Origin of the sequence: Microbacterium sp. Root166, assembly GCF_001427145.1 — a bacterium.
Lineage (GTDB): Bacteria > Actinomycetota > Actinomycetes > Actinomycetales > Microbacteriaceae > Microbacterium.
Genome location: NZ_LMGL01000002.1, coordinates 458504 through 514002 on the forward strand (window position 1 = coordinate 458504; position 55499 = coordinate 514002).

The 55499-nt window shown below is 69.9% G+C and carries 59 protein-coding genes and 2 tRNA genes (2 of these 61 running past the window's edge); 27 read left to right on the plus strand and 34 right to left on the minus strand.

What is annotated here, in order from left to right; all coding sequences use genetic code 11:
- From gltB to ASD56_RS09925, 4 genes are all read left to right on the plus strand, one after another.
- On the plus strand, positions 1-1137 hold the end of the coding sequence (gltB, locus tag ASD56_RS09910) for a glutamate synthase large subunit (RefSeq protein WP_055965007.1). The gene continues 3471 nt to the left of window position 1, outside the view; the window shows 1137 of its 4608 coding nt (coding positions 3472-4608); its start codon lies beyond the left edge, outside the window; it ends in the stop codon at positions 1135-1137.
- Complete coding sequence (locus ASD56_RS09915; protein WP_055965010.1) at positions 1130-2596, plus strand: glutamate synthase subunit beta; 1467 nt, start codon at positions 1130-1132, stop codon at positions 2594-2596. The genes gltB and ASD56_RS09915 overlap by 8 nt, the downstream gene beginning before the upstream one ends.
- A 48-nt stretch (positions 2597-2644) precedes the next feature.
- Positions 2645-4093, plus strand: coding sequence for a pyruvate kinase (gene pyk, locus ASD56_RS09920; RefSeq protein WP_055965013.1), 1449 nt, complete (start codon positions 2645-2647; stop codon positions 4091-4093).
- 82 nt (positions 4094-4175) lie between these two features.
- Positions 4176-4556, plus strand: a complete 381-nt coding sequence (locus ASD56_RS09925; RefSeq protein WP_055965018.1) for a PLDc N-terminal domain-containing protein — start codon at positions 4176-4178, stop codon at positions 4554-4556.
- A gap of 94 nt (positions 4557-4650) precedes the next feature.
- On the opposite strand, the gene ASD56_RS09930 is transcribed toward ASD56_RS09925, so the two are convergent.
- Positions 4651-4733, minus strand: a tRNA-Leu gene (locus ASD56_RS09930).
- 45 nt (positions 4734-4778) lie between these two features.
- Between ASD56_RS09930 and ASD56_RS09935 the strand changes: the two genes are divergently transcribed.
- On the plus strand, positions 4779-5396 hold the full coding sequence (locus ASD56_RS09935; RefSeq protein WP_055965021.1) for an ANTAR domain-containing response regulator: 618 nt from the start codon (positions 4779-4781) through the stop codon (positions 5394-5396).
- Positions 5397-5449: 53 nt separating this feature from the next.
- On the opposite strand, the gene ASD56_RS09940 is transcribed toward ASD56_RS09935, so the two are convergent.
- Positions 5450-5881 (minus strand): hotdog fold thioesterase, encoded by a 432-nt coding sequence (locus ASD56_RS09940; protein ID WP_055965024.1) that lies wholly within the window; start codon positions 5879-5881, stop codon positions 5450-5452.
- 59 nt (positions 5882-5940) lie between these two features.
- Between ASD56_RS09940 and polA the strand changes: the two genes are divergently transcribed.
- Complete coding sequence (gene polA, locus ASD56_RS09945) at positions 5941-8580, plus strand: DNA polymerase I (protein ID WP_055965027.1); 2640 nt, start codon at positions 5941-5943, stop codon at positions 8578-8580.
- 46 nt (positions 8581-8626) lie between these two features.
- Entirely contained in the window at positions 8627-10300 is a 1674-nt protein-coding gene (locus tag ASD56_RS09950) for a DUF885 domain-containing protein (RefSeq protein WP_055965030.1), read from the plus strand.
- A 15-nt stretch (positions 10301-10315) separates the two neighbouring features.
- On the opposite strand, the gene ASD56_RS09955 is transcribed toward ASD56_RS09950, so the two are convergent.
- Positions 10316-10948, minus strand: a complete 633-nt coding sequence (locus tag ASD56_RS09955; protein ID WP_055965033.1) for a phosphoribosyltransferase — start codon at positions 10946-10948, stop codon at positions 10316-10318.
- Between the two features lie 109 nt (positions 10949-11057).
- Here ASD56_RS09955 and ASD56_RS09960 point away from each other — a divergent pair, with 109 nt between their 5' ends.
- From ASD56_RS09960 to ASD56_RS09970, 3 genes are read left to right on the plus strand one after another with little or no spacing between them, the layout of a single operon-like run.
- The gene (locus tag ASD56_RS09960) at positions 11058-12101 is read left to right on the plus strand and encodes an LLM class flavin-dependent oxidoreductase (RefSeq protein WP_055965035.1); all 1044 of its coding nucleotides are present in this window, start codon (positions 11058-11060) and stop codon (positions 12099-12101) included.
- Positions 12102-12134: 33 nt separating this feature from the next.
- Entirely contained in the window at positions 12135-13490 is a 1356-nt protein-coding gene (locus tag ASD56_RS09965; RefSeq protein WP_055965038.1) for an MFS transporter, read from the plus strand.
- Between the two features lie 46 nt (positions 13491-13536).
- Positions 13537-14298 (plus strand): SGNH/GDSL hydrolase family protein, encoded by a 762-nt coding sequence (locus ASD56_RS09970; protein WP_200947499.1) that lies wholly within the window; start codon positions 13537-13539, stop codon positions 14296-14298.
- Here ASD56_RS09970 and ASD56_RS09975 read toward each other — a convergent pair.
- Entirely contained in the window at positions 14287-14865 is a 579-nt protein-coding gene (locus ASD56_RS09975) for a dihydrofolate reductase family protein (protein WP_055965042.1), read from the minus strand. The genes ASD56_RS09970 and ASD56_RS09975 overlap by 12 nt on opposite strands.
- A 93-nt stretch (positions 14866-14958) precedes the next feature.
- Here ASD56_RS09975 and ASD56_RS09980 point away from each other — a divergent pair, with 93 nt between their 5' ends.
- The gene (locus ASD56_RS09980) at positions 14959-15330 is read left to right on the plus strand and encodes an ArsR/SmtB family transcription factor (protein WP_235565642.1); all 372 of its coding nucleotides are present in this window, start codon (positions 14959-14961) and stop codon (positions 15328-15330) included.
- Positions 15323-15769, plus strand: coding sequence for an SRPBCC family protein (locus tag ASD56_RS09985; RefSeq protein ID WP_055965045.1), 447 nt, complete (start codon positions 15323-15325; stop codon positions 15767-15769). Before ASD56_RS09980 ends, ASD56_RS09985 begins: the two co-directional genes overlap by 8 nt.
- A gap of 4 nt (positions 15770-15773) precedes the next feature.
- On the opposite strand, the gene ASD56_RS09990 is transcribed toward ASD56_RS09985, so the two are convergent.
- Both ASD56_RS09990 and ASD56_RS09995 read right to left on the minus strand, forming a co-directional pair.
- Positions 15774-16613, minus strand: a complete 840-nt coding sequence (locus ASD56_RS09990) for a carbohydrate kinase family protein (protein WP_055965048.1) — start codon at positions 16611-16613, stop codon at positions 15774-15776.
- Complete coding sequence (locus ASD56_RS09995; RefSeq protein ID WP_055965050.1) at positions 16613-17530, minus strand: pseudouridine-5'-phosphate glycosidase; 918 nt, start codon at positions 17528-17530, stop codon at positions 16613-16615. Before ASD56_RS09995 ends, ASD56_RS09990 begins: the two co-directional genes overlap by 1 nt.
- A gap of 192 nt (positions 17531-17722) precedes the next feature.
- On the opposite strand from ASD56_RS09995, the gene ASD56_RS10000 reads away from it, so the two are divergent.
- The 3 genes from ASD56_RS10000 to ASD56_RS10010 all read left to right on the plus strand — a co-directional run bounded on the left by ASD56_RS10000 (position 17723) and on the right by ASD56_RS10010 (position 19488).
- Positions 17723-17986 (plus strand): DUF6458 family protein, encoded by a 264-nt coding sequence (locus ASD56_RS10000; RefSeq protein WP_055965053.1) that lies wholly within the window; start codon positions 17723-17725, stop codon positions 17984-17986.
- Positions 17987-18075: 89 nt separating this feature from the next.
- A complete protein-coding gene (locus ASD56_RS10005; protein WP_055965056.1) occupies positions 18076-18435 on the plus strand; it encodes a DoxX family protein in 360 nt (119 codons plus the stop codon).
- A 132-nt stretch (positions 18436-18567) separates the two neighbouring features.
- Positions 18568-19488 carry an AEC family transporter gene (locus tag ASD56_RS10010; protein ID WP_055965059.1) on the plus strand — a complete coding sequence of 307 codons (921 nt, stop codon included), beginning with the start codon at positions 18568-18570 and terminating at the stop codon, positions 19486-19488.
- An 8-nt stretch (positions 19489-19496) separates the two neighbouring features.
- Here ASD56_RS10010 and ASD56_RS10015 read toward each other — a convergent pair whose 3' ends face one another.
- Genes ASD56_RS10015 through ASD56_RS10025 form a run of 3 tightly spaced genes read right to left on the minus strand, consistent with a single transcriptional unit; the run spans position 19497 to position 21081 of the window.
- Complete coding sequence (locus tag ASD56_RS10015) at positions 19497-19769, minus strand: DUF6510 family protein (protein ID WP_235565644.1); 273 nt, start codon at positions 19767-19769, stop codon at positions 19497-19499.
- Positions 19766-20491, minus strand: coding sequence for a ferredoxin reductase (locus ASD56_RS10020; protein WP_200947510.1), 726 nt, complete (start codon positions 20489-20491; stop codon positions 19766-19768). The genes ASD56_RS10015 and ASD56_RS10020 overlap by 4 nt, the downstream gene beginning before the upstream one ends.
- On the minus strand, positions 20488-21081 hold the full coding sequence (locus tag ASD56_RS10025; protein WP_055965065.1) for a sulfite oxidase-like oxidoreductase: 594 nt from the start codon (positions 21079-21081) through the stop codon (positions 20488-20490). Before ASD56_RS10025 ends, ASD56_RS10020 begins: the two co-directional genes overlap by 4 nt.
- A 189-nt stretch (positions 21082-21270) precedes the next feature.
- Between ASD56_RS10025 and ASD56_RS10030 the strand changes: the two genes are divergently transcribed.
- On the plus strand, positions 21271-21831 hold the full coding sequence (locus tag ASD56_RS10030; RefSeq protein ID WP_055965068.1) for a DUF308 domain-containing protein: 561 nt from the start codon (positions 21271-21273) through the stop codon (positions 21829-21831).
- A gap of 65 nt (positions 21832-21896) precedes the next feature.
- Here ASD56_RS10030 and ASD56_RS10035 read toward each other — a convergent pair whose 3' ends face one another.
- A complete protein-coding gene (locus tag ASD56_RS10035) occupies positions 21897-23885 on the minus strand; it encodes a S9 family peptidase (protein ID WP_055965071.1) in 1989 nt (662 codons plus the stop codon).
- Positions 23886-23887: 2 nt separating this feature from the next.
- The gene (locus ASD56_RS10040; protein ID WP_055965074.1) at positions 23888-24661 is read right to left on the minus strand and encodes an SDR family oxidoreductase; all 774 of its coding nucleotides are present in this window, start codon (positions 24659-24661) and stop codon (positions 23888-23890) included.
- Between the two features lie 45 nt (positions 24662-24706).
- On the opposite strand from ASD56_RS10040, the gene ASD56_RS10045 reads away from it, so the two are divergent.
- From ASD56_RS10045 to ASD56_RS10060, 4 genes are all read left to right on the plus strand, one after another.
- Positions 24707-25195 carry an NfeD family protein gene (locus ASD56_RS10045; RefSeq protein WP_055965077.1) on the plus strand — a complete coding sequence of 163 codons (489 nt, stop codon included), beginning with the start codon at positions 24707-24709 and terminating at the stop codon, positions 25193-25195.
- The gene (locus ASD56_RS10050; RefSeq protein WP_055965081.1) at positions 25192-26154 is read left to right on the plus strand and encodes an SPFH domain-containing protein; all 963 of its coding nucleotides are present in this window, start codon (positions 25192-25194) and stop codon (positions 26152-26154) included. Before ASD56_RS10045 ends, ASD56_RS10050 begins: the two co-directional genes overlap by 4 nt.
- Positions 26151-26927 carry a glycerophosphodiester phosphodiesterase family protein gene (locus ASD56_RS10055; protein ID WP_055965084.1) on the plus strand — a complete coding sequence of 259 codons (777 nt, stop codon included), beginning with the start codon at positions 26151-26153 and terminating at the stop codon, positions 26925-26927. Before ASD56_RS10050 ends, ASD56_RS10055 begins: the two co-directional genes overlap by 4 nt.
- A gap of 135 nt (positions 26928-27062) precedes the next feature.
- Positions 27063-27446 (plus strand): RNA polymerase-binding protein RbpA, encoded by a 384-nt coding sequence (locus ASD56_RS10060; RefSeq protein WP_055965087.1) that lies wholly within the window; start codon positions 27063-27065, stop codon positions 27444-27446.
- Between the two features lie 8 nt (positions 27447-27454).
- On the opposite strand, the gene lnt is transcribed toward ASD56_RS10060, so the two are convergent.
- The 9 genes from lnt to ASD56_RS10105 form a co-directional block, all read right to left on the minus strand.
- Positions 27455-29023 carry an apolipoprotein N-acyltransferase gene (gene lnt / locus ASD56_RS10065; RefSeq protein WP_055965090.1) on the minus strand — a complete coding sequence of 523 codons (1569 nt, stop codon included), beginning with the start codon at positions 29021-29023 and terminating at the stop codon, positions 27455-27457.
- Between the two features lie 37 nt (positions 29024-29060).
- Positions 29061-31547, minus strand: a complete 2487-nt coding sequence (locus tag ASD56_RS10070) for a DEAD/DEAH box helicase (protein WP_055965094.1) — start codon at positions 31545-31547, stop codon at positions 29061-29063.
- Positions 31544-32305, minus strand: coding sequence for a twin-arginine translocase subunit TatC (gene tatC, locus ASD56_RS10075; RefSeq protein WP_055965868.1), 762 nt, complete (start codon positions 32303-32305; stop codon positions 31544-31546). The genes ASD56_RS10070 and tatC overlap by 4 nt, the downstream gene beginning before the upstream one ends.
- Positions 32306-32367: 62 nt before the next feature.
- Positions 32368-32625 carry a Sec-independent protein translocase subunit TatA gene (gene tatA / locus ASD56_RS10080; protein WP_055965097.1) on the minus strand — a complete coding sequence of 86 codons (258 nt, stop codon included), beginning with the start codon at positions 32623-32625 and terminating at the stop codon, positions 32368-32370.
- A gap of 87 nt (positions 32626-32712) precedes the next feature.
- Positions 32713-33675 carry a helix-turn-helix transcriptional regulator gene (locus tag ASD56_RS10085; protein ID WP_055965100.1) on the minus strand — a complete coding sequence of 321 codons (963 nt, stop codon included), beginning with the start codon at positions 33673-33675 and terminating at the stop codon, positions 32713-32715.
- Positions 33672-34667 carry a helix-turn-helix transcriptional regulator gene (locus ASD56_RS10090; RefSeq protein ID WP_055965102.1) on the minus strand — a complete coding sequence of 332 codons (996 nt, stop codon included), beginning with the start codon at positions 34665-34667 and terminating at the stop codon, positions 33672-33674. Before ASD56_RS10090 ends, ASD56_RS10085 begins: the two co-directional genes overlap by 4 nt.
- Positions 34668-34753: 86 nt before the next feature.
- Positions 34754-35668, minus strand: a complete 915-nt coding sequence (locus ASD56_RS10095; protein ID WP_055965105.1) for an FKBP-type peptidyl-prolyl cis-trans isomerase — start codon at positions 35666-35668, stop codon at positions 34754-34756.
- Positions 35669-35677: 9 nt separating this feature from the next.
- Positions 35678-36682 (minus strand): tRNA (adenine-N1)-methyltransferase, encoded by a 1005-nt coding sequence (locus ASD56_RS10100; RefSeq protein ID WP_055965108.1) that lies wholly within the window; start codon positions 36680-36682, stop codon positions 35678-35680.
- Positions 36679-37362, minus strand: coding sequence for an HAD family hydrolase (locus ASD56_RS10105; RefSeq protein WP_200947500.1), 684 nt, complete (start codon positions 37360-37362; stop codon positions 36679-36681). The genes ASD56_RS10100 and ASD56_RS10105 overlap by 4 nt, the downstream gene beginning before the upstream one ends.
- 132 nt (positions 37363-37494) lie before the next feature.
- Between ASD56_RS10105 and ASD56_RS10110 the strand changes: the two genes are divergently transcribed.
- The gene (locus ASD56_RS10110) at positions 37495-38361 is read left to right on the plus strand and encodes a PAC2 family protein (RefSeq protein ID WP_055965111.1); all 867 of its coding nucleotides are present in this window, start codon (positions 37495-37497) and stop codon (positions 38359-38361) included.
- Between the two features lie 33 nt (positions 38362-38394).
- On the opposite strand, the gene ASD56_RS10115 is transcribed toward ASD56_RS10110, so the two are convergent.
- From ASD56_RS10115 to ASD56_RS10125, 3 genes are all read right to left on the minus strand, one after another.
- Positions 38395-39219, minus strand: coding sequence for an undecaprenyl-diphosphate phosphatase (locus ASD56_RS10115; protein ID WP_055965114.1), 825 nt, complete (start codon positions 39217-39219; stop codon positions 38395-38397).
- A 47-nt stretch (positions 39220-39266) separates the two neighbouring features.
- Entirely contained in the window at positions 39267-40562 is a 1296-nt protein-coding gene (locus ASD56_RS10120; protein WP_055965117.1) for a M20/M25/M40 family metallo-hydrolase, read from the minus strand.
- A gap of 67 nt (positions 40563-40629) precedes the next feature.
- On the minus strand, positions 40630-41187 hold the full coding sequence (locus ASD56_RS10125) for a hypothetical protein (RefSeq protein WP_055965873.1): 558 nt from the start codon (positions 41185-41187) through the stop codon (positions 40630-40632).
- Between the two features lie 162 nt (positions 41188-41349).
- On the opposite strand from ASD56_RS10125, the gene ASD56_RS10130 reads away from it, so the two are divergent.
- Both ASD56_RS10130 and ASD56_RS10135 read left to right on the plus strand, forming a co-directional pair.
- Positions 41350-42555 carry a sensor histidine kinase gene (locus ASD56_RS10130; RefSeq protein WP_055965119.1) on the plus strand — a complete coding sequence of 402 codons (1206 nt, stop codon included), beginning with the start codon at positions 41350-41352 and terminating at the stop codon, positions 42553-42555.
- Positions 42552-43154: a response regulator transcription factor gene (locus tag ASD56_RS10135; RefSeq protein WP_055965122.1), complete on the plus strand. Its 603-nt coding sequence runs from the start codon at positions 42552-42554 to the stop codon at positions 43152-43154. The genes ASD56_RS10130 and ASD56_RS10135 overlap by 4 nt, the downstream gene beginning before the upstream one ends.
- A 70-nt stretch (positions 43155-43224) precedes the next feature.
- On the opposite strand, the gene ASD56_RS10140 is transcribed toward ASD56_RS10135, so the two are convergent.
- The 4 genes from ASD56_RS10140 to ASD56_RS10155 all read right to left on the minus strand — a co-directional run bounded on the left by ASD56_RS10140 (position 43225) and on the right by ASD56_RS10155 (position 46992).
- Positions 43225-43310, minus strand: a tRNA-Leu gene (locus ASD56_RS10140).
- Positions 43311-43377: 67 nt separating this feature from the next.
- Positions 43378-44460 (minus strand): VIT1/CCC1 transporter family protein, encoded by a 1083-nt coding sequence (locus ASD56_RS10145; protein WP_055965125.1) that lies wholly within the window; start codon positions 44458-44460, stop codon positions 43378-43380.
- Positions 44461-44636: 176 nt separating this feature from the next.
- Positions 44637-45116, minus strand: coding sequence for a hypothetical protein (locus ASD56_RS10150; RefSeq protein WP_055965126.1), 480 nt, complete (start codon positions 45114-45116; stop codon positions 44637-44639).
- 25 nt (positions 45117-45141) lie between these two features.
- Positions 45142-46992, minus strand: a complete 1851-nt coding sequence (locus tag ASD56_RS10155; protein WP_055965129.1) for a DEAD/DEAH box helicase — start codon at positions 46990-46992, stop codon at positions 45142-45144.
- A 133-nt stretch (positions 46993-47125) separates the two neighbouring features.
- Here ASD56_RS10155 and ASD56_RS10160 point away from each other — a divergent pair, with 133 nt between their 5' ends.
- Positions 47126-47971 (plus strand): SGNH/GDSL hydrolase family protein, encoded by an 846-nt coding sequence (locus ASD56_RS10160; protein ID WP_055965131.1) that lies wholly within the window; start codon positions 47126-47128, stop codon positions 47969-47971.
- Positions 47972-47987: 16 nt separating this feature from the next.
- Here ASD56_RS10160 and ASD56_RS10165 read toward each other — a convergent pair whose 3' ends face one another.
- Positions 47988-48797, minus strand: coding sequence for a TrmH family RNA methyltransferase (locus ASD56_RS10165; protein ID WP_055965134.1), 810 nt, complete (start codon positions 48795-48797; stop codon positions 47988-47990).
- A gap of 80 nt (positions 48798-48877) precedes the next feature.
- Here ASD56_RS10165 and ASD56_RS10170 point away from each other — a divergent pair, with 80 nt between their 5' ends.
- The 3 genes from ASD56_RS10170 to ASD56_RS10180 are packed head-to-tail and all read left to right on the plus strand — an operon-like array spanning position 48878 to position 50746.
- Positions 48878-49729 carry a Sir2 family NAD-dependent protein deacetylase gene (locus ASD56_RS10170; RefSeq protein ID WP_055965137.1) on the plus strand — a complete coding sequence of 284 codons (852 nt, stop codon included), beginning with the start codon at positions 48878-48880 and terminating at the stop codon, positions 49727-49729.
- Between the two features lie 26 nt (positions 49730-49755).
- Complete coding sequence (locus tag ASD56_RS10175) at positions 49756-50361, plus strand: histidine phosphatase family protein (RefSeq protein ID WP_055965139.1); 606 nt, start codon at positions 49756-49758, stop codon at positions 50359-50361.
- Positions 50362-50371: 10 nt separating this feature from the next.
- Positions 50372-50746, plus strand: a complete 375-nt coding sequence (locus tag ASD56_RS10180) for an iron chaperone (protein ID WP_055965142.1) — start codon at positions 50372-50374, stop codon at positions 50744-50746.
- On the opposite strand, the gene ASD56_RS10185 is transcribed toward ASD56_RS10180, so the two are convergent.
- The 6 genes in view from ASD56_RS10185 to ASD56_RS16195 are tightly spaced (at most 18 nt apart) and all read right to left on the minus strand, a layout consistent with a single transcriptional unit that may run on beyond the window.
- A complete protein-coding gene (locus ASD56_RS10185; RefSeq protein ID WP_055965145.1) occupies positions 50722-50925 on the minus strand; it encodes a hypothetical protein in 204 nt (67 codons plus the stop codon). The two genes, ASD56_RS10180 and ASD56_RS10185, sit on opposite strands and share 25 nt — an antisense overlap.
- Positions 50922-51728, minus strand: coding sequence for an HpcH/HpaI aldolase/citrate lyase family protein (locus ASD56_RS10190; RefSeq protein ID WP_055965147.1), 807 nt, complete (start codon positions 51726-51728; stop codon positions 50922-50924). The genes ASD56_RS10185 and ASD56_RS10190 overlap by 4 nt, the downstream gene beginning before the upstream one ends.
- Entirely contained in the window at positions 51725-52225 is a 501-nt protein-coding gene (locus ASD56_RS10195; RefSeq protein ID WP_055965875.1) for a MaoC family dehydratase, read from the minus strand. Before ASD56_RS10195 ends, ASD56_RS10190 begins: the two co-directional genes overlap by 4 nt.
- A 5-nt stretch (positions 52226-52230) precedes the next feature.
- Entirely contained in the window at positions 52231-53382 is a 1152-nt protein-coding gene (locus tag ASD56_RS10200) for an acyl-CoA dehydrogenase family protein (protein ID WP_055965150.1), read from the minus strand.
- Between the two features lie 18 nt (positions 53383-53400).
- Positions 53401-55425 (minus strand): acetyl/propionyl/methylcrotonyl-CoA carboxylase subunit alpha, encoded by a 2025-nt coding sequence (locus tag ASD56_RS10205; protein ID WP_055965153.1) that lies wholly within the window; start codon positions 55423-55425, stop codon positions 53401-53403.
- A gap of 4 nt (positions 55426-55429) precedes the next feature.
- On the minus strand, positions 55430-55499 hold the 3' end of the coding sequence (locus tag ASD56_RS16195; RefSeq protein WP_055965156.1) for a carboxyl transferase domain-containing protein. The gene runs 1535 nt beyond the window's last position; only the last 70 of its 1605 coding nucleotides appear in the window; its start codon lies off the right edge, out of view — the gene reads right to left on this strand; it ends in the stop codon at positions 55430-55432.

The window sequence follows — 55499 nt, forward strand, 5'->3', positions numbered from 1 at the left end:
CAGAACCCGGTGCTGCGCGAGCGGTTCAACGGCAAGCCCGAGTTCGTCGTGAACTTCATGGAGTTCATCGCCGAGGAGGTGCGCGAGTACCTCGCCGAGCTCGGCTACCGCTCGCTCGACGAGATCATCGGCCACACCGAGCTGCTCGACATGAACGGCGCCGTGGAGCACTGGAAGGCCGGCGGACTGAACCTGGCTCCCGTGCTCGAGGGCCCGCAGTTCACCGAGGACGAGCCGCGTCGCAACATGACGCTGCAGAAGCACGACCTCGACGAGCACTTCGACGTGCCGCTCCTCGTGCGTGCGCAGGACGTCATCGCGAACGGCGGTCAGATCACCTTCGATCTGCCGATCCGCAACACCGAGCGTGCCGTGGGGACCCTGCTCGGGCACCACGTGACGCGTGCGCGCGGCGAGAACGGCCTTCCCTCGGGCAGCATCGTCGTGAACCTCACCGGCTCTGCCGGCCAGTCCTTCGGGGCGTTCATGCCCGCCGGCATCACCCTGCGCCTCGAGGGCGACTCCAACGACTACGTCGGCAAGGGTCTCTCGGGCGGCCAGATCGTCGTGCGCCCGCCGCGGGACGCGACCTTCGACGCCTCGCTCAACGTCATCGCCGGCAACGTCATCGGCTACGGAGCGACGCAGGGCACGCTGTTCCTGCGCGGGGTGGTGGGGGAGCGGTTCTTCGTGCGCAACTCCGGCGCGACCGCTGTGGTCGAAGGCGTCGGCGACCATGCACTCGAGTACATGACCGGCGGTCTCGCGGTCATCCTCGGAGCGACCGGTCGCAACCTGGGCGCCGGCATGTCCGGCGGCACGGCGTACGTGTACAAGCTCGACCGCAAGCTGGTCAACCGCGAGGCGCTGGCCACCGGCGAGCTGGAGCTCGGCGAGCTGGGCTCCGGCGACGCCGAGATCCTCCGCGATCTGCTCGAGCAGCACGTCGCCGAGACCGATTCGACTCTCGCCGCCGCGATGCTCGCCGACTTCGAGGCCGAGCTCGACAACTTCGTCCGGGTGCTGCCGCGTGATTACGCCGCCGTGCTCCGGACCCGTCAGAACGCCGTCGCCGAGGGTCTCGACCCCGATGGCGACGTCGTCTGGAACCGCATCCTGGAGGTGACGGGTGGCTGACCCCAAGGGCTTTCTCAAGGTCACCGATCGCGAGCTGCCGCCGAGGCGGCCCGTGCCGGTGCGCATCATGGACTGGAAAGAGGTCTATGAGCCGGGCGACTCGGCGGTGCTGCGCCGCCAGGCCGGTCGCTGCATGGACTGCGGCGTGCCGTTCTGCCACCAGGGCTGCCCGCTGGGCAACCTGATCCCGGAGTGGAACGACCTGACGTGGCGCGGTGAGGGTCGCTCGGCCATCGAGCGCCTGCACGCGACCAACAACTTCCCGGAGTTCACCGGGCGCCTGTGCCCCGCTCCGTGCGAGAGCTCGTGCGTGCTCGGCATCAACCAGCCCGCCGTGACGATCAAGCAGATCGAGGTCTCGATCATCGACGAGGCGTTCTCGAACGGCTGGGTCGAGGCGGAGCCTCCCGGGCGCCTGACGGGCAAGACCGTCGCCGTCGTCGGCTCGGGTCCCGCCGGTCTCGCGGCCGCGCAGCAGCTCACGCGCGCCGGCCACACCGTCGCCGTGTTCGAGCGGGATGACCGCATCGGCGGGCTTCTGCGCTACGGCATCCCGGACTTCAAGATGGAGAAGAAGCACCTCGAGTCGCGTCTGCGTCAGATGCGCGACGAGGGGACGCGGTTCCGCGCCGGCGTCGAGATCGGCAAGGACATCTCGTGGGGAGACCTGCGTGCGCGCTACGACGCGGTCGTGATCGCCACCGGAGCAACCCTCCCGCGCGAACTGGCGATCCCGGGTCGCGATCTCGCCGGTGTCCACTTCGCCATGGAGTACCTCGTCGAGTCGAACAAGGCGGTGGCGGGCGACGCCGTGCCCCACCAGATCTCGGCCGAGGGCAAGCACGTCATCGTCATCGGAGGCGGTGACACGGGCGCCGACTGCATCGGCACCGCGCACCGCCACGGTGCGCTGAGCGTGACCAACCTCGCCATCGGCAAGCAGCCTCCGGGGGAGCGGCCCGAGCACCAGCCGTGGCCGATGTCGCCGACCGTCTTCGAGGTCTCCTCGGCGCACGAGGAGGGCGGCGAGCGCGCGTTCCTCGCGTCGACCGTCGAGTTCCTCGGCAACGAGGCCGGCGAGGTCCGCGCCCTGCGGGTCGCCGAGACCGAGTTCGTCGACGGCCGTCGCGTTCCCAAGAGCGGCACCGAGCGCGAGATCCCCGCCGACCTCGTCCTCATCGCCATGGGCTTCACCGGCCCCGAGCGGTCGCAGCTCGAAGACCAGATCGGCGCGCAGTTCACCGACCGCGGCAACGTGCGCCGCGAAGAGGACTACCAGACAACCGCGCCCGGCGTCTTCGTCGCCGGCGACGCGGGTCGCGGCCAGTCGCTGATCGTCTGGGCGATCGCGGAGGGCCGCGCCGCAGCGGCGAGCGTGGACGCCTACCTGATGGGACAGACGCAGCTGCCGTCGCCCGTCCGGCCGACGGATATCGCCATCGGACTCCAGCCCGCGTAGGCTGACACCGGGCATTCGCCCATAAATAATCGGGGAGATCACACACGGATGAGACGCGCCAAAATCGTCGCAACACTGGGACCTGCTACTTCGACGTATGAGAGTGTTCGCGCTATCATCGACGCCGGCGTAGACGTCGCCCGCTTCAACCTGAGCCACGGCGACTACTCGGTCCACGACAGCAACTTCGCCAACGTGCGCAAGGCTGCGGACGACGCCGGTCGCCCGGTCGCCATCCTCGTCGACCTTCAGGGACCGAAGATCCGTCTGGGCAAGTTCGAGAACGGCCCGCACGACCTCGCCGCCGGCGACATCTTCAAGATCACGATCGACGACATCCTCGGGACGAAGGACATCGTCTCGACGACCTTCAAGGGGCTGCCGCAGGACGTCAACCCCGGCGACTTCCTCCTGATCGACGACGGCAAGGTCCGCGTCGAGGTCACCGAGAAGACCGAGACCGTCGTCACGACGAAGGTCATCGTCGGCGGCCCGGTGTCCAACAACAAGGGCATCAACCTGCCCGGCGTCGCGGTGAACGTCCCGGCACTGTCCGAGAAGGACGAGGCCGATCTCCGCTGGGGCCTGCGCGCCGGGGCCGACATCATCGCCCTGTCGTTCGTCCGCAACGCGAAGGACGTCCAGCGCGTCCACGTCATCATGGCCGAAGAAGGACGCCGCGTCCCCGTCATCGCCAAGATCGAGAAGCCGCAGGCCGTCGACAACCTCGAGGAGATCATCGACGCCTTCGACGGCATCATGGTCGCCCGTGGCGACCTGGGCGTCGAACTCCCGCTCGAGGCCGTGCCGATCGTGCAGAAGCGCGCGGTCGAGCTCTGCCGCCGCATGGCCAAGCCGGTCATCGTCGCCACGCAGATGCTCGAGTCCATGATCGAGAACCCCGTTCCCACGCGCGCCGAGACCAGCGACGTCGCCAACGCCGTCCTCGACGGCGCGGACGCGGTCATGCTCTCGGGCGAGACCAGTGTCGGCAAGTACCCGGTGGTCGTCGTCGAGACCATGGCCCGCATCATCGACTCGACCGAAGAGCACGGGCTCGAGCGCATCCAGCCGATGACGACGAAGCCGCGCACGCAGGGCGGCGCCATCACGCTCGCCGCGCTCGAGGTGGCGGAGTTCGTCGAGGCGAAGTTCCTCTGCATCTTCACGGAGTCGGGCGACACCGCCCGTCGCATGTCGCGACTGCGCCCGCGCATCCCCATGATCGGGTTCACCCCCGAGCCGGCGATCCGCCGCCGCATGGCGCTCACCTGGGGCGTCACGTCGACGCTCGTCGAGCACGTCGCGCACACCGACCGCATGTTCCTCCAGGTCGACGACTACATCCTCGCCAACGACCTCGCGAAGGTCGGCGACAAGGTGGTCGTGATCTCGGGTTCCCCTCCCGGGATCATCGGCTCGACCAACGACATCCGCATCCACAAGGTCGGCGACGCCGTCCACGGCAAGGCGCCGATCTACCAGTCCGGCGAATAGCGGCGGAATTCCGCCAGCCGAACGGTCGCGCTCACTATGCTGAGCGCGACCGTTCGTCTTTCTCCCGATTGGGGCACCTCGCATGGACTTCTTCTGGTGGCTGCTGTGGATCTTCTACTTCACGGCCTACATCTACGTGGTGATCCTGATCATCACCGACCTCTTCCGTGACGAGTCGGCGAACGGCTGGGTGAAGGCCGTCTGGCTCATCGCGCTGCTCTTCGTGCCCTTCCTCACCGCGCTGGTGTACGTGATCGCGCGGGGGAGCGGGATGGCAGAACGCTCGCGTGCCCGCTACGGCTACGGAGTCCCGGAGGCGGACGACTACCGTCCCGCCGCGTCGTCGAGCCCCGCGCAGGACATCGCGAGTGCCAAGGCGCTGCTCGACGCCGGCAGCATCTCGCAGGGCGAGTTCGACGCTCTCAAGAGCAAGGCCCTCGGAAACCAGTACTTCGGCGCCTGACGATCGACAGCCGTGAGCGGATGCCCCGGCACGGGCCATCCGCTCACCGCTTCGTCGTCCGCGGGCGGCCGCCTCGGGCAGACCTCGCATGATGTACCGGTGGTGGGAGTCGAACCCACACGCCCTTGCGGGCAACCGAGTTTGAGTCGGTCGCGTCTGCCATTCCGCCACACCGGCCCGCGCGGAGCGCGTCCGCGATTGACCATACCGTAGGATTCAGAGGTGACTGAGCAGGAGCTTCCCCCCGAACCGCAAGCCTCGACCCCCCGCCGTGTCGTGGTGGCGGAGGACGAGTCGCTGATCCGCCTCGACATCGTGGAGATCCTCCGCGACAACGGCTACGACGTCGTCGGAGAGGCCGGGGACGGCGAGACCGCGGTCCAGCTCGCGACCGACCTGCGTCCCGATCTGGTGATCATGGACGTGAAGATGCCGCTCCTGGACGGCATCTCGGCCGCCGAGAAGCTGAGCAAGAACCACATCGCCCCCGTGGTGCTCCTCACCGCCTTCAGCCAGAAGGAGCTCGTCGAGCGCGCGAGCGAGGCCGGCGCGCTGGCCTACGTCGTCAAGCCCTTCACGCCGAACGACCTTCTGCCGGCGATCGAGATCGCGCTGGCCCGCTACGAGCAGATCATCACGCTCGAGGCCGAAGTCGCCGACATGGTCGAGCGCTTCGAGACCCGCAAGCTGGTCGACCGGGCCAAGGGCCTCCTCAACGAGAAGATGGGTCTGTCCGAGCCCGAGGCTTTCCGCTGGATCCAGAAGGCATCGATGGACCGCCGTCTGACGATGCAGGACGTGGCAAAGGCCATCATCGAGCAGCTGGCGCCCAAGAAGTAGCGCCCCCGACACTGTGAATGAAGCGGATGCCCCGGGCCGGGGCATCCGCTTCGTCATTTCTGCGGCAGGTCCTTGATGTGGTTCGTGATGCGGATGGTCGAGCACCGGCGGCCCTGATCGTCGGTGACGACGATCTCGTGGACGGTGATCGTGCGTCCGAGATGCAGTGGCGTGCAGACGCCGGTGACCGTGCCAGACGTCGCCGAACGGGTGTGCGTCGCATTGATGTCGACGCCGACCGCGAGCCGTCCGGGCCCGGCGTGGAGGTTCGCGGCCATCGAGCCGAGCGACTCTCCGAGCACCACGTAGGCCCCGCCGTGGAGCAGCCCGACGGGCTGGGTGTTCCCCTCGACCGGCATCGTCGCGACGCAGCGCTGCACCGAGAACTCGGTGAACTGCATGCCCATCTTCTCGGCGAGAGCGCCCATCCCGCGGGTGGCGGCCCACTCGAGTCCGTTCACGTCTGCGGGGGACAGGTCGGTCATCGATCGCCTTCGGATTTGCTGTGCGGGGGAGTGTCCCGCCCCGCGTCTAGGCTTGCAGGGTGACGGACTCCGCAAAGCCTACCCTTCTCGTCGTGGACGGCCATTCGCTGGCATACCGGGCGTTCTACGCCCTTCCCGTCGACAACTTCTCGACCAAGGACGGGCAGTACACGAACGGGATCTACGGCTTCCTTGCGATGCTGATCAACCTGATCAAGGCGGAGAAGCCCACCCATATGGCGGTCGCCTTCGACACGTCGCGACAGTCCTTCCGCACCCGTGAGTACACGGAGTACAAGGCGAACCGCTCCGAGACTCCCTCCGAGTTCAAGGGCCAGATCCCGATCCTCCAGGACTGCCTGGCGGCGATGAGCATCACGGTCCTGCAGAAGGAGGACTTCGAGGCCGACGACATCCTCGCCACGCTCGCCACCCAGGGTGCCGAGCAGGGCTACGACGTCCTGGTGTGCTCGGGCGATCGCGACACCATCCAGCTCGTCACCGAAGACATCACGCTTCTCTACCCGAACGTGCAGGGCGTGTCCCAGCTCAAGCGCTACGACCGCCAGGCGGTCATCGACCGTTACGGGGTGCCGCCCGAGCAGTACCCCGAGATCGCCGCGCTCGTCGGCGAGACCAGCGACAACCTTCCCGGTGTGCCGAAGGTCGGCGAGAAGACCGCGGTCAAGTGGCTGAACCAGTTCGGCTCGCTCGATGAGCTGCTCGCCAACGCCGACAAGGTGACCGGCGTCGTGGGCGGCAACCTGCGCGCGCACATCGACGACGTGCGGCGCAACCGTGCCCTCAACCGACTCCTGACGGATGTCGAGCTCCCCGCGACCATCGCCGACCTCGAGGTCAAGCCGATGGACGCCCAGGCGGTGCGCGACATCTTCGCGCGCCTCGAGTTCAAGACGCTCATCCCGCGCGTGGCCGAGCTGGCGGGCATCGAGCAGCAGATGGCGGCCGTGACTTCGGCGGCCGCCGTGCCGATGCCCAAGCCCGTCGAACCGGCGCCTGCCGATCTGCTCGCGTGGCTCGACGCCGCAGAGGGCGAGGTCGGAGTGACCGTCGTCGTCGAGGGCGGCCTGCCGAAGCGCATCGGCTTCGCGACGAAAGATGCCGCCGCCGAGGCGACCTGGACGCCCGAGCTGCAGGAGGCTCTCGCCGGGTGGCTGGCCTCCGACGCCCCCAAGGTGATGAGCGACGCCAAGACGCAGGTCAAGGCGATGCGCCGAGCGGGTCTGCGCATCGGCGGACTGACCTTCGACACCGTGGTCGCCGGATGGCTGCTGCGGCCGAGCTTCCCCGACAAGAACCTCGCCGACCTCGTGGACCGCTACCTCGACGAGAAGCTGCCCGAGGCCGATCCGACCCAGCTGGTCCCCGAGACCGAAGGCGCGACCCCGGGCCAGCTCGCCTGGTTCTCTGTTCGCGTGGCAGAGGCGCTGAGGGCCGAGCTGCCCGCCAGCGTCGCGACCGTGCTCGCCGACATCGAGCTGCCCACGCTGCTGACGCTCGCCGACATGGAACTCGCCGGTGTCGCTGTCTCGCACGACAAGCTCTCGTCGTTCTCGGCCGAGCTCGCGGAACGCGCCGACGCCATCGCCCAGCAGGCCTACCTCGCCATCGGGCGGGAGGTGAACCTCGGCTCGCCCAAGCAGCTGCAGGAGGTGCTGTTCGAAGAGCTGCAGCTTCCCAAGACCCGCAAGACCAAGACCGGGTACTCGACCGACGCCGCCGTGCTCGCCGATCTGCAGGATTCCCACCCGCATCCCTTCCTCGATCTGCTGCTGCAGCACCGCGAGGCGACGAAGCTGCGTCAGATCATCGAGTCGCTCGACACCGCCATCGGCGCGGACGGTCGGGTGCGCACCACCTACGTGCAGACCGGCAGCCAGACCGGGCGACTGTCCAGCACGGACCCGAATCTGCAGAACATCCCCGTTCGCACGGAAGAGAGCCGCCGCATCCGCTCGGCGTTCGAGAACGGCCCCGAGTACGAGACGCTGCTCACCGCGGACTACTCGCAGATCGAGATGCGCATCATGGCGCACCTTTCCGAAGACCCGGGGCTCATCGAGGCCTTCAACTCCGGCGAAGACCTGCACCGCTTCGTCGGCGCGCGCGTGTTCGGTGTCGAGCCCGCCGACGTCACCCCGGCCATGCGCACGAAGGTCAAGGCGATGTCGTACGGCCTTGTGTACGGACTGTCCGCCTTCGGACTCTCGAAGCAGCTGCGGATCGAGCAGACCGAGGCCAAGCAGCTGATGATGGAGTACTTCGCCCGCTTCGGCGCGGTGCGCGACTACCTGCGCTCGTCGGTCGAGCAGGCGAGGATCGACGGCTACACCGAGACGATCTTCGGACGCCGCAGGCCGTTCCCCGACCTCGCGAGCCCGAACCGGGTGCTCCGCGAGAACGCCGAGCGCGCGGCTCTCAACGCGCCGATCCAGGGCAGCGCCGCCGACATCATGAAGGTCGCGCTGTTCCACATCCATGACGAATTCGCCGCGCAGGCGCTGCGTTCCCGTGTGCTGATGCAGATCCACGACGAACTCGTCGTGGAGGTGGCGCCGGGGGAGTGGGATGCCGCGGAGCGCATCGTGCGCGAGCGCATGGGAGACGCGGCTGCCCTGTCGGTGCCGCTGGACGTCCAGATCGGACGCGGCAGCGACTGGAACGAAGCCGGCCACTGAGCCGGATGTTTGGCGCGTCGCGGCGTGCATCCATAGGCTCTTGGGCATGACTGACGAAACACGTACGCCCACGCCGATCGACACGATCGCTGACGCATGGGTCGACACACTCGCCGAGCTCGAGCCGACTCTCGCGACCTACATCGGTCGCGACGAGTACAACGACCGCTACGGCGACTACAGCCCCGAAGGCCACGAGCGACTCGTCGCCGAGGGCCGCAAGACTCTCGCCGCCCTGGCGGCAGCCACCCCTGTGGACGACATCGACGCCGTCACCCAGGACGACGTGGCCCGCGAGATCCAGGTCGCGATCGAGCTGCACGACGCGAAGTGGAACCTCCGCGACCTCAACGTGATCGCGTCGCCGGCTCAGGACATCCGGTCGGTCCTCGACTTGATGCCCACGGCGACGACAGACGACTGGACGGTCATCGCCACGCGACTCAAGGCCGTCCCGGGAGCGATCGACGGCTACATCACGACGCTCCGCGAGGGCATCGCGCAGGGCGTCGTCCCCGCGCGTCGCCAGGTCGAAGCGGTCGTCACGCAGATCGCCCGGTACACCGAGGACGGCGGCTTCTTCGCGTCGTTCGCGGCGGAGGCCGCACCGGCCGAGGGTCAGCTGCCGGCATCGCTCGCCCGCGACCTCGCCGACAACGCCAATGCGGCCCGCGTCGCCTACGACGAGCTCGCATCGTTCCTCGGCAGCGACCTCGCGCCGCGCGCGGGTGAGGACGACGCGGTCGGCCGCGAGCTGTACGCGATTCATTCGCGGAGGTTCCTGGGCGCGACCATCGACCTCGACGAGACGTACGAGTGGGGGGTCGAGGAGCTCGCTCGCATGGTGGCGGAGCAGGAGTCCATCGCCGACGAGATCAAGGCGGGCGCCTCGGTCGAGGAGGCGGTCGCCTTTCTCGAGCAGGACGACTCCCGCAAGCTGCACGGCACCGACGCCCTGCAGAAGTGGATGCAGGAGACGAGCGACCGCGCGGTCGCAGAGCTCGGGCGCACGCACTTCGACATTCCCGAGCCCATCCGCAAGCTCGAGTGCATGATCGCTCCCACCAAGGAAGGCGGGATCTACTACACCGGTCCCACTGACGACTTCTCGCGCCCCGGCCGGATGTGGTGGTCGGTGCCGGAGGGCGTCGAGACCTTCGACACCTGGCGCGAGCTCACCACCGTCTACCACGAGGGTGTGCCGGGGCACCACCTGCAGATCGCGCAGGCGGTGTACAACCGTGCGCAGCTGAACTCGTACCGACGCCTCCTGGGCGGCACCTCCGGGCACGCCGAGGGCTGGGCTCTATACGCCGAGCGGCTCATGGAGCAGCTGGGTTACCTCGACGACCCGGCCGATCGCCTCGGCATGCTCGACGGTCAGCGCATGCGCGCCGCCCGCGTGGTCCTCGACATCGGCGTGCACCTCGGCAAGGACCGCCCCGACGGTCAGGGGAAGTGGGACGCGGACTTCGCGCTCGACTTCATGCTGCACAACGTGAACATGCCCGACGAGTTCGTGAAGTTCGAGGTCAACCGCTACCTCGGCTGGCCGGGCCAGGCGCCGTCCTACAAGGTCGGTCAGCGGATCTGGGAGCAGCTGCGCGACGAGGTGGCCGAGCGCGAAGGTGCTTCGTTCTCGATCAAGCAGTTCCACAAGCGCGCCCTCGACATCGGCGGGGTCGGGCTCGACTCGCTCCGCAAGGCTCTTTCGCGCTGACGCTCCGCTGAGGCCTCAGCCGACGCGGGGGTCGTGGGACAGCAGTTCCACGACCTCCGCGTCGCTGGTCTGGGTGAAGTCGTCGTAGAACTGGCCGACCGCCCAGAAGTCGTGTTCGCGATGCGGGCAGACGAACTCGTCAGCGGCGCCGGGGTCCGGTTCCCACCCTGCCGGGGCGACCGGAACGGCGAGCACGACGGCGTCGCAGTCACGGGAGCGCAGCGAACGGCATGCGGCGATCGCGGTTGCCCCGGTGGCCACGCCGTCGTCCACGACGATGGCGGTGACTCCCGACAGGTCATCGGCGACCGAGCCGAAGCGCCGCGTCCGCCGGAGCAGCTCGGCGCGCTCCCGCTCCTCGACCTCCTGGAGCTGATCCGCGCTGAGAGCTCGCGCACTGCGGAAGCCGTCGTTCATCACGCGGATGCCGTCGGCGATGGCGCCGACGGCGTACTCCTCGTTCGACGGCACACCGAGCTTCCGCACGACCACCGGCGCCAGCGGCAATGCCAACAGGCGCGACACCTCGGCGGCGACGACGATTCCGCCGCGCGGTATCCCGAACACGATCGCGTCGGTGCCGCGCCGGTCGGCGAGCGCGGTACCCAGCTCTCGACCCGCCGCGGTACGGTCGGCGAACAGGGCCATGGGTCAACGCTACGCCTCCGGCAAGCCGAGCGGCAGGGAATGCGCGAGCGTCCGGAGCGGTTGCGGACGATACCCACTGGTTCATTCAGGCGCATAGAAAGGCCCGTCGATGACCGCAAGCGATCCTTCCACGCTGGAGCTCGGCCTGGACACATTCGGCGACGTCACCCGCGACGAATCCGGAAACCTCGTCAGCGATGCGCAGACCATCCGCGATGTCGTCGAGCAGGCCGTGCTCGCCGACGAGGTCGGACTGGCGTTCTTCGGGGTGGGGGAGCATCACCGCCCGGAGTTCGCCGTCTCCAGTCCTGAGATCGTCCTGGCAGCCGCCGCCGCGCGCACCCGCAGCATCCATCTCGGGACCGCCGTGACGGTCCTCTCGAGCGATGACCCGGTCCGTGTCTACGAGCGATTCGCCACGTTGGATGCGGTGTCGAACGGACGCGCCGAGGTCATCCTCGGGCGCGGCTCGTTCACCGAGTCGTTCCCGCTCTTCGGCTACGACCTGCGGGACTACGAGACGCTGTTCGAGGAGAAGCTCGAACTGTTCGCGCAGCTGCTCGAGGAGAAGCCGGTCACCTGGCAGGGAACGCTGCGGGCGCCCCTGGCCGACGCCGACGTGTTCCCGAAGACGGAGAACGGCCTGCGCGCCTGGGTGGGCGTCGGCGGCACGCCGGAGTCCGTGGTGCGTGCCGCGCGCTACGGCTACGGCCTCATGCTGGCGATCATCGGCGGACCGGCGGACCGTTTCCGGCCCTTCGCATCGACGTATCGCCGGTCACTCGAGGCCTTCGGTCGCGGCCCCTCGCCCGTCGGCGTCCATTCGCCCGGGCACATCGCCGACACCGATCAGCAGGCGTGGGACGAGGCCTACGAGGGCTTCGAGGCGATGAACAACACCATCGGGCGGGAACGCGGCTGGCCGCCCTACAGTCGCATGCGGTTCCAGCGTGACGTCGGGCCTGAGGGTGCTCTCTATGTGGGGTCGCCGGAGACCGTCGCCCGCAAGATCGCGGATACCGTCCAGACGCTCGATCTCGATCGGTTCGACATGAAGTTCTCGACCGGGACGCTCTCTCACGCGCGGATGATGCGCTCGATCGAGCTGTACGGCTCGAAGGTGGCGCCGCTGGTCCGCGACATGCTGGCGTGAGCGCACCGTCCGAAGGATCCGTAGCATGACGCTATGACGGATGCCGAGACCCGCACGGACGCGACGCTCCCGGAGCGCCTCGACCGGCTGCCGTTCACACGCATGCACCTGCGGGTGCTGACCGGCTCCGGCCTCGGGTGGGCGCTGGACGCGATGGACGTCGGACTGATCTCCTTCGTGATCGCCGCGCTGGCCGTGCAGTGGGAGCTCCAGCCCTTCGAGACAGCGTGGATCGCGTCGATCGGGTTCGTCGGCATGGCGATCGGCGCGAGCGTCGGCGGACTGCTCGCGGATCGATTCGGGCGGCGGTCCGTGTTCGCGCTGACGCTGCTGGTGTACGGCATCGCCACCGGCGCGAGCGCACTGGTCGGCGGGCTCGTCGCGCTTCTCGTGCTGCGGTTCTTCGTCGGGCTCGGGCTCGGCGCCGAGCTGCCGGTGGCCTCGACATATGTCAGCGAGTTCGCGCCGGCGCGGATCCGTGGCCGTCTCATCGTGATCCTCGAGGCTTTCTGGGCCGTGGGATGGACCGCCGCAGCACTCATCGGATACTTCGTCATCCCGACGTCGGACAACGGATGGCGCTGGGCGTTCGCGCTCGGCGCGGTGCCCGCCGCGTACGCCTTGTTCGTGCGGTGGGGACTCCCGGAGTCCGCTCGGTGGCTGGAGCGCCGCGGTCGGCACGAGGAGGCGGGCGCGGTCGTTCGCACCTTCGAGGAGTCGGCGGGGGATGCGGTATCCGCCGTCGCCGTCACCGCCGCCGACACGCCGCCCGCGGCTTCCTCCACGATCGCCTCACGCCTCGCCGTGCTGTGGTCTCGCGAGTTCCGCGTGCGCACCGCGTGCCTCTGGCTCGTCTGGTTCTGCGTGAACTTCTCGTACTACGGGGCGTTCATCTGGATTCCGTCGATCCTCGTCTCGCAGGGCTACGACCTGGTGCGGTCCTTCGGATTCACGCTCATCATCACACTCGCGCAGCTTCCGGGCTACGCCACCGCCGCGTGGCTGATCGAGGTCTGGGGTCGCCGTCTGACGCTCTCGGTGTTCCTCGTCGGATCCGCCCTCTCTGCCGTCGTGTTCGGGACGGCGGGGAGCGAGGTGGGAGTCATCGCGGCCGGAATGGCGCTGTCGTTCTTCAATCTCGGCGCCTGGGGCGCTCTGTATGCGGTGACGCCCGAGATGTACCCCACATCGCTGCGGGCGACCGGATCGGGGTGGGCCGCCGGCGCCGGACGCATCGCTTCGATCATCGCGCCGCTCATGGTGCCGGTTCTGCTCGCTCTGGGGGGCGCACCCACCCTCTTCGTCGTGTTCGCGGTCTTCTTCGTGGTCGCCGCGGTCGCTGTCTGGGGTCTCGTGGACCGGCGGGGGATGGCGCTCGACGACCGGTGAGCGCGGACGACCATTCTCGGCTGCGGCCGCACCCTAGGCTGGGACGATGGCATCCCTGAGGTACGTCGCGATCGGCGATTCGTTCACCGAGGGCGTCGGAGACGAGCTCCCCGACGGTCGCGTGCGTGGGTGGGCGGATCTCGTCGCGCAGGGGTGGGCGGATGCCTCGGGTCAGCCGGTGCAATACGCCAACTTCGCCATCCGCGGGAAGCTCGTACAGCCCATCGTCGAGCAGCAGCTCGAACCCGCGCTTGCACTGAAGCCGACGCATCTGTCGTTCAACGGGGGCGGCAATGACATGCTTCGTCCGCGCACGAGCGTTGCGCGCGTGGTCGACGCCTTCACGCATGTGCTGAACCGATGCGACGAAGAGGGTGTCACGCTCATCCTGCTGTCGGGTGCGAACCCCTCTGCCCAGCTCCCGCTGAGTCGCGTGATCCAGCGGCGCGGAGATCTGCTGTCCGCGGCCGTCACGGCGAAGTTCGCGGACCGCACCGACATCGTCCGCGCCTTCAACTGGCCCGACCGTGAGCTGTCCAGCCCGCCGTACTGGTCAGAGGACCGGCTCCACATGAACTCGCGCGGTCACCATCGCGTCGCCGCCAGGGTCCTGACTGCGCTCGGTCTGGAGCCGCCTGCCGGGTGGTGGTCACTCCCGCCTCTGCCGCCGGCCGCGGCGCGCGGCACGGCGTATTACTGGGAGCATGTCGGCCCCTGGGTGCAGCGTCGGCTTACGGGCACGTCGTCGGGCGACGGCCGTGAGCCGAAGCACGGCGAATGGTTCGACATGGTTCCGTCAGCCGACTGAACCGACGAGCGGGGTCCTGCTCAGCGAGTACACCAGTTCGGCGAACTGGCCCGCCCGCGTGACCGACTCCAGTGTCAGACGATCGGATTCCAGCCGGCGAGGGAGCAACGGCCGCCCTGAGACCAGCGTGACCGGAGCGATCGAGACGCGGATTTCGTCCAGGAGTCCCGAATCGGCGAACTGGCCGACGAGGTCTCCGCCGCCGACGATCCAGATGTCCCGATCGCCGGCTGCTTCGGCCAGTTCCGGCCACAAGGCCGACACCTCTCCACGGCGGAAGCGGATGTCGGCTCCCGCGACCACGGGCAGTTCGCGTGAACTCATCACGAAGGAGGCCTTGCCTGCGTAGGGCCACTTCTCGGGGTGGGCGATCAGTCCTTCATGGTCGACCACCCACTCGTAGGTGGTCGAACCCATGATGAGCGCACCGACGCCGTCGAGGAATCGACCGAAGTCGTGCTCAGCGGTATCGGCGCCGGGGACGGCGAAGAGCCAGGACAGCGAGTCGTCGTCGTCGGCGAGGTAGCCGTTGAGGGTGGTCGCAGTATGGAATATGACGCGGGCCATACGGCCACGCTAACGTCGCCCACCGACAAAGCGCTTGCAGCGTATTCAACTAGTTAGTACAGTACCGATAGGTTGAATACAAAGGAGGCGAAGATGATGTCGGAAGACCAGCTCAGCCGCACCTTCTCGGCCCTCGCCGACCCCACACGCCGCGCGATACTCGAGCGGCTGAGCGGGGGAGAGGCGACCGTGGGAGAGCTGGCCGCGCCGTTCGACATGACATTCGCCGCCGTCTCCAAGCACCTGCGGGTGCTCGAGAGCGCGGGGCTCGTCACCCGCGGCAAGGACGCCCAGTACCGGCCCGCCCGTCTGGATGCTCGGCCGCTGGCTGCGGCATCCGAGTGGATCGGCGATTACGCGCGGTTCTGGGAAGCGAGCGCCGACGCCCTCGATCAGTACCTCAACGCCCTTCAGCAACTCACACCCCCGTCCGACCACACCGACAAGGAGAACCCCCATGACTGAGTACTTCACCATCACCCGCACCCTTCGCGCACCGCGCGAGCTCGTCTTCGAGGCGATCACCAAGCCTGAGCACTTCGCGGTGTGGTTCGGCACCGCCGCTGTCACCGTTCCCCAGGAGTCACTCACGATGGATGTGCGCCCGGGCGGTGCCTTCCGGGCCGTCATGGAGCTGCCCGACGGCAACCGGATCGACTGGGCGGGGGAGTACAAGGTCGTCGAGCCGCCGTCCCACCTCTCGATGACACTCACGGACCAGCCCGGAGACGACGCCGGACTGCCGGTCCTGTTCGACCTCGTCGAGGTGGACGGTGGAACCGAGCTCACCATCAGCCAGGATCGGTCCGACTTCAGCGACGAGCAGGTCGCGGCGACGATCGCGGGCTACAACGCGTTCGTCGACGACATGGAGGACGTGCTGGAGAGCATCCAGAGCGCCTGACCGCTCAGAGAGCGCCCGCGCGGCGCAGCGCACCCATCGCGAGGTCGCTGCCCGCCCGGGCGCTCTCGAGCGGATCGGCCCCGGCGAGTGCCGCCGCGACGTAGCCGGCAGCGAACGCGTCGCCGGCGCCCGTGGAGTCGAGCACGTCGTCGACCCGCTCGACCGGCACCTCGACGCGTTCGCCGTCGTACGTGACGAGCACCGGATCACCGCCGCGCTTGACGACCACGACCGCATCGCCGAAGTGGAGCCCGAGCTCGTCGGCGATGCGGAACTCCTCATCGTTCGCGAACACGACAGCCGGTGCCACGGCGTCGAGCAGTTGCTGCAGTCTCCGTGCGCCGAGCTCGCGCAGCGTCGCCACGCTCGACAGATCGATGCTGATGCGCGCGCCCGCCCGGGCGGCAGTCGCCGCGGCGTCTGCCAGCGCAGTGCGCGATGTCGGGGTCGCGAAGCCGTAGAGCGGCAGGTGCACCCAGTCCGCCCCGTCCAGCCAGCCGGCATCGATGCCGTCGAGTTCGGCAGCGGCTCCGCGGTCTGTGATCATGGTGCGCTCGCCCACGGCGTCGACGAGCACGACGATCGCGCCGGTGCGTCCGCTGCGCTGCAGACGGGCATCGACGCCGCCGCGTTCCAGTTCGGCGGCGAGGACACGTCCGAGGGGGTCGTCGCCGACCCGCCCGATGAACCGCACCGGGTGCCTCGGGGCCGCAGCCATCGCCACGTTCGCGGCGCTCCCGCCCCGCGTGAGGCGAACCTCGGCGGGGTTGTCGGTACCTCGCTCTAGAAAGGATCCACCGAGCACGATGAGGTCCGCGACGAGGTCGCCGATGACGACGAGCATCAGGCGAGCTCAGCGAGTGCGATCGCGATGCGGGCCCCGAGCTCGACGTTGCCGCGGTACACGGCGACGTTCACATCGAGACTGCGGCCGTCGGTTGCGCGCTGCATGTAGTCCAGGAGGAACGGCGTGGTGTCGTGGCCCGAGACGCCTTCCGCCTCTGCGGCGGCGAGGGCTCGGGCGAGGACGTCGTCGTGCAGCGCGCGGTCGAGCTGCAGGTGGGATCCCACGGGGTTCGCGACGAGGAGCGTGGACGAGATGCCGAGCTCGTCGCGCACGCCGGCGATGCGGGCGATCTCGTCGGGGGAGTCGACGGAGTACTCGAGGTCGTGGCCCGAGTCGGCGATGTAGAACCCCGGATAGTCCGTCGTGCGGTAGCCGACGACGGCGAGGTTGAGAGTCTCGAGTCGCTCCAGGGTGAGGGGGATGTCGAGGATCGACTTCACTCCGGCACTCACGACGATCATCGGCAGAGCGGCGAGGGTGCCGAGGTCGGCGCTCTCGTCGAAGGTCTGCTGCGCACCGCGGTGGACGCCGCCGAGCCCACCGGTCGAGAACACCCGCAGCCCTGCCAGATGGGCCAGGTGCGCCGTCGCCGCGACCGTCGTGCCCGCGCTCAAGCGCTTCGCGGCGACCACCGGCACGTCGCGCAGGCTCGCCTTGACGACTCCCTCGCTCTCTGAGAGGCGAACGATCTGGTCGGGCGACAGGCCGACCGTCGGGCGCCCGTCGACGACGCCGATCGTCGCCGGGGTCACGCCGAGAGCCCGCACGCGCTCCTCGGCCTCGAGCGCGACCTCGACGTTGCGCGGGCCGGGGAGTCCATGGGTGAAGATCGTCGACTCGAGCGCGAGCACCGGCCGCCCGTCTTGGACGGCGCTCTGCACAGCGGGCGAGACGTCAAGGCCGTGAGAGGTCACACGCGTTCCTTCCTGACGGTATGAGGCAACAGTACAAACACCGGCGGCTGGGGGACGGGCGTGATCGAGATATCTCCTTCCTTGTCAAGCCCCTGTGCGGGCACCGCGAGGCACGGGAGAGTGTGACATCGGGGTCATCGCGCCCCGGGAACAGGGGAGGGCTGATCGCCGCGCCCCGGAAAGGAACCTCGCATGAGCATCGGAGCAGGTATCGCACTGTTCGCCATCGGAGCCATTCTGGCCTTCGCGGTGAACGTGGAGGTCGGCTGGGTCGACCTCACGATGATCGGTTACATCCTGATGGCCGCCGGAGCCGTGATCTTCCTGGTCGGCATCATCCTCATGATGCGCCGCCGGTCCACGGACTCGGTGACCCGCACGGCGGTCGACCCGACGGGCAACGAGCGCGTCACACGCCAGTCCACGAGCATGCCCGACGACACCGTCGGACTCTGACACACTGAACGACCCGAACGGGGCGGTGCCGAGAGGCGCCGCCCCGTTCGCCTGTGTCGCGACCGCTGAGCGTCGTTAGGCTGAATGCCGTGACGCTGCTCCCTGACCCGGTCTGGCCCGTGGTCGTGCTGGCCGTGATCTCGATCGTCGACGGCCTGCTCTGCCTGAAGCCTGCGGCTTTCATCGCGCAGTGTTTCACGGACGTCCGCTGGCCGCGAAAGTACTGGTGGATGATGGCGCCGATCAAGTTCGCCGCCGCCGCCGGTCTCATCGCCGGGATCTGGGTGCCGGGGCTCGCTGCACTGACGACGGCGTGCCTGGTGGTCTATTTCATCGTCGCGATCTCGATGCACGTTCGTGCGCGCGACTTCGGCCGCAACCTCTTCGTCAATGCGAGCGGGATGCTGGTGCTGTGCGTCGCGACCGGGATCTGGTGCTTCCTGATCTAGAGGAGCCCGTTCAGGTGCGCTGCCGCCGCGGGGAGGGACCGCAGGAAACGCAAGCTGACATAATGTGCATTATCGGCTACACCGTGTCGTCACGAACGCAGCGGGGCCGACGCGCATCTCTAAGCTCGAGACATGCTGCAGTCGATGATCGGATTCGTCGTCGTCGGCGTCGCGATCCTCGTCGGCTGGATCATCGGTCGCGTAGACCTGCTGGGTGAACACGGTCGACCAGTGCTGGCGCGCCTGACATTCTTCGTGCTCTCGCCGTTCCTGCTGTTCGTGGTGCTCGCGCAGGCCGATGTGCGGACGCTCTTCTCCGCGCTGCTTCCTGTCTCCGCCATCGCCGCAGCGGTGATCCTGCTGGCGTACTTCCTGGTGGCTCGATTCGCGTGGAAGCGCTCGATGGGCGAAACCGTCATCGGGGCGCTGAGCGCGGGCCAGGTGAACTCGAACAACATCGGCATCCCCTTGTCGCTGTACCTTCTCGGCAACGCGGCCTATCCGGCGCCCGTGATCCTCCTGCAGCTGCTGGTGTTCACGCCGATCAGCATGACGATCCTCGATGCCGTCACCTCCGGACGAGCGACACTGGGGCGCTCGATCCTCCGGACGATCGGCAACCCGATCGTGGTGGGCTCTGTGCTGGGGACGATCGTGTCCGTCAGCGGCCTCGAGCTCCCGGCGATCATCATGGAGCCCGCGGTGCTCATCGCCAATGCCTGCGTTCCGGTGCTGCTCATCAGCTACGGGATGTCGCTGGTGGGCCAGCGAGTGCTCGCCCCCTCCGGCCGCCGTCGCGACATCGTGCTCGCCAGTTCGCTGAAGCTCTTCGTCATGCCGGCGCTCGCCTGGGTGCTGGCGGAGTTCGTCTTCGGCCTGAGCGCTCAGGACGTGCTCATCGTCGTCGTGCTCGCAGCGCTCCCGACAGCGCAGAACGTCTTCAACTACTCGCAGCGCTATGACGTCGGCGAGACGATCTCGCGCGACACCGTGTTCCTGACGACGATCGGCTGCGTTCCCGTCCTGATCGGCATCACCCTGCTGCTCGGCTGACGACGGCGTCAGCGACGCGAAAGTTCCCGCAGCATCCCGAACACGACCCGGACGCCGTCACCCTCGCGAAGCGCCGTCAGCAGCGTGTGCGTGCACGACCGGCAGCGCACGATCGCCGCCGTCTCGTCCAGTTCGACGACGGTCTCGGCCAGCGGAGCGGCCTGGCCGCAGCCGTCGCACACGCCGATCAGAAGGGTCACGTCGCCGGCGAACGCCTCCGACAGGATGCCGGCCAGCGCGTTGCCGTCGACCGTCGCGGTCGCATTGTCTGCGCGCATCATGCGCCTCCGAATCGTTCCGTCTTGATCCTGTCGGGCGGATGCCCGAGCCGCACGAGTGCGTCGGCCACGTGCTCGACGAAACCCGTCGGCCCGCAGACATACACGAGCGGCTCCCGCGCCGGCTCCCACACCGCGTCAATGAGGAATTCGTCGTCCACGCGACCGACCCGTCCTGTCCAGCCATCGGGTCCGCCGCGCGTATAGGCCCACGTGACCGCCACTCCCCCGTCTCCGGCGGCAGCGGTGAGCTCTTCGCGATATATCGCGTCTGTGGCGTGTCGCACCGAATACAGAAGCCGGACGGATGCCGCGGCCGAAGCATCCCGAGCCGCACGCGCCATCGCCATCAGCGGAACGATCCCCGATCCGCCCGCGATCAGCTGCACGGGCTCCGCTCCCCCGGGCCGCCAGACGAAGTAACCCCCGAGCGGTCCCTTCACCTCGAGCTCGTCGCCCGGACGCACGTCGCGCACGAGGTAGGGCGAGACCTCTCCCTCGGGGATCTCGTCCACCGCCAGCTCGATCGTCCCGCCGTCGCCGTAGGAGCCGAGCGAATACGACCGCTCGGCCTGGTACCCGTCTTCGGCGGTCAGCCGGATGTCGACATGCTGACCGGGCTCGCTTCCCGGCCAGCCGGGCACCGCGAGCCGCAGGACCCGTGCGCTCGGCGTGACGTCCTCGATGGTGTCGACGCGCGCGGGCCGCCAGCCTCCGACGATCACCAATACCGCTCCTCGGTCCACGGATCGCCGTGCATGTTGTAGCCGTTCTGCTCCCAGAATCCGGGCTCGTCCTCTTCCATGAGCGTGAGACCGCGAACCCATTTCGCGCTCTTCCAGAAGTAGAGGTGAGGCACGAGCAGCCGCGCGGGCCCGCCATGCTCGGGATCGAGCGGCTCGCCCTCGAATTCGAAGGCGATCCAGGCCTTTCCGCCGAGGAGGTCGTCCAGCGCGATGTTGGTGGTGTAGCCGCCGTAGGAATGCGCCATCGCGTAGGAAGCGTCCGTCTCGACGTGGTCGAAGACGGTGTCGAGCGAGATGCCTCGCCACGACGTGCCGAGCTTCGACCACCGCGTGACGCAGTGGATGTCGGTCGAGATCTCCTCGGCGCCGAGCGCGAGGAACTCGTCCCACGACCACGACACACGATCGCCGGATTCGCTGCGCACCTCGAACGACCATTCCGCGGTCTCGATGCGCGGCGTCGGACCGGCCGACAGAACCGGGAAATCGTCGGTCAGGTACTGGCCGGGCGGCACCTGCGGATTGCTCTCGCGGCGACGGGACCCGAATCCCCTCGAGAAGACTGCCATCGTGCACCTCTCCTGGTCGGCACCGGTCACGCTCACCGTAACGCGGACCTGCGTCCGAAAGCGAGAAGGGGTCTGGCCGGAGCCGCCCGCTCGTCACGCGACACACCCGTTCACGAATGACCGAACTCTGCCGCGCGGGTCTAGGCTTTAGCCCGCCCCTCCCAGGAAACTCCCAGAAAGGACACTCGCATGTCCACAGAATCCACGGCCGAATCGGCCGCCGTCAACGGCATCCGCACCGCGCTCGGAATCGGCGGAGTCCTCGCCGTCCTCGCCGGTATCTTCATCCTGTTCCAGCCGGCCGAAGCCGCGTTCGTGGTGACCATCGTCATCGCGATCTACGCGATCGCCGCCGGCCTCGTCTACGCCGGTCTCGGCATCTTCTCGAAGAACAAGGGCGGCTGGGCCCGTGTCGGGCACATCGCCCTCGGCATCCTGTTCATCATCGCCGGTGTCATCGCGCTGGTGAACCTGCAGCAGGCGACCGCCTGGCTCGCGGTCTTCGTCGCGATCCTCATCGGTATCCTCTGGATCGTCGAAGGAATCGTCTCGCTGTCGACGCTCGGCGACGCCGCGTCGAAGGTGTGGACGATCATCTTCGCGATCATCAGCATCATCGCCGGTCTCTACCTGGTGTTCTCGCCGTTGTGGGGCGCCGTCGTCCTGTGGTGGGTGCTCGGCATCGGGCTCATCATCCTCGGCATCGTCAACATCGTCCGCGCGTTCACGTTCGGCCGCAAGACGGTCTGATCGCCTGACCTACGAAGAAGGGTCCCGGGGATTCCCCGGGACCCTTCTTCGTGTGCGCCATGGGCTCAACTCACCGGGAGCTTCCGCTGCCACCAGTCGAGCACCGCGTCGAACCGCTGCACGCGATGCCGGGGCTGCCCGGACCTCGTCAGTTCGTGGTTCTCGCCCGGGAAGACCAGCATCTCGGCCTCAGCGCCGTTGCGCTTGAGCGCCGCGTAGTAGCGCGTCGCCTGCTCGAGCGGGCAGCGGAAGTCGAGCTCGGAATGGATCACCAGCGTCGGCGTCGTGACCTGATCCACGACGGCCATCGGGCTCTGCCGCGCGATGTCCTCGGCCGAGACGCCGACGTACTCGTCGCCGAAGAAGGTGCCGATGTCGCTCGTGCCCTGGAAGCTCACCGGATCGAGGAAGCCGCGCTCCACGATGGCCCCGGCGAACCGGTGGTCGTGGGCGATGATCCACGCCGTGAGGTAGCCGCCGTACGAGCCGCCCATGATGCCGACGCGCGCGCCGTCGAGCCGGTCATCCTCCGCCACGGCACCGTCCAGGAAGTCGATGACGTCGGCGAAGTCGAGCGTCCCCATCGCCTGGCGGATGCTGCGTCCGTGCTCGCGACCGTAGCCTGCCGAGCCGCGCGGGTTGCTGTAGACGACGGCGTAGCCGGCATCGACGAGCACCTGCGTCTCATCGAACAGATGTATGCCGTACGACGCATACGGTCCGCCGTGGATCTGGAGGATGACGGGGAACGGCCCCTCCCCTTCCGGCGTCGCGACCCAGCCGTGCACCGGGTAGCCGTCGCGGCCGGTCACAGTGAGCTCGCGCGGTGCGACGATTCCGGATGCCGCGGCACCGCCTCCGAACGCGGTGAGGGTTCGAGCATCCCCGGCGCCGACGAGGACGAGCTCGCCGTACGAGTCGGGTCGTGCGACGGCGGCCACGATGCGACCTGCGGCGGCCGCCTGGCCGGCGACCTCGACATCGCCGCCGAGCACTTCGGTCAGCCGGCCGTCGCGAGACACCCGCACCAGGCGCACCCGACCACGCGTGCGGTTCTGCACCAGGAAGTCGTCGCCGTCGGCCACGATGTGGCTGCCGACCTCGCCCAGGTCGATGGACTCGGCGTCGGTCAGCCGGCGGGCGCCCGAGCCCTCGATCAGCCACAGGCCCATGCCGGGCGCGATGAAGTCGACGCCCTTCTCCCCCACCTCGTGGGCGAGGAGCGCGATCGTGCCGTCACCGGCGACCGCGATCCCGGCGGCGGACAGCCCGGCGTCCACGCCGAGGACCTCACGCTGCCCGGACCCGTCGACCGAGACGGCGATCACGCGGGTCCGCAGGTCCCTGCGCTCCGCCTCGATCTCGTCGACGCCCGTGAGCACCTCAGCGCCGTCCGCCGTGAACGCGACGCCGCCGTGCGAGACGGCGCCCTCGGTGAGCTGCCGGGCCTCTGCGGCCACGACCCGCTTCTTCCGCGCGGTCTCGTCCTCCGGGCGCACGGCGGGAGCGGGCTCGTAGAACGGCTCGGCGTCGGTCTCGGGAGCCGCGACGACGAAGAGGTGCGCGGGCCGGTCGGCGATGTAGCCGAGTCCGTTGGCATGCCAGCGGATGCCGGTGATGTGCCGCGGCGCCTCGGCCGCGGCATCCAATCCCTCCACGCTTCCGTACCGACCCGCCTCGGGCAGGCGCGCGAGGAAGGCGAGCGATCGGCCGTCCGGCGACCAGGCGTACTCCTCGACCCCGAGGGGAGAGTCCGTCGCCTGGACGGCCTCGCCGCCGCGTGGCGGGATCAGCCAGAGCTGCGGCTTCCCCTTCGCGTCCGCCCGCGTGAACGCGAGCGTCGCACCGTCGGGCGACAGCCGGGGTGCGGCGTCGGACACGCCGCGGGTGAGGCGCACCGGCGTGCCGTCCGGCAGATCGACGCGCCACAGCTGACCCACCGCGCGGTTCGCGTCCAGATCGGGGCGCGAGGTCGCGAAGACGGCGAACGACCCATCGGGAGCGATCGTGGGCCGGCCGACCGAGATGAGCTTGTCGATGTCGCTCGCGCGCATCGTCACTCCCCCGCGAACGAGCCGGTGTCGCCGATGAGCCGGGTGTTGTCGGCCGGCACCGGGTCGAGCGCCGCGGCGGCGACCTCGGCCGCGAACTCCGACACGTTGTAGAGCTTGCCTGCATCCTCGCGGCGCGCGGCGATGGCACCCGGGTTCGCACGCTCGAGCAGCGTCGCCGTGATGGTGCCCTCGATCATGTCGCCCGAGACGACGACGAACTCGACGCCGCGTTCGGCCAGCGCAGGGATCCGCTCGCGCAGGGCGTCCTCGCCCGCGCGCTTGGACAGCGCGACGGGCTCGTACTCGGGCATCGTCGGCGTCGTGCGGATGAAGTGGGCCTGGTGGCTCGTGACGAACACGACGCGCGCGCCCTCCCCGAGCAGCGGCAGGGCGGTCTCGAGGACGTTCACCTGGGCGTCGCGGTTGAGCCGCAGGGCGTAGTCCTCGGCCATGCCCGACTCCATGCCGCCGGAGGCGTTGAGCACGAGGATGTCGAGCGTCCCGAAGGTGCGCTGGACCTCGTCGAACATCGCCTGAACCGACGCCGGATCGGTGAGGTCCGCGCCCACCACGAGCGCCTCGACGCCCAGCTCGCGCAGCTGCGCCGCGAGCTTCTCGGCGCGGGGCGCCTTGTTGCGGAAGTTGATCACGACGTTCGCGCCGGCCTCGGCGAGATAGCGCACCGTGTCGGCGCCGATGCCCCGCGAGGAGCCGGTAACGAGGGCGGTCTTGCCGCTCAGAGAGCCGGCGGGAAGGGGCAGGGAAGTCTCAGTCACGCCCTCGACCCTACCTGCTAGGTTCGAACCAGAAGGAGGCGCATCGTGGACCTCATCCAGACCATCGAGCAGTGGGCGTGGATCGGGTGGCTCGTTCTGATCCTCGCGTTCCTCGTCATCGAGATGCTGACTCTCGACTTCACCTTCCTGATGCTCAGCATCGGCGGACTCGCGGGCCTCGGCGCCGACCTGCTGGGCGCTCCGATCTGGCTCCAGGTGATCATCGCCGGCGTCGTCGCCGCCGTGCTGGTGCTCGTGCTGCGGCCGCCGCTGCTGCGTCGCCTCCGGCGCGGGGAAGACCCGACGCCGTCGAACATCGACGCTCTCATCGACCTGCGCGGCCGCGTGATCTCGACCGTCACCTCGCACGGCGGACAGGTCAAGCTCGCCAACGGCGACGTCTGGACCGCCCGCACCGACTCGGGCGAGCTCGAGCCCGGAATGCCCATCCACGTCACCCGCATCGACGGCGCCACCGCGGTGGTCAGAGCCAACGATCTCGCAGCCCCTTCCCCGGAGGACACCCGCGCATGAACGACCTCGGCACCCTGGTCCCGACAGCGATCGCGTGGCTCCTCGCGATCGCCGTCTTCATCTTCGTGCTGGTGGTGATCGTCCGCTCGATCCGGATCATCCCGCAGGCCAGCGCCGGTGTCGTCGAACGGCTCGGCCGCTACCACAAGACCCTCTCGCCCGGCCTGAACCTCCTGGTGCCGTTCATCGACCGCCTGCGGCCGCTCATCGACATGCGCGAGCAGGTCGTGTCGTTCCCCCCGCAGCCGGTGATCACCGAGGACAACCTGGTCGTCTCCATCGACACCGTCGTCTACTTCCAGGTGACCGATGCGCGGGCCGCCACGTACGAGATCGCCAACTACCTCGGCGCCGTCGAGCAGCTCACGACGACGACGCTGCGAAACGTGGTCGGCGGGCTCAACCTCGAAGAGGCGCTGACCAGCCGCGACAACATCAACGGCCAGCTGCGACTGGTGCTCGACGAGGCGACCGGCAAGTGGGGCATCCGCGTCGGGCGCGTCGAGCTCAAGGCCATCGATCCGCCGCACAGCATCCAGGACTCCATGGAGAAGCAGATGCGCGCGGAGCGCGACCGTCGTGCGCTCATCCTGACCGCCGAGGGAACGAAGCAGTCGGCCATCCTCACCGCCGAGGGCCAGCGACAGGCGGAGATCCTCAAGGCCGAGGGCGACAAGCAGGCGGCCGTGCTTCGCGCGCAGGGCGAGGCCGAGGCGATCGCCACGGTGTTCCAGGCGATCCACGCCGGTGACGCCGACGACAAGCTGCTCGCGTACCAGTACCTCCAGACGCTGCCCAAGATCGCCGACAGCGCATCGAGCAAGCTCTGGATCATCCCCAGCGAGTTCACCGAGGCCCTGAAGGGGCTCAGCGGATCGTTCCTCGGCGGCGCGGTCGACGGTGCCGCCGTGACGCGCGCGCGCGAGTCGCGTCCGGACGCCTCGCCCACCGCTCCGTGACGCATCCCTGGTTCGAGGGGGCGCGCACGCCGCGCGTCCTCGCTCACCGGGGGCTCGTGACGGTGGAGGATGCCGCGCACGGCGTCACTGAGAACTCGTTCGCCGCGGTGGCCGCGGCTCACTCCGCCGGCGCCCAGTACATCGAGTCCGACTGCCATCTCACCAGAGACGGCGTCGTGGTGCTGTTCCACGACGACGACCTCTCGCGCGTGACCGGCGATCCGCGCCCGGTCGCCGACGTCTCCGCCGCGGAGCTCGAGGAGCTCATGTCGTCACGCGGAGGGCTCACCACGCTGCAGCAGGCGCTGGAGGCGTTCCCCGACACCCGATTCAACCTCGATGTGAAGGCCGGCGCCGCGGCCGAGCCCGTCGGGCGCGCGGTGGCGCCGCACGGCGAGCGGGTTCTCCTCACCAGCTTCTCCGACGCCCGCCGTCGGGTCGCGTTGGCCGCCGCGGAGGCGGCGGGCCGCGGCATCCGTCCGGCGACGTCCGCCGGTTCGAGGACCATCGCACGCGTGCTCGCCGCGGTCTCGGTGGGCTCGGACGTGCTCGTGCGGCGCGCGCTCGCGGGCGTGGACGCGCTCCAGGTGCCGGAGCGTCAGGGACGCCTCCGCGTCGTGACTCCGCGGCTGATCCGCGCGGCCGCGCGCCACGGTGTCGAGGTGCACGTCTGGACGGTGAACGACCCCGCCGACATGCGCCGGCTGATCGCTCTCGGCGTTCACGGCGTCGTCACCGACCGTGCCGATGTGGCGCTGCGCGCACTGGGCTGATCGAACTCGTCGCGCGCCCGCGGAATACGTCATCTCCGCTGTGCATCCACTGTGAAAGGCGTAAGCGCAAGGCCCTTTCGGATGATCCCCACAGGTGGCTTCGTTATACCTGAACAGCGACGAGAGGACCACAAAATGGCAGACCGCAGCTTGCGCGGCATCCGACTCGGCGCCCAGAGCCTACAGAGCGAAGAGGGCGTCGTTTTCCATGACCGTTCACAGCACATCTATTCGTGCACGTCCTGCGGACGTGACACCACGCTGACCTTCGCGGCCGACGCCGAGGTGCCCCCCGCGTGGGAGTGCCGCACCTGTGGTGCGGAGGCGCTCCTGCGTGTGGGCGAGGGGACGGCCACGGTCGACCACTCCGGTGACAAGGTCCCGCGTTCCCACTGGGACATGCTGCTCGAGCGGCGCACGCTGCCCGAGCTCGAGGAGCTCCTCGAGGAGCGCCTCGCGTACGTCCGCTCGCGCCGCGGCGCCGGCGAGGACGTGAGCCTGGACAAGATCAGCGCCTGACGCTGACGCTATGAGACGCCGGTCCCTTCGGGGGCCGGCGTTTTCGCGTCGCGGCGGCGCATGACCTGGACGCCCAGACCCAGCGCGACGAGCGCAAGGACGCTCCCCCACCCCAGCAGTGCCTGGATCGCAGGCCCCGCGATGACCGCGGGGGTGAGGCCGGTCCGCAGCTGCACCTCGGTGAGCATGTGCCCCGCCTCATCCGAAGGGAGCCCATCGATCGTGCTGCCGTCCGGGGCGATGACCTGGCTCGTTCCCACCGTAGAGAGGTTCACCACCGAGCGGCCGGTCTCGATGGCGCGCATCCGTGCGAAGGCGAGCTGCTGCAGGTTCTCGTCGGTGCCGCGGAAGTCGGCGTTGTTGGTCTGGAACATGTACACCTGAGCGCCGTCGTGGGCGCCGTCCCAGATGACCGCGTCGTAGATGACGTCGAAGCAGATGGCCAGTCCCACACCGACGCCGTCGAGGTCGAAGTAGGGCGGATTGGTGCCGGGGGTGTACTCGCGCTGGATGAGTCCGATGAGGTCGGGTGCGAGCGCCTCGAAGAACCACCGGTCCGGAACGTACTCCCCCATCGGCACCGGGTTGGTCTTGTCGTGCAGCTGGACGGCTCCTTCGCCGGCGACCCAGAGCATCGACGTGTTGAACGTGTCGTCGCCGCGGGTGGTGGCGGCGTTCACGATCAGCGGCGCGCCGGCACGCTCGGAGAGCGAATCGAGGATGCTCGCGGTGCTCTCGTTCTCGAGGGGGTCGGAGTCGATGCCGCCCTCCGGCCACAGGAGCACGTCGAGCTCCTCTCCGAGCAGAGGGGCGGATGCCTCCAGCTGGGCGTTCAGCACGGCGTTCCGCGTCCGCTCGTCGAAGTAGCCCGAGGGCCCGTTGCCCTGCGCGCTGCCGACCCTGAGGGTCCCGGCCGGAGTGGTGGGGAAAGCCGGCACGAGCAGGAGCAGCACAGCCAGGCTCGCGACGGGGATGAGGGTGGCGAGGCGCCGGAACTCGCCCGCGCGTGCCCACTCGATCGCGGCGGCCGTGAAGGCCACCATCACGAAGCTGAGGCCGGCGACCCCCGTCCACGACGCGAGGTGCGCGAGCGGGCTCTCCGACTGGCTCATGCCCAGCCGTGCCCACGGGAACCCGGTGTACGGCCAGGAGCCCATGAACAGCTCCCGCGCCGTCCAGAGCCCTGCCACGAGCAGCGGGAGCCCGATCAGCTGCACCCAGCGCCCGGGGAAGAGGCGCGGCATCCATCGGTATGCGAGCGCCAGCGGAATCGAGCCCGCCGCCATGAAGATCGTCTCGAGCCCTGCGAGGGCGAACCAGGGCACGACGCCGAGATACCGCGTGATCCACATGATGTGGATGAGGAAGAAGACCGCGCCGAAGACGAACCCGACGAGCAGCGCGCCCCACACCGAGCGGCCGATCAGCGCGATGAGCGACAGTGTGACGCCCACGAACGCGAGCGGCCACCACCCCACCGACGGGTAGGCGAGGTCGAGGATCGCTCCCCCGGCCGCCGAGACGAGCACGGCGGCCCACAACGGCAGGAGCGGGCGCGGCGCGGCGGCGAGAGGCACGCTCCCACCCTAAGCGGCGCTGACTGGGCGGCCGCTGTCAGACGGTCGAATACGCGACGATGCCGCGACGGACGGCGTCGAGCGCCTGCCTGGCCGTCGTCGCGAGGGGGCCGTCGGCGACGATCGACAGCTGGTCGAGCAGGTCGATGGTCTGCTTCGACCACCGCACGAAGTCTCCGGCGGCCATGTCGGCCTCCTCGAGGACGTACTCCAGCATTCCGCCGCGCGCCCACATGTGCATCGCCTGGGCCAGGCTCGCCGAGACGGGCTCGGAGCCCGGCAGCTGATGCTCGCGCTCGAGGTCGTCCAGGCGCTGCCACAGGTCGTTCGTCGCGGTGAACGCCGCCCGGAAGGGCCCGCGAGGCAGCCGGCGCTCCCCCGGCCCGCCGTCATCGCGCCGCGGCTCGTAGACCAGCGAGCAGGCCAGTGCCGCGAGCGAGGGCGGGTCGAGGTCCGTCCAGAGCCCACGGCGCAGCGACTCGGCGACGAGCAGGTCGCGCTCGCCGTAGATGCGCCGCATCGTCCGGCCGGCGGGCGTGAGCTCGGTGGCGCCCTCGTCCGTCACCCGGACGTAGTCCAGCTCGTCGAGCACGTCGACGACCCGGTCGAAGATGCGGGCGACGGTGCCGGTCCGCGTCTGGATCTGCTGGCGGATCTTGTCGATCGTCCGCTTCAGCTGCCAGTAGCGCTCACCCCACCGCGCGTGGTTCTCCCGATCGGGGCAGGAGTGACACGGATGCCGCTGCATGCGCCTGCGCAGCACCCCGAGCTCGCGGTGCCTCTTGTCGCGCGTCGCGCGCGAGGCTGTCGCATCCTTGCGGTTGAGCTTCTCGAGATCACTGAGTTCGCGCCGGATCGAGGAGTACTCCGTGAAGTCGCCTCGGTCGCAGGTCATGGCCTTCTCGTAGCCCGCCAGCGACTCCTCCTGCTCACGCACCTGGCGTGCGAGTCCCACGACCGAGCGGTCGGCCTGGAACTGCGCGAACGAGGACTCCAGGATCTCGCGTGCGCGGGAGCGTCCGAACTGGTCGATGAGGTTGACGGCCATGTTGTAGGTCGGCCGGAAGCTCGAGTTCAGCGGGTACGTGCGGCGCGAAGCGAGTGCGGCGACGGCCTGCGGGTCCAGGCCCTCGGTCCACTGGATGACCGCGTGCCCTTCCACGTCGATGCCTCGACGGCCTGCGCGCCCGGTCAGCTGGGTGTACTCGCCCGAGGTGATGGCGACCCGGGCTTCGCCGTTGAACTTCTCGAGCTTCTCGAGCACCACGGTCCGGGCCGGCATATTGATTCCGAGAGCCAGCGTCTCGGTCGCGAAGACAGCCTTGACCAGCTTGCGCTGGAACAGCTCCTCGACGACCTCCTTGAACGCCGGCAGCAGTCCGGCGTGGTGCGAGGCGACACCGCGTTCGAGGTTGTCGAGCCAGTCCCAGTACCCCAGCACCTCGAGGTCCTCTTCGAGGAGAGTGCGGGTGCGGTCCTCGACGATGGCTCGGATCTCGGCGCGCTCCTCGGGCGAGGTCAGGCGGACGCCCGCCCGCCGCACCTGCTGGACGGCGCCGTCGCAGCCGGCGCGACTGAAGATGAAGAAGATCGCGGGCAGCAGATTGGCACGTCTGAGCAGCTCGACGACGTCGGGCCGGTCCAACCGCTCGATGCGCTGTACGTTCGCCGAGCGCACCGGCCGCTTCCCGCCGCGGTTCGGACGACGGCGGGAAGCCTCGTACCCGCTGTGCCGGGCGCTGCTGGCGGCCTGCGCACGGCGGTTGTTCTCGTAGTTCGGGCCCTTCACCGACCGGATCCGCATGAGCTCCTGGTTGACCTGCGCGGTCGCGATGCCGGCGCGGTCGTCGAACAGGGGCAGCAGGTCGCCGCGGACCAGGACGTGCTGCTCGAGGGGCACGGGCCGGGTCTCCGAGACGATGACCTCGGTGTCGCCGCGCACGGTGTCGAGCCAGTCGCCGAACTCCTCGGCGTTGGAGACGGTCGCCGAGAGCGAGACGAGCTTCACGCTCGGCGGCAGGTGGATGATGATCTCCTCCCACACCGCCCCGCGGAACCGATCGGCGAGGTAGTGCACTTCGTCCATCACCACGTAGCGCAGCCCTCGCAGCGCCGGCGAGTCCGCGTAGAGCATGTTGCGGAGCACCTCGGTGGTCATCACGACGACACGGGCATTGCCGTTGATGTTGGTGTCGCCGGTCAGCAGGCCGACCTCATCGGCGCCGTAGACGTCCTGCAGCTCACGGAACTTCTGGTTGGACAGCGCCTTGATGGGGGTCGTGTAGAACGCCTTGTCGCCGGGCTCGCGCATCGCAAGGTGCACGGCGAACTCGCCGACGATCGTCTTGCCGGCGCCGGTAGGCGCGGCGACCAGCACGCTCCGGCCGTCCTCGAGGGCGCGGCATCCGGCGATCTGGAAGTCGTCCAGCGTGAAGCGCTGGGAGTCCGCGAACGCCGCGGTGATCGGGTGGGTCCGGTCTTCACGAGCCCGCGCGTAGCGCTCGGCCGGACCCGGGTCGCTCACGCGATGGCCTCGGGCGGAAGGATCAGCGCCTCGCGCTTGGCCTTGCGTCGATCGAACAGCAGGGACACACCCGCAGCGGCGAAGAAGAGCACGACCATGATGCCGGACAGCATCAGCATGCTCACGATGTCGGCCGACGGGGTCGCGAGGGCGGAGAAGATCACCGAGACCAGCACCGCCACGCGCCAGCCCTTCACGATCGCGCGACCCGACATCACGCCGGCGAAATTGAGCGCGACGAGGAAGACGGGAAGCACGAACGCGACGCCGACGACGATGAGGAGCTTGAAGACGAAGTCGTAGTAGTAGGCCGCCTGGTAGAACGATGCCGCGCCCTCGGGGACGAACTGGGCCATCAGCTCGACGATGTGGGGCATGATCAGCAGGCCGACGTAGCATCCCGCGAAGAACAGCGGGATCGCCGCGGCGAGGAACCCGACCGTGTACTGCACCTCTTTGCGGGTGAGGCCGGGCATGATGAACGCCCAGATCTGCCACATCCAGATCGGCGCCGAGATCAGCAGTCCGATCGCGAACGACATGCGCAGCCTCAGGTCGAACGCGGAGGTGACGGTGTCGAACATGAGCTCGACCTTGCCCTCTTGGCCCTTCGACTCGGCGACGACGCGCAGCGGCTCGGTGATCAGCGCGATGACCCAGTCGGTGATGAAGAAGGCCACCACCATGCCGACGATGAGCGCGAGAGCCGCCCACATCAGCCGCTTGCGCAGCTCCACCAGGTGCTGCCCGAGCGACATGCGCTTCTCGCGCCGCGTGGGGTCTGAGCTCTTGACGCGCGGCGAGCCCGCCGTTGCCACGGTCAGGACTTGGGTTCGGGGTTTCCGCCCGCGTCCGTGCGACCATCGGTCGCCGGCTGCTCCACGGCGGAGGCGGTGCCGACCGACGCGGCATCCGTCTTGGAGGCGTCGTCGTCCTTCATCGCCTTCATCTCACCCTTGAAGACGCGCGCGGACTGACCCATGCTCTTCGCCAGCGCCGGCAGCTTCGCCGCGCCGAACAGCAGCAGGATCACAGCGAGGATGATCAGGAAGTGCCACCCTGTGAGGCCTTGCAGCATGTCGATTTCCTTTCGGCGGGTCCGGATTCAGTGTAACCCGCAGTCACCGGCACGGGTGCAGGCGCGGGCGAACATCCGGCGAACAGATCAGCGGTACTGCGCGAGCCCCGCCTCGGCCCACTCGGCCGCGGCGCGCCTCGCGGCCGACGGCTCGAGGATCTCGACGAGTCCGCCACGACGGGCGGCGAGGCGCCGGAGGCTGAATTCGTCGGCCACCCGCATGGTCGCCACGGCCCCGGCCGGAGTGCTCTCCAGGGTCGCGCGGTCGAGGTACTCGCCGAGCAGCGGCGCCACGGACTCGGGGAACCGCACCCGCGCCACCACGTCGTCGTCTGCGGGCTCGAACCACGCCGGTGCCGGCTCGCTCGCATGCGTGGTCGGGATGTCGGTCAGCTCGAGGTCGCTCACCCGGTCGAGGTGGAACGTGCGCATCGCCTCGCGCAGGTGGCACCACCCCTGCAGGTACCACTGGCCGTCTGCGATGTGGACCTTGACCGGATCGACGGTGCGGGTGGTGGGCCCGGCGTCCGGAGCCTTGTACGTGAACGAGACCGCGACACCACGGCGGAGGGCGCCGGCCACGGCGTCGCGCACGGTGTCCACCGGACCCGGAGCGACGATGACGTCGGCCGGTGCGCTCGAGGCGCCGCGGGCCAGCTTCGCGAGGAGCCCTGCGAACAGGTCGGTGTCGCCCACGCCGGGGATCGTCCGGGCGAGCTGAAGGCCGGCCAGCAGCGCCGCCGCCTCCCGGGCGGTGAGCTTGGGCGAGCGCTCGAGGCCGACGGAGTTCGTGATCACGATGAGATCGCGCTGGTCGAGCAGATCCCAATCGATGTCGAACAGATCGTTCGCCATCTGCCAGTAGCCGCCGTCGCCGGGCAGGCCGATGACGGTGAGCTTCTCGACCATCGACCGCATCTGGTCGGGCGTCACATCGAACTCGTCGGCGGCCTCGGCGATCGACACCTCGCCCTTGCCGATCAGGTACGGGACGAGCTGCAGCATGAGCGCGGCGCGATCGGTCGCGACGAGGGTGCGGCGGGCGGTCATGCCGGGACTCCGTTCAGATCGCGTGCTGCCGCGAGCCGTTCGATGACCTGTTCTCTCAGCGCAGCGGGCTCGACCACGCGCACCTCGGGGCCGTACGAGGCCAGCTCGTCGGCGAAGATGTGGATGTCGACGAACGGGACGCGGATGCCCTGCTCGGCCGGCGTGGCGCGGCGGGTCAGTCGCAGCGCCGCCTCGGTTCCGGGGTTCACCTCGAGCAGCGACGAGTTACGGGCCGCCACCTCCTCCAGGCCGCGGAGGGCGCGCTCCCCCGCGCCCTCGCGCAGGACGGGATCGAACGCGGAGCGCGTCACCGTGACGGGACCGACGACGCGAGAGAGCAGGAAGGTCCGGTCGGCGGCCGCATCGAGGTCGATGCCGAACACGTGCCAGCGGGCCTCGTACTCGACGAGCGCGAGCGGTTGCACGCGACGCGTCCGCGGGTGCTCTTCCCCCGGCTTCAGGTACGGGAAGGTGACCACGCGAGCCTGCTCGATCGCCTGGTGCAGCACCGGGAACGCCGGATCCCGCATGCTGATGCGCGGCGAGTAACCGATGATCGGCTCGTCGACCGCGATTCCCAGCGCGCGGATCTTGCGCAGGCCGCTGCGGGCGTCGTCCGACATGGAGCTCTCGCTCCACACGCCGCCGGCGAGATTGAGCAGTGCAAGTTCGGCGGGCGTGAAGACGATGTCCTCGGGCAGCGCGTACTCGGCCGTCGGAACCCGGTACCGGGCCTCGCGGAGATCGTCGGGGTCGGCCCAGTCGCCGATGGTCTCGATCGGGACGCCGAGGCCGCGCAGGCTCTCCTTGTCGCGCTCGAACATCTTCTCGAGGGCGTCCTTGGAGGCCCCGGCCACACTCTGCTCGCGGTACCCGGCCACCGAGCTGAGGATGGTGTCCTTCGTGAGGCCCTGGTCGGTCGCCATGAGCGCGACGACGAGGTTCACCAGCCGCTCTTCGGGCGGGTTCTTCACGGGCGTGTTCGCGGGCACCCACTCATCCTAGGCTCGCGTGGCCCACCGGGACCGTCGACGAGCCCGTCGCGCGGCGACCCGGTCCGCCGTGCGGCATGCCGGGATCAGGACGCGGTCTGGAGGATGCCGAGGATGTCGATGACCTTGATCGTCGCGGTGCCCGCGGCGTCGCCCTCACCCGGCACGATCACCATGACCTGCGAGCCCACGGTCTGCCCCTCGAGGGCCTCGGTCAATGCGGGGTCCTCGCCCATCTGGATGAGCTCGGGCTGCTGCTCCCAGGTGTTCGAGACGACTTCTCCGTCAGACCACGAGACGCTCAGCGTGTGGGCCACCACCGACGAGTCCGCGGCGACGACGGGGCCGTCGCCCTTCTTGATCGTCTGCACGACGACCTCGTCGGGGGCCGCGGCATCGGGAACCACGACACCGGGGCGACCGTCGGGTGCGCGCACCACGGAGGGCAGCCCGCTGCCGGTGTTGAACTGGTCGGCGCCGTCAGCGGCCGCGAGGAACACCTGGTCGACTCCGACCACCGCGATCACCGATTCATCCGGAGCGAGTCCGAGAGCGGACGCGATCTCGGGATCGATGTCCTCGGGTGCCATGGCGATGACGACACGCGACCCCGCGCTCGCGCACTCGAGAGCCTCGCTCCAGGTCGGCATGACCTGAGTGAGCGGCGCCAGTGAGCCGAGGAACGCGCCGCCCTCGACCAGCGGAGGAAGCTCCTCGCCCGTCTCGCCGGAGACCATCGTGATGTCGAGCCCGACGATCTGCTCGTCCCGCGTGATGGCGGTCTCGCCGTCGCCCTCCTCGACCGTGGCGGAGGAGCTCTCCTCGGTGTGGAACGGCGTGTAGAAGTCCACCTCGCCCGCGGACTCGCCGACCTGCACGAGCTCGAGGAGCTCGGCGTCGGAGGCGGACGGGGAGCAGTCGGACGAGCCGGGCAGCGAGCAGCCGGCGAGGCCGACGGTCGCGAGCCCGAGGATCACGAGGGCAGCGGGGAACTTGCGCACCGGAACAGTCTAGGTGGAAGGAGCGTCCTCGCCTGCGGCGGCCGCCTGGCGTGCGCCGTCGGCGGCGCGCTGCGCTTCGCGCACGCGCTTGCGGAGGTTCTTGTCGGTGATCTCTCGGTCACCGACCGCGCCGGGGGTCCACAGCTCGACGTCCTCGTCGCCGTAGCTCGACTTCGACGCCCGTCGCTTGACCTCGGGCGGCACCGCGCCCGGCGCGAGCCGGCGCGCCGTGAGCAGGAAGCCGGTGTGCGCGACCATGCGGTGGTCCGGACGCACGGCGAGCCCCTCGACGTGCCAGCCGCGGACCATGGTCTCGCTGGCCTCCGGGCCGGTGTACAGGCCCGTGCTGCGGATGTACTCGGCCACGCGGCTCAGCTGCGTCGCGGTCGCGACGTAGCAGAGCACGACTCCGCCCGGCGTGAGCGCGTCGGCGACGACGTCGATGCACTCCCACGGGGCCAGCATGTCCAGGACGACACGGTCCACGGATGCCGGGGCCACGGCATCCGGAAGCGCCTCGACGAGGTCGCCCACCACCACGTCCCAGTTCTCCGGGGTCTCGCCCAGGTAGGTCTCGACGTTGGCGCGCGCGACGTCGGCGAACTCGGGTCGGCGCTCGAACGAGATGAGCCTTCCCTCCGAGCCCATCGCGCGCAGCAGCCAGAGCGACAGCGCCCCCGAGCCGACACCCGCCTCGACGACGACCGAGCCGGGGAACACGTCCACCTCGGCGATGATCTGCGCGGCGTCCTTCGGATAGATGATCGCCGCACCGCGGGGCATCGACATCACGAAATCGCGGAGCAGCGGCCGCAGCGCGAGGTACTCGTGCTCGCCGCTGTTCGCGACCACCGAGCCGTCGGGCTGGCCGATCAGCTGCTCGTGCTTGAGCACGCCGTGGTGGGTGTGCAGCTCGCCGCCTTCGCGGAGGGTGATCGTGTGCAGCCGGCCCTTGGGCCCGGTGAGCTGCACGCGGTCGCCGATGCGGAAGGGCCCGCGGGGTCGTTCGGTCACTTTGCGGCCTCCTTGGCACGGTGGTCGGCATGGAAGGATGCCAGGTCCTGGGCGGTCCGGCCCTCGAGCGTGGGCCAGACGGCGTGAGCACCGGCGCCGGCGATGGACACCATCAGCGGCACGCCGATGACGGCGGCACCCGACGCGACGGCCGAGCGGAGCCCGGTGGGTGAATCCTCGATCGCGACGACCTCGGCGGGCGTGACGCCCAGGGCGTCGCACGCCTGCAGATAGGGGTCCGGGAAGGGCTTGGGCCGGGTCGAGTCGTCGCCGGCGATGACGACGTCGAAGGCATCGAAGTCGATCAGGTCGACGACGGTGGTGGCCATGCGCCGCAGCGACATCGTCACCAGTCCGGTCTTGATGCCGGCCCGCCGGAGATCCGCCAGGAGCTCGCGGGCGCCGGGCCGGAACGGCACTCCGGTCTCGCTCAGGCTGCGCATCACGTCGTCCGTGAGGTGGTCGATGATGTCCTGGACGCCCATCCGGACGCCGGCGTCCTGGAAGATGCGGGCCGAGTCCTCCAGGCCCTTTCCGACGAGCCCGAGCGCCTGCTCGTGAGACCAGGTTCCGCCGAAGCGCTCGACGAGCGGAGTCTCGGCGGCCATCCAGTACGGCTCGGTGTCGACGAGGGTTCCGTCCATGTCCCACAGGACGGCGGACAGTGCGGGGGCGCTCACTGGTCCATGTTACCGGCCGGGATCGGAGCCGCCGTCTCGAGGACTCATCCCGGGCGCGCGCACGGAGGTCGGCCCAGGACGCCGCGGCGGGCATATCCTGGAACGACCCGCACGGCGGGTGGAGGAGGTCTCGTGGACGGACTGGGACGCCGAGTGCTCGTCGCCGCGTTCGACGGGTGGAACGACGCCGGCGAAGCCGCGTCGTCGGTCATCACGCAGCTGCGCGAGAGCGGCACCTACGAGACCGTGTTCTCCGTCGATCCCGAGCTGTACTTCGACTACCAGTACACGCGGCCGCAGATCGCGACGGATGCCGACGGCAAGCGCATCCTGCAGTGGCCCGAGGCGTCGCTGCTGCGCCCCACGCGCACGACGCGCGGCGGGACCCAGCTGTGGCTGCTCACCGGCGTCGAGCCGGCGCGCGCCTGGCAGGCCTTCGCCGCGGAGTTCATGGACGCGGCGCTGCGCGAGGACATCACGGGCTTCGTCTCGATCGGCTCGATGATGTCGGACGTGCCGCACACCCGGCCGATCTCGGTGTTCGCCGGAAGCGACAACGACGCCCTGCGCACCGCACTCGAGCTGGAGCGCAGCACCTACGAAGGGCCCGTGGGCATCCTCAGCGTCCTCGGCCACGCGGCTGACGCGGCCGGCATTCCGTCGGCGAGCCTGTGGGCGAGCGTCCCCCACTACGTCGCGGGGCACACGCCCTCGCCCAAGGCCACACTCGCGCTGCTCGACCGCCTCGAGGACATCACCGGGGCCACCGTGCCCCGAGGCGAGCTGTCGACCGAGGCGGCGGCGTGGGAGGCCTCGATCGACGCGGCCGCGGCCGACGACGAGGAGATGACCGAGTACATCCGGCAGCTCGAGCGCACGCGCGACACGTGGGACTCCCCCGAGGCGTCCGGCGACGCGATCGCTCAGGAGTTCGAGCGCTACCTGCGCCGCGGCGGCGACGGCCCCACGAAGCCTGGGCGCGACGACCCGCGCCGGTAGCGGCATCCCGCGCCGGCCCGGTGTGCCGTGGCGTCAGGACGCCGCGATGACGCCTGTGCTGAGGAGTACCAGCAGCAGCGTGCCGAGCGCGACGCGGTACACCACGAACGGCAGGAAGCTGTGCTTGGAGATCCAGTTCATGAAGAACGCGATCACGCCGAGCGCCACGAAGAACGCGACGACCGTGGCGACGGCGGTCTCGGCGAGGGTGAAGACGCCCGGCTCGTTCCAGCTCTTGAACAGCTGGTAGAAGCCGCTGCCGAACACCGCCGGAATCGCCAGCAGGAACGCGTAGCGCGCGGCGGCGGCGCGCTCGAACCCCATGAAGAGGCCCGCGGTGATCGTGCCGCCCGATCGTGAGACGCCGGGGATGAGGGCCAGCGACTGCGCGAAGCCGTAGACGACGCCCTGCCCGATCGTGATGTCCTGGAGCTTGCGCTTCTTCGCCCCGACGTGGTCGGCGATGCCCAGCAGCACGCCGAAGAAGATGAGCATGCCGGCGACGAGCCAGAGCGAGCGGAACGTCGTCTCGATCTGGTCCTGGAACAGCAGTCCGAGCACCACGATCGGGATGCTGCCGACGATGATCAGCCAGCCCATCTTCGCGTCCGGGTCGTTGCGCGGGATCTTCCCGAAGAGCGCACGGAACCAGTTCCCGATGATCCGCACGATGTCGCGCCAGAAGAACAGCACGACGGCCGCCTCGGTGCCGATCTGCGTGATCGCGGTGAAGGCGGCGCCGGGGTCCTGCGCGGACGGCAGGAACTCCCCCATCACGCGCAGGTGTGCGCTGGAGGACACCGGGAGGAACTCGGTCAGACCCTGGACGAAGCCGAGGATGATCGCCTCGAGGAGCATGGACGCCTTTCGGTGCAGGATGCCGGCGGCCGCGGCATCCGCTGATGTCAGTAGGTGCGGAGCAGATCGGCGAGCACGCGCTGGCCGAAGACGAGGGCGTCGATGGGGACGCGCTCGTCGACGCCGTGGAACATGCCGGTGAAGTCGAGGCCGGCGGGCAGCCGCAGCGGGGCGAACCCGTAGCCGGCGATGCCGAGGGCCGCGAGGGCCTTGTTGTCGGTGCCGCCGCCCATCAGGTATGGGATCACCGGCACGCCGGGGTCGTGGCGGCCGAGCGCGGCGACCATGGCGTCGACGAGATCGCCCGAGAAGGGCACCTCGAGGCCGATGTCCTGGTGGACGATCTCGACCGTGACGTCGTCGCCGACGATGCGGCGGATATCGGTCAGCGCCGCCTCTTCGGTGCCGGGCAGCACCCGCACGTCCACGAGCGCCTCGGCGCGGTCCGGGATGACGTTGTGCTTGTAGCCGGCGGTGAGGCCGGTCGGGTTGGTGGTCGTCCGCAGCGTGGAGCGGAGGAAGCCGGATGCCGCGCCCGTCGCGGCGGCGACGGCGTCGGGGTCGCTCGCGGCGGTGCCCGTCAGGTCGCCGAGGCGCTCGACCATCTCGCGGGTCGTGTCGGTGAGCGTCACCGGCCACTGCGTGCGGCCGAGGGCCGCGACGGCGGCGGCGAGCGTCGTGATGGCGTTGTCGCCGTGGTAGCTCGAGCCGTGGGCCGCCCGGCCCCGAGCGACCAGCCGGATCCACACGAGCGCCTTCTCGCCCACCTGCAGCAGATACGCGCGGCGGTCGTCGACCGAGATCGAGTATCCGCCGACCTCGCTGATCGCCTCAGCCGCGCCGTCGAACCACTCCGGCTTGTCGTTCACGACGAGCGCCGACCCCTCGACCCCGCCGTTCTCCTCGTCGGCGAAGAACGCCAGGATCAGGTCGCGCTCGGGCTGCTCGCCCGCGCGGAGGATGTCTCCGACGGAGGTGAGGATCATGGCGTCCATGTCCTTCATGTCGACCGCGCCGCGGCCCCACAGCATGCCGTCCTTGACGACGCCCGCGAACGGGTCGACGCTCCAGTCCTCCGCGATCGCGGGCACGACGTCGAGGTGACCGTGCAGGACGAGGGCGGGCTTGCCGGAGTCGCGTCCGGGAACGCGCGCCATGACGTTCGTCCGCCGCGGGATCGGCTCGTAGTACTCCGGCGTCAGGCCCAGCCGCTCGAGGTAGGCGCCGACGTATTCCGCCGCCTCACGCTCGCCGGCAGCGCGTCCGCCGCCGTGGTTCGTGGTGTCGAAGCGGATGAGGTCCCGGGCGACGGACGCGACCTCGGGCAGTTCGGCTTCGGGCATGCGCTCAAACTTACCCGGGCCTCCCGGCCATCGCCTGTCAAAGGCGGCCGGGAGGCCTTCCCGGGCCTCAGTGGGCGACGGACAGGACCCCTGTGACCACGAGCGTGATGAGGGTCGTCCATCCGATGATCGCCACCGCCTGCCAGATGAGGATGCGCGCGACCCCGGTGCCCGCCCCGGCGAGCATCGTCGCGGTGAACTGCGTGGGCAGCAGCAGCGGGCCGAGGAGGCTCACTCCCGGAACGCCGTATCGGTCGAACGCGCGCTGGAACTTCGCCTGCCGGGCGGCCCCGCGCTCGTCGGCGGCAGCCGGCGCGACGTCGGCCTCGGCTCCGCCGGCTCCGCCGGTGCGCGCGCCGGCGGCAGCGAGCCGGCGCGCGCGGGTGCGGGTGACGACGGCCGACCGCGTGCGGGCCGTCAGCAGCACGAGGATCGCCACGCACACGAAGTTGCCGACGATCCCTGCCGCGGCGGCCACGACGGGATTCAGCCCCCCGATGATGCCGATGGCGGCTGCACCCTCGCCCTCGATGAACGGGACAGCGCCCGCGGCCGCCACGATGAGCGGCTGAACGAGGTCGGGCACCTGTGCGACGAGGTCCTGGAAAGTGTCGATGAGGCTCATGAGCGGCCCTTCGGTGGATGCGGGCTGTGCCGCGCGCCGGATCTCGACGCCACACCAGTCCATCGGCGTCCTGACCCTGTCGGAAGTGCCGCCCTGTCACCACTTGCCGTGTGCTCCTCCCGCGCGGGGCATGACAAGTGTCATGCCCCTATCGTGGGACCCATGGCCCGCCTCGATCCCGCTGCTGCGCGCCGCGGGCCCAGCCCGGAGACCACGAGGCTGCGTCTGAGCCGCAACGTCACGGCGACGTGGTGGTACACCGTCAGCGCGGTCATCTTCCTCGAGGTGATGGTCGTCCTGACGTGGGCCGCGGCCCTGATCGAGGCCGGGCGGCCGTCGACGGCGGTCCTCACCGTGGTCGCAGGCGGACTGGCATGGGTGGCGTCCACCGTGCCGCTCCTGCTGTTCTACCGCCATCGCGGCGACGAGGGCACGTGGGCACGGTGGCAGCGGCTGCTCCTGCCGCTCGCGATCGCGGCCCTCGTGGGCGCGGTGTGCGGCGCGATCTCGGGAGTCTGGATCGTCGGGGTCCTGCCGCTGGTGCAGTCCATGCTGCTGCTGAACTGGCCGGCAGGTCTTCGCCTGCGGATGGTGGTCGCCGCAACCCTGCTCCTCGGGGCGGTGTGCTTCATCGACGCACGTTCCGCCTTCGCTGCCGATCCCGACGTCAACTGGTGGCTCGTGGCGTTCTTCAGCACGTTCCTCCCCGTGATGTCGGTGTTGTCGCTGTGGTGGTGGGACGTCCTGATCACCCTCGATCTCGCGCGGGCGTCGGAGGCGCGTCTGGCAGCGACTCAGGAGCGGCTGCGCGTGGCCACGGACGTGCACGACCTGCAGGGACATCATCTGCAGGTGATCGCGCTCCAGCTCGAGCTCGCGGAGCGGCTGATGGCGAACGATCCGGATGCCGCGCTCGAACAGCTGCGCGCCGCGCGCGGCAGCGTGGACGAGGCGCGGCAGGGCACCCGCGATCTGGCGACCCGGTTCCGCTCGGTCCCCCTCGTCGACGAGATCGCCAATGCCGCGGATCTTCTCGCAGCGGCAGGCCTGTCGGTGAGCACCTCGGTGGGTGAAAAAGCTGACACGGCACCGGCCGCCGTGCTGGGGCCCATCATCCGCGAGACGACGACCAACGTGCTGCGTCATGGCGGCGGCGGATGGGCGCGTCTGGCGCTCACGCGGGATGCCGCCGGCTGGCACTACCGGATCGAGAACGATGCCGACGCGGTCGCCCGAGACGTCGACGGCGCCGGACTCGACGGCATCGCCCGGCGCGTCGACGATGCGAATGGGAACCTCGACATCGTCCACGAGGACGGCGAGTTCTCTCTCGCGGTCCACCTCCCGGCGGCGGAGAGGGACCGATGATCCGCGTGCTGCTCGCCGATGATGAGGCGATGATCCGCTCTGCGCTCTCCGCCCTTCTGCGCCTGGAGCCCGACATCGACGTGGTCGCGGAGTGCGTCGATGGAGAGGAGGCGGTCGCTGAGGCTCTGCGACTGCTGCCCGACGTCTGCCTCCTGGATCTCGAGATGCCTGGGCTCGACGGCGTGGAGGTCGCGGCGCGACTGACGCGCGCGATCGCCACGCGCTGCATCGTCGTGACCCGCCATGCGCGGCCGGGAGTCCTTCGGCGTGCGCTCGCCTCCGGCGTCTCCGGCTTCCTGCCGAAGTCGCGCGGCGCCGACGAGGTCGCCGGTGTCATCCGGCGCGTCGCCGCCGGGGGCCGTTACATCGATCCTGAAGTGGCCGCCGATGCGCTCAGCGACGAGCGCGCGCCATTGAGCGTTCGCGAGCTGGACGTTCTGCGGGCCGGCCGGCGCGGCGAGACCACGGGTCAGATCGCGCGCACGCTGTCGCTCGCCCCCGGAACCGTCCGCAACCATGTGTCGGCGATTCTCGCCAAGCTCGGCGTCTCGACGCGACAGCAGGCGGTGATTCTCGCCGAGGAGCGGGGCTGGATCTGAGCCGTCGAGGCGCGGTCGGGACGAGCCTGGAAACGACGAAGGCCCCCTTTCGGGGGCCTTCGCTTTCCTGTGCGCGAGGGGGGACTTGAACCCCCACGCCCGTTAAAGGGCACTAGCACCTCAAGCTAGCGCGTCTACCTATTCCGCCACCCGCGCAGGTGGATTTCGGTTTCGCAACCGAGGAATGACATTACCAGACTCCGGAGCCCACCAAGAACCGCGCTCACCCGACCGACACCCCGAACAGCAGTCCCAGGGCGTACGTGACGAGGGCGGCGCCATACCCGATCGCGAGCTGACGCAAGGCGCGGCGAAGGGGCGGGCCGCCCGAGAGCAGGCCCACCGTCGCGCCCGTCGCGAGCAGCGCGATGCCGACGAGCACGAGCGCAAGGACCACGGCCGCCGGCCCGCTGAGACCGAAGATCCACGGCAGTACCGGGATGATCGCGCCGGACGCGAAGAACAGGAAGCTCGACACGGCGGCGCCCCAAGCCCCGCCGACGACCTCGTGCTCATCCTGCGCCTCGGCGGGCAGCCGGTAGGGCTCGGTCCGGTCGGCCGCCTGCGCCACCGCGACGACCCGACGGGCTCTCGCCAGGGCCTCGGCCTCCGGCATCCCGCGCGTGCGATAGACGAGCGCGAGTTCGTTGGCGTCGACATCCAGGTCGGGCAGCACATGGTCCGCGAAGTCGCTCGGCTCGGTGGCGGCGAGCAGCTCGCGCTGGGAGCGCACCGAGACGAACTCCCCCGCGCCCATGGAGAGCGCGCCGGCGAGGAGCCCGGCGAGACCGCTGAACAGCACGAACTGGGACGAGACTCCGGTCGCACCCACGCCCATCACGAGCGCAAGGTTCGAGACCAGGCCGTCGTTGGCGCCGAAGACGGCGGCGCGGAAGGTGCCCGACAGCCGCCGGCGGCCGCGGGCCGCGAGGCCGCGCACGACCTCGTGGTGGATCTTCTCGTCGGCGGCCATGGCCGGCGTCGCGAAAGGCTCGTCGTCGTAGGGCGACCGGGCTTCGGCGTTCTGCGCGAGTGCGAGCACGAAAATTGAGCCGAAGCGCTTGGCCATGGAGCCGAGGAGGCGCGTGCGGACGTCGGGGCGCGGCAGACGTGCCGGTTCGCCGCCGAGCAGCTCGAGCCAGTGCGCCTCGTGACGTCCCTCCGCATCGGCGAGGGCCAGGAGGATCTCGCGCTCCTCGCCCGTGCGCCGGGCGGCGAGCTCGCGGTACACGCGCGCCTCGGCGCGCTCGTTCACGAGATAGCGGGCCCAGCGGCGCTGATCGCCAGTCGGTGCGGGCGCGGTCACAGAAGCCTCCAGGGCGGGGGTCAGGGGGTCATCCCACGGTACCCACGCCTTCGGGGCGGTCCGGCGCGAATCCGCGGATTGCCAGCATTTCGGGGCTCCGAACCGCATCCTCGGGCGTTCGTCTGTGCGACATCGACCTTCGGCGCGGCGCGGCGGGTCGATCTCGCACAGATGAATCAGGCAGCCGTGGCGTCGAGGCGGCGCCGCAGCCCGCGCTCCCCGGCCCGCATGACGTGTGCGTGCGCGCGCCGGAAGACCGGGCGCAGCAGCCACGCGGTGCGGTTCATCCACGCACGTCGGGTGACGACGTGCCAGCCGATGACGATCGTGGATGCCGCGTCCCCGCGCGGCTCGATCCGCAGCGTCCCGCGGCCCGTCAGGTCCCCGTCGCTCCTCACGGTCAGGCGTCGCGGCGGGTCCACCTCGCCGAGAACGAGCCGGACCCGCAGCCGGTAGCCCAGCGGACTGCGCACAAGCAGTCCGAGCTCCTCCCCCGCGACGAGTCGCCGCGCGGGGCGGGTGCGCGTGACCGCCGGCCACCACGACGTGTTCGCGTCCGTCTCGGGCGCCGTCAGCATCCGCGTCAGCTCGTCCCAGGCCCGATCCGCGCCGACCGGCACCTCCCAGCGGGAGACGAAGGAGTACTCGGCGGGCATCCCGGAAGTGTAGGCCGCAGGTCCGTCAGGAGTGCACGCGCTTGCGGAGCACGTCGATGCGGGCCTGCAGCTGCGCGACCGTCGCGTGCGAGACCGCGGGCCCGCCGCAGATGCGGCGCAGCTCGGCATGGACGGCACCGTGGGGCTCGCCCGACTGCCGGGCGTACAGGCCGACCAGGCTGTTGAGCAGCTGGCGCTGCTCCTTGAGCGAGCGGTGGAGCGCCTGCGGCAGTGCCGGCTCAGCACCCTCGCCCGGCGGATTCTGGGCCTCGCGGGCCTCGCGCGTCCGGCGATGGCGCCCCTGGCGCTGCTGGCGCTGCATGAGGAGCTCGTGGACGTGCTCGGGCTCGAGAAGGCCGGGGAGCCCGAGGAACTCCTCCTCCTCGGGCGTTCCGGGCACCGCGAGCTGGCCGAACTCCTTGCCGTCGAAGAGCACGCGGTCGAAGTGGGCCAGCGAGCCCAGCGCCTGGTACTCGAACTCCTCGGTCAGCGCGTCGGAGGCCTTGTCCTCGCGCTCCGCCGCGTCCATCATGTCTTCTTCGGCGTTCCAGTCGTCGCCGTCGCTCTCGCGGTCGAGCGCGTGATCGCGCTGGCGCTCCATCTCGTTCGCGAGTGCGAGGAGCTGCGGGACGTTCGGGAGGAACACGCTGGCGGTCTCGCCTCGGCGCCGCGCGCGCACGAAGCGGCCGATCGCCTGCGCGAAGAACAACGGCGTCGAGGCGGACGTCGCATAGACGCCGACGGCGAGGCGGGGCACGTCGACGCCTTCCGACACCATCCGGACGGCGACCATCCACCGGCTGTCGCTCTTCGAGAACGTCTCGATGCGGGAGGACGCCTCGGCCTCGTCCGACAGCACCACGGTGGGCGACTCGCCGGTGATCTCGCGCAGGATCTCGGCATACGCGCGTGCGGCCGTCTGATCCGTCGCGATCACCAGGCCACCGGCATCCGGCACCTGCTCGCGCACTTCGCTCAGGCGACGGTCGGCGGACCGCAGGACGGCGGGAATCCACTCGCCCTCGGGGGCGAGTGCCGTGCGCCACGCCTGCGAGGTGATGTCCTTGGTGTTGTCCTGCCCGAGCTGCGCCTCCATCTCGTCGCCGGTCTTGGTGCGCCAGCGCATCTGGCCCGCATAGACCATGAAGATGACCGGGCGCACGACCCCGTCCTCGAGGGCGCGACGGTAGCCGTAGGCGTAGTCGGTCCGCGAGAGCCGGATGCCCTTCTGGTCGGGGTGGTACTCGACGAACGGGATCGGCGCGGTGTCGCTGCGGAACGGCGTTCCCGACAGCAGCAGCCGCCGGGTGGCGCGGCTGTAGGCCTCGCGCAGCGCGTCGCCCCAGCTGAGCGCGTCGCCGCCGTGGTGCACCTCGTCGAGGATCACGAGGGTGCGGGCGTCCATGATCAGGCGCTGATGGACGGATGCCTTGACTGCGACCTGCGCATAGGTGACGGCCACTCCGTGGTAGTGCCGCGCGGGCACGGAGTGACGGTTGCTGAAGGCGGGATCGAGCCGGATGGAGACGCGGGCCGCGGCATCCGCCCACTGCGTCTTGAGGTGCTCGGTCGGGGCGACCACGACGATGCGATCGATGATCCGGCGCCGCAGGAGCTCGCTCGCCAGTCGCAGCGCGAACGTCGTCTTGCCGGCGCCCGGTGTCGCCGCGGCGAGGAAGTCGCGCGGACCGCCGCCGGGTCCGTCCGGACCGTCGAGGTCGAAGTAGAGGTCCAGCGCCTCGGCCTGCCAGGCGCGAAGGCGCTGCGCGGTGCCCCACGGGGCGCGCTGCGGGTAGGTCGGTGAGAGATGCTCGGCCGCGAAGCTGCCGAAGTGCGGCTCATCGCGGGTGGCCTCGAGGACGGCCTCGTCGTCCATTCGCACCTCCCCCACTGCCGCGCACAACGAGACACCACACTAAACGACCCGGGCGACACCCTTGCCGCCGGCACGGACGGGCGGGGTCCGACGCCCGCGATAGCCTGGCATCGGCCACGAACCGAGGAAGCACATGAGCGACGATCACCGCACTCCCTTCATTCCGAATCCGCAGCCGCATCCCTGGCGCCGCTTCGTCGCCGTCGGCGATTCGTTCACCGAGGGCATCGGCGATCCCGACCCGACGTCGCCCGGATCGCACCGCGGCTGGGCGGACCGGGTCGCCGAGGTGCTCGCCGCACAGGTCGACGACTTCGCGTATGCCAACCTCGCGATCCGCGGCAGGCTGATCGGTCAGATAGTGGCCGAACAGGTCGAACCGGCCCTCGCGCTCAAGCCCGACCTCGTCACGTTCTCGGCGGGCGGCAACGACGTGATCCGGCCCGGCAGCGACCCGGACGCGGCGGCGCAGCTGTTCGAGGACGCCGTGGTCCGCCTGGGCAGCGAGGGCGCGACGGTCGTGGTCTTCACGGGGATCGACACGAACTTCACGCCGGTGTTCCGCGGCATCCGCGGCAAGGTCGCGATCTACAACGAGAACATCCGTGCGATCGCCGACCGGCACGACTGCATCGTGGCCGACCAATGGGCTCTCAAAGAGGTGCAGGACATGCGCTTCTTCGACGATGATCGCCTGCACTACAACCGGCTCGGACACCACGAGGTCGCGCGGATGGTGCTGCGCGCTCTGAACGTCCCCAATGACCTGCAGCCGATGCAGCCCGACCCGTTCCCCAACCGCACGTGGCGCGAGGCTCGAGCCGTCGACCTGGTGTGGGCGCGCGAGTTCCTCGTGCCGTGGGTGCTCCGGCGGCTGCGGCACCAGTCGTCCGGCGACTTCGTGACCGCCAAACGGCCCGACCCGACGCCGATCACGACCATCGTGCCGAGTGCCGATGAGGCGGATGCCGACGACTGACTCCTGCCGGAGCGTGTCAGGCGCTGCGGCCGGGACGCAGCTCCCACAGCGCCACCGCCGAGGCGGCGGCCACGTTCAGCGAGTCCACGCCGCCGGCCATCGGGATGGTGACGACCGTGTCGGCGGCCGCGAGCGCGGCTCGGCTGAGCCCGTCGCCCTCCGCGCCGAGCATCAGGGCAACCGGTCCCGGCACGGACGCGCGGAAGTCGTCGAGCGCGACGGCGTCGTCCGCCAGGGCCAGGGCGGCGAGGTGGAACCCCGCTTCGTGAAGGATGCCGCGTGCCTCGGGCCACTTCGGCAGACGCGTCCACGGCACCTGGAACACGGTGCCCATGCTGACGCGCACGCTTCGGCGGTACAGCGGGTCGGCGCATCGCGCGCTCACGAGGACCGCGTCCGCGCCCAGCCCTGCGGCCGCGCGGAAGATCGCCCCGACGTTGGTGTGGTCGACGAGGTCCTCGAGCACCACGACCAGCCGGGCGCCGGCGATCACGTCCGCCACCGGCGCCGGCGTCGGCCGGTGCATCGCGGCGAGGGCCCCGCGATGCACGGCGTAGCCCGTCAGCTGCTCGGCGATCGCGGCATCCACCACGTAGACCGGCGTTTCGGGGTGCGCCGTGAGAACAGGTTCGAGGTCGGGCAGCCACTTCTCCTGCACCAGGACCGAGCGCGGCGTGTGGCCTGCGGCGATCGCCCGGCCGATCACCTTCGAGGACTCGGCGATGTAGAGGCCGCCCTCGGGCTCGAGCACCCGGCGCAGCGCGACGTCGGTCAGATCGCGATAGTCGGCGAGTCGTTCGTCGTCCGGCGCCGTGACCCGTTCCATCCCCACCCGTCCACTCTCGCACGCGTCGTAACATCCCGGTAAACCACGACGCCTACACTCTGACCCGAAGGGGTGATTCCGTGACTACCGTGACCGAGCACGACGCTGCTGCGACCGACGCCGTCTCGCGCGCGGTCGAGGCGCTGGCCGGACGGCGGATCGCGGTGCTCACGGGTGCGGGCGTATCGACCGATTCCGGCATCCCCGACTACCGCGGCAAGGGCGCACCCGTGCGCACGCCGATGACCGTCGAGCAGTTCCTCTCCAGTGAGGCCGCCAGGCGGCGGTACTGGGTCGGCAGTCACCTCGGCTGGCGGGCGTTCGCCGCGTCCGAGCCGAACGGCGGACACCTCGCCCTCGCCGACCTCGAGCAGAGCGGCATCGCGACGGGCGTCATCACGCAGAACGTCGACGGGCTCCACCTGCGCGCGGGCAGCCGTCGGGTCGTCGAGCTCCACGGCACGATGCGCCGCGTGTTCTGCACCCACTGCGGCCAGGTGTTCGACCGACGGGACCTCGCCCAGCGCGTCGAGGCGGACAACCCGTGGATCCTGGTGCCCGAGAACGTCGCACTCGGACCGGACGGCGACGTCCTCCCCGAGACGAGCGAGGACTTCGTGGTGCCGGTCTGCACCGTCTGCGGCGGGATGCTGAAGCCCGACGTGGTCTTCTTCGGCGAGTACATCCCCGCCGAGAAGTTCCGCGAGGCCGAGCAGCTGGTCCACACCAGCGAGGGCCTGGTCATCGCCGGCTCCTCGCTCGTCGTGAACTCCGGCATCCGTCTCCTGGAGCGCGCTCGGCGGCGGCGGCTCCCCGTCGTGATCGTCAATCGCGGGCTCACGCGGGCCGATGCGCGGGCGACCGTGAAGGTCGAGGGCGGCACGAGCGAAGTGCTGCGTGCCCTCGCCGACGCCCTCCCCTCAGCGCGCTGACAGGCGCGTGGCCGTAGGCTCTCCGGGTGACCGCGCTGACCCTCATCCGCCACGGCGAGACCGACTGGAACCGCGCCGGGCGCATCCAGGGCTCGACCGACATCCCCCTCAACGACACCGGCCGCGAACAGGCCCGCGCCGCGGGGATCGCTCTGCGCGACGCGCGTGACGCTGCCGTTCCCGTGACCGTCGTCTCGAGCGACCTGTCGCGCGCACGCGAGACCGCGGAGATCATCGCCGCAGAGCTCGGTGTCGGTGCGCCGCGGATCTACGCCGGCCTGCGCGAGCGCTCGTACGGCGAGGCGGAGGGCATCGAGGGGGCGGAGTTCTTCCGGCGATGGGGTGGCTGGGGTGCCGCGGACGTCCCCGGCGCCGAGCCGCTTCCGGTGCTCCGGGAGCGAGTCCTGAGCGCCCTGGCCCTCGCGGTGCGGGACCATCGTCGTGCCACGGCCCCGGGTGCCGCCTCACTGGTCGTGGTCGCCCACGGCGGTGTCATCCGCGAGCTGCTGCGCCACGCGTCCGGTGGCGAGCTCCCCGCGGACGGCGAACGCCTCGCCAACGGCTCTGCCCACGATCTGCTGTACGAGCGGGAGCGCCTGCGCCTCCTGGCCTACGCGGGGGCCGCGGTCTAGGCTCGGCTCCATGCCGGCAGCCGCGACCATCGACGAGTACATCGCAGGCTTTCCCTCCGACGTCTCCGAGCGCTTGAGCAGGGTCCGCACCGAGATCGTCGAGGCGGTCGCCTCCGAATCGGGCGAGCAGCCCGAAGAGAAGATGCGCTACGGCATCGCGGCCGTCATGCTCGGCGGCCGCTACGCGCTGCACTACGCCGGCTGGAAGAAGCACATCGGCCTCTACCCCGTGCCGGCCCTGCCGGAGAAGCTCGAGGCCGAGGTCGCGCCGTTCCGTGCCGAGAAGGACTCCGTGGTCTTCCCGCATGACCGCGAGGTGCCGTACGAGCTGATCGGCCGGGTCGCGCGCGAGATCGCGGCTCAGCGCGTCGCGGCGAACGACTGACCGCGGGCAGCGAGCTCTTCGGCGAGGATCCGAACCGCCTTCGGGCCGACGCCGTGGATGGCCAGCAGCTGGTCCGGGGTCCGCTCGAGCAGATCCTCGTACCCGGTGATCCCGTTGAGGGCGAGCTCGCGCGACGCGACCTTGCCGATCCGCGGGGTCAGCGGCGAGACCTCGCTCATCGAGCGGCTCGCCGCAGGACCGCGCGCGCGTGCCGCAGCACCGGCTCGTCCACCATGCGCCCCTCGTACGTGAAGACCCCGCGCTCGCCCTCGGCCGCGGTCAGCACGGCGTCGGCCCATGCGACGGCCTTGTCGTCGGGGCGGTAGGCATCGCGGATGATCGCGACCTGGCTCGGATGGATGCACGCGGTCGCCACGAAGCCGGATGCCGCGGCATCCGCCGCCTCGATGGCCAGGCGCTTGGTGTCGGAGATGTCCAGGTGCACGGCGTCGATCGCCGCCTTGCCCCGCGCCGCGGCCGCCAGGAGCACCCGTGACCGGGCGTAGCGGGCGATGTCGCGGTAGCGGCCGTTGGGCTTGCGGCTGGAGGTGCCCCCGATGCTGGCGACCAGGTCCTCCGCGCCCCACATCAGCGCGCTGACGTTGCCCAGCGCGGCGATCCGCTCGACCTGGGCGACTCCCTTGGCGGTCTCGCACAGGGCGATGACCTCGAACCGCTGGTCGATCCTCTGGAGACGCTTGGGCGACTCGCACTTGGCGACCATGATCCGCCGGTAGTCGGTCTGCGACAGCGTGGCGAGATCCGACACGAAGTCATCGGTGCCGGGCGGGTTCACGCGCACGATGACGCGGTCGGGGTCTAGCTCGGACTCGATGACGGCGCCGCGCGCCGCGGCCTTGGCGTCCGGCGCCACGGCGTCCTCGAGATCGAGGATGACCGCGTCGGAGCGCTCCAGCGCCTTCGCGTACCGCTCCGGGCGATCCGCGGGGCAGAACAGGATCGCGGGACCCAGCGACATCATGACTCTCGCCCATCGACGGGTGCGCACCACATGAGCGCGACGCGCGTCGCCGTCGCGACGACGTCGCCGGCCTGATTGCGGCCGGTGTGGCGCAGCGTCACGATGCCCTGCCCCGGTCGCGAGGACGACAGCCGCTTGTCGACCACCTCGGTCTCGGTGTACAGCGTGTCGCCGTGGAAGAGCGGTGCGGGAAAGGCGATGTCGCTCAGGCCGAGCTGGGCGACGAGCGTGCCCTGGGTGATCTGCGAGACGGATGCGCCGACCATGGTCGACAGCGTCCACATCGAGTTCATCAGCCGCTGGCCGAAAGGCTGCGACTCGGAGTACGCGGCATCCAGATGCAGCGCCTGCGTGTTCATGGTGAGCGACGAGAACAGCACGTTGTCGGCCTCGGTCGCGGTGCGGCCGGGCCGGTGCGCGTAGCGCGCCCCGACTTCGAGCTCGTCGAAGTACAGCCCCCGCTGAACGATCTCCTTGCCCTGGCCGCTGTCGCTCACCTGAGTCACGCTACTCCGAGCGCCCGCGCGATGACGAGCAGCTGCACCTCGTTCGTGCCCTCGCCGATCTCGAGGATCTTGGAGTCGCGGTAATGGCGAGCGACCGGATACTCGTTCATGAAGCCGTTGCCGCCGAACACCTGCGTGGCGTCGCGGGCGTTGTCCATGGCGGCGTCGCTCGCGGTGAGCTTGGCGATCGCGGCCTCGGCCTTGAACGGCTTGCCGGCGTCGCGCAGGCGCGCGGCGTGGTGCCACGCCAGCCGGGCGTTGTGGACCCGCAGCTGCATGCGCGCGAGCAGGAACTGGATCCCCTGGCGCGTCGAGAGGGCGTCGCCGAACACGGTGCGCTTCTTGGCATAGTCCACGGCGGCTTCGAGGCAGCCCTCCGCCGCACCCGTCGACAGTGCGGCGATCGCGATGCGCCCCTCGTCGAGGATGTGCAGGAAGTTCGCGAAGCCGCGGCCGCGCTCGCCGATCAGGTTCGCCTCCGGTACCCGCACGTCCTGGAACGTGAGCGGGTGCGTGTCGGAGGCGTGCCAGCCGACCTTGTCGTACCCGGGCTCGACGGTGAAGCCGGGGGTGCCGGTCGGCACCATGATGGTCGAGATCTCCTTGCGACCGTCGCTTTCCCCCGTCACGGCGGTGACGGTCACGAACCGGGTGATGTCGGTGCCGGAGTTGGTGATGAACTGCTTCGAGCCGTTGATGACCCACTCGTCGCCGTCCAGCTTCGCGGTCGTGCGGGTGGCGCCGGCGTCGGAGCCCGCCTCGGGCTCGGTGAGGCCGAAGCCGGCGAGGCCCTTTCCGGCGAGCAGATCGGGCAGGAGCTCCTGCTTCTGCGCCTTCGTGCCGAAGCGGAACACCGGCATGGCGCCGAGGCTGACGCCTGCCTCCAGCGTGATCGCGATGGACTGGTCCACGCGGCCGAGCGCCTCGATCGCCAGGCACAGTGCGAAGTAGTCGCCGCCCTGACCGCCGTACTCCTCGGGGAACGGCAGGCCGAACAGTCCGAGGTCGCCCATCTGGGCGACGACGTCCATCGGCAGGGTCTTGGTGCGGTCGGCCTCATAGGCCTGCGGTGCGACGACCTCGTCGGCGAAGTCGCGCACCATGCGGGCGAGCTCGCGCTCGTCGTCGGTCAGATTGAAGTGGTCCATGGGATCTCCTCGGGGTGGTCAGGAGCGGGAATCGGATGCCTCGTGGGCGGGTTCGGCGGAAGCGGAGACGTGAGCGAGAACCTGGTCGCGGCGCACCTGCTCGCCGGTGGCGACGTCCAGTCGCACGACACCGCCGTGCGGGGCGAGGACGGGGTGCTCCATCTTCATTGCCTCGATGGTGACGATGCGCTCACCGGCGGCGACGGTCGCGCCGTCGCTCACGTGGACCGCGACGACGGCGCCGGGCATCGGTGCGCGCAGCTCGGGGTCGGTCGCGGCGGCATCGCGGTCGCGCTCGGCCAGGCGCTTCTCCATCGCCTGCCGGCGGGTGAGGGGGCGCACACGGTGGGTCGCGCCGTCGGCATGGACCCAGGTCCAGCCGTCGTCGTCCTGCGCACCGACTGTTCCCGAAGGGATGTCGGTCGCCGAGCCGGCGGCCCGCCAGCCCTGCCTGCCCACCGGCACGACCGGCAGACCGACCCCATCCGGCAACACGACCTGGCGCACGTCACCGGTCGACGTCTCGACGGCGACGGAGCGGACCGTGGCCGCGCTTCCGGCACGCCAGCCCGATGCGCGGCGCCACAGGGCCCCTGCGCGACGGTCGCTGTCATCGGCGGCCCGTTCGATGATGTCCGCCGTCATCGCGGCCACGCGCAGCGCAGCAGGTGAGGGCTCGCGCGCCTCGAACGGCGGTATCCGGTCGATGAGGCCCGTGTCCATCGCTCCCTCGCGCACGCCGGGATCGGCCAGCAGCTCGCGGAGGAACCCGATGTTGGTGTCGAGGCCGAGCAGCACGGTCTCGGCGAGGGCGGCATCCAGCCGTTCGAGTGCCTCGATCCGGTCGGCGCCGTGCGCGATGACCTTGGCGATCATCGGGTCGTAGTCGGCCGAGACGACGCTGCCTGATTCGACCGCGGCGTCCGTCCGGACTCCCCGCGCTTCGCGCCACACGGCGACGGTGCCGGTCGCGGGCAGGAAGCCGCGCTCGGGGCTCTCGGCGTAGACCCGCGCCTCGATCGCATGACCGTCGAGGCGGACATCGCCCTGGGCGAGGTCGAGCGGCCGCCCGGCGGCGACGAGCAACTGCTGCTCGACCAGGTCGACACCCGTGACGAGCTCGGTCACGGGATGCTCGACCTGCAGGCGCGTGTTCATCTCGATGAAGAAGAACTCGTCCGGCCGGTCGCCCGCGACGAGGAACTCGACGGTTCCCGCGCCGCGGTACTCGACGCTTGCTGCCGCTGCGCACGCGGCAGCGCCGAGCCGGGCTCGGGTCGCGGCATCCACCACCGGCGACGGCGCCTCCTCGATGACCTTCTGGTGACGCCGCTGCAGGGTGCACTCGCGCTCTCCCAGGTGGATCACCGCGCCGTGCGCGTCGGCGAGCACCTGCACCTCGATGTGACGCGGGCGCTCGATCAGCCGTTCGAGCAGCAGGGTGTCGTCCCCGAACGCGGCTGCCGCCACGCGGCGAGCGGTCGCCAGCGCCTCGGGCAGCTCGGATTCGGACCGCACGACCTGCATGCCCTTGCCACCGCCACCGGCCGAGGGCTTCACGAGGAGCGGGTAGCCGGTCGACGCGGCGGCGGCCGCGATCTCGGCATCCGTCATGCCGGCGGCGCTGAAGCCCGGCACCGTGGGGACGCCGTGCGCGATCACCTGCTCCTTGGAGCGGATCTTGTCGCCCATGACCTCGAGCGCGCGCTCCCCGGGGCCGATGAAGACGACGCCCGCCTCGGCGCAGGCCCGGGCGAAGGCGACGTTCTCGGAGAGGAAGCCGTACCCCGGGTGGATCGCCTCGGCGCCGGTTTCGCGAGCAGCCGCGATCACGGCATCGATGGAGAGGTACGAAGCGGATGCCGCGGCCGGCCCGATCCGCACGGCGACGTCTGCTTCGCGGACGTGTGGTGCATCGGCGTCGGCATCGCTGTACACCGCGACGGAGCGGATGCCGAGCCGCCGGAGCGTGCGGATGACACGGCGGGCGATCTCGCCGCGATTGGCGACGAGCACGGTGGAGAAGGGAGCGATATCGGTCACAGGGTCACATCCGGAAGACGCCGAAGCGCGGTTCGGGCAGAGGGGTGCGCGAGACGACGTCGAGTGCGAGGCCC

Coding starts and splice junctions, on each gene's coding strand:
- pyk (WP_055965013.1), top strand. CDS start 2,645: ATGAGACGCGCCAAAATCGTCGCAACACTGGGACCTGCTACTTCGACG.
- ASD56_RS09925 (WP_055965018.1), top strand. CDS start 4,176: ATGGACTTCTTCTGGTGGCTGCTGTGGATCTTCTACTTCACGGCCTAC.
- ASD56_RS09940 (WP_055965024.1), bottom strand. CDS start 5,881: ATGACCGACCTGTCCCCCGCAGACGTGAACGGACTCGAGTGGGCCGCC.
- ASD56_RS09950 (WP_055965030.1), top strand. CDS start 8,627: ATGACTGACGAAACACGTACGCCCACGCCGATCGACACGATCGCTGAC.
- ASD56_RS09955 (WP_055965033.1), bottom strand. CDS start 10,948: ATGGCCCTGTTCGCCGACCGTACCGCGGCGGGTCGAGAGCTGGGTACC.
- ASD56_RS09960 (WP_055965035.1), top strand. CDS start 11,058: ATGACCGCAAGCGATCCTTCCACGCTGGAGCTCGGCCTGGACACATTC.
- ASD56_RS09965 (WP_055965038.1), top strand. CDS start 12,135: ATGACGGATGCCGAGACCCGCACGGACGCGACGCTCCCGGAGCGCCTC.
- ASD56_RS09970 (WP_200947499.1), top strand. CDS start 13,537: ATGGCATCCCTGAGGTACGTCGCGATCGGCGATTCGTTCACCGAGGGC.
- ASD56_RS09975 (WP_055965042.1), bottom strand. CDS start 14,865: ATGGCCCGCGTCATATTCCATACTGCGACCACCCTCAACGGCTACCTC.
- ASD56_RS09980 (WP_235565642.1), top strand. CDS start 14,959: ATGATGTCGGAAGACCAGCTCAGCCGCACCTTCTCGGCCCTCGCCGAC.
- ASD56_RS09985 (WP_055965045.1), top strand. CDS start 15,323: ATGACTGAGTACTTCACCATCACCCGCACCCTTCGCGCACCGCGCGAG.
- ASD56_RS09990 (WP_055965048.1), bottom strand. CDS start 16,613: ATGCTCGTCGTCATCGGCGACCTCGTCGCGGACCTCATCGTGCTCGGT.
- ASD56_RS10000 (WP_055965053.1), top strand. CDS start 17,723: ATGAGCATCGGAGCAGGTATCGCACTGTTCGCCATCGGAGCCATTCTG.
- ASD56_RS10010 (WP_055965059.1), top strand. CDS start 18,568: ATGCTGCAGTCGATGATCGGATTCGTCGTCGTCGGCGTCGCGATCCTC.
- ASD56_RS10015 (WP_235565644.1), bottom strand. CDS start 19,769: ATGATGCGCGCAGACAATGCGACCGCGACGGTCGACGGCAACGCGCTG.
- ASD56_RS10025 (WP_055965065.1), bottom strand. CDS start 21,081: ATGGCAGTCTTCTCGAGGGGATTCGGGTCCCGTCGCCGCGAGAGCAAT.
- ASD56_RS10030 (WP_055965068.1), top strand. CDS start 21,271: ATGTCCACAGAATCCACGGCCGAATCGGCCGCCGTCAACGGCATCCGC.
- ASD56_RS10035 (WP_055965071.1), bottom strand. CDS start 23,885: ATGCGCGCGAGCGACATCGACAAGCTCATCTCGGTCGGCCGGCCCACG.
- ASD56_RS10050 (WP_055965081.1), top strand. CDS start 25,192: ATGAACGACCTCGGCACCCTGGTCCCGACAGCGATCGCGTGGCTCCTC.
- ASD56_RS10060 (WP_055965087.1), top strand. CDS start 27,063: ATGGCAGACCGCAGCTTGCGCGGCATCCGACTCGGCGCCCAGAGCCTA.
- tatC (WP_055965868.1), bottom strand. CDS start 32,305: ATGTCGCTCGGGCAGCACCTGGTGGAGCTGCGCAAGCGGCTGATGTGG.
- tatA (WP_055965097.1), bottom strand. CDS start 32,625: ATGCTGCAAGGCCTCACAGGGTGGCACTTCCTGATCATCCTCGCTGTG.
- ASD56_RS10085 (WP_055965100.1), bottom strand. CDS start 33,675: ATGACCGCCCGCCGCACCCTCGTCGCGACCGATCGCGCCGCGCTCATG.
- ASD56_RS10115 (WP_055965114.1), bottom strand. CDS start 39,219: ATGCTCCTCGAGGCGATCATCCTCGGCTTCGTCCAGGGTCTGACCGAG.
- ASD56_RS10120 (WP_055965117.1), bottom strand. CDS start 40,562: ATGCCCGAAGCCGAACTGCCCGAGGTCGCGTCCGTCGCCCGGGACCTC.
- ASD56_RS10125 (WP_055965873.1), bottom strand. CDS start 41,187: ATGAGCCTCATCGACACTTTCCAGGACCTCGTCGCACAGGTGCCCGAC.
- ASD56_RS10130 (WP_055965119.1), top strand. CDS start 41,350: ATGGCCCGCCTCGATCCCGCTGCTGCGCGCCGCGGGCCCAGCCCGGAG.
- ASD56_RS10135 (WP_055965122.1), top strand. CDS start 42,552: ATGATCCGCGTGCTGCTCGCCGATGATGAGGCGATGATCCGCTCTGCG.
- ASD56_RS10150 (WP_055965126.1), bottom strand. CDS start 45,116: ATGCCCGCCGAGTACTCCTTCGTCTCCCGCTGGGAGGTGCCGGTCGGC.
- ASD56_RS10155 (WP_055965129.1), bottom strand. CDS start 46,992: ATGGACGACGAGGCCGTCCTCGAGGCCACCCGCGATGAGCCGCACTTC.
- ASD56_RS10160 (WP_055965131.1), top strand. CDS start 47,126: ATGAGCGACGATCACCGCACTCCCTTCATTCCGAATCCGCAGCCGCAT.
- ASD56_RS10165 (WP_055965134.1), bottom strand. CDS start 48,797: ATGGAACGGGTCACGGCGCCGGACGACGAACGACTCGCCGACTATCGC.
- ASD56_RS10180 (WP_055965142.1), top strand. CDS start 50,372: ATGCCGGCAGCCGCGACCATCGACGAGTACATCGCAGGCTTTCCCTCC.
- ASD56_RS10185 (WP_055965145.1), bottom strand. CDS start 50,925: ATGAGCGAGGTCTCGCCGCTGACCCCGCGGATCGGCAAGGTCGCGTCG.
- ASD56_RS10190 (WP_055965147.1), bottom strand. CDS start 51,728: ATGATGTCGCTGGGTCCCGCGATCCTGTTCTGCCCCGCGGATCGCCCG.
- ASD56_RS10200 (WP_055965150.1), bottom strand. CDS start 53,382: ATGGACCACTTCAATCTGACCGACGACGAGCGCGAGCTCGCCCGCATG.